Origin of the sequence: Acinetobacter sp. V110_1, from assembly GCF_031798975.1 — a bacterium.
Taxonomy (GTDB): Bacteria; Pseudomonadota; Gammaproteobacteria; order Pseudomonadales; family Moraxellaceae; genus Acinetobacter; species Acinetobacter nosocomialis_A.
On the sequence record NZ_JAVQNN010000013.1, the window covers coordinates 57,672 to 115,342 of the forward strand.

General features: G+C 40.3%; 53 protein-coding genes (2 of these 53 cut by a window edge). 23 read left to right on the top strand and 30 right to left on the bottom strand.

Annotated features, from left to right (window positions below; all coding sequences use genetic code 11):
• The 3 genes from rpmG to RMA95_RS02825 all read right to left on the bottom strand — a co-directional run.
• Positions 1 to 8: the 5' portion of a 50S ribosomal protein L33 gene (gene rpmG, locus RMA95_RS02815; RefSeq protein ID WP_001205031.1), read on the bottom strand. Its footprint begins 148 nt before the window's first position; 8 of the gene's 156 nt are visible here — the first part of the coding sequence; its start codon is at positions 6 to 8; its stop codon lies off the left edge, out of view.
• Positions 9 to 20: 12 nt separating this feature from the next.
• Positions 21 to 257, bottom strand: a complete 237-nt coding sequence (gene rpmB, locus RMA95_RS02820) for a 50S ribosomal protein L28 (protein WP_000048256.1) — start codon at positions 255 to 257, stop codon at positions 21 to 23.
• A 167-nt stretch (positions 258 to 424) separates the two neighbouring features.
• Positions 425 to 1,873, bottom strand: coding sequence for a coniferyl aldehyde dehydrogenase (locus tag RMA95_RS02825; RefSeq protein ID WP_311069535.1), 1,449 nt, complete (start codon positions 1,871 to 1,873; stop codon positions 425 to 427).
• A gap of 112 nt (positions 1,874 to 1,985) precedes the next feature.
• On the opposite strand from RMA95_RS02825, the gene RMA95_RS02830 reads away from it, so the two are divergent.
• The 5 genes from RMA95_RS02830 to RMA95_RS02850 all read left to right on the top strand — a co-directional run bounded on the left by RMA95_RS02830 (position 1,986) and on the right by RMA95_RS02850 (position 5,830).
• Positions 1,986 to 2,678 (top strand): TetR/AcrR family transcriptional regulator, encoded by a 693-nt coding sequence (locus RMA95_RS02830; protein WP_263612870.1) that lies wholly within the window; start codon positions 1,986 to 1,988, stop codon positions 2,676 to 2,678.
• Between the two features lie 74 nt (positions 2,679 to 2,752).
• A complete protein-coding gene (gene purU, locus RMA95_RS02835) occupies positions 2,753 to 3,616 on the top strand; it encodes a formyltetrahydrofolate deformylase (protein WP_005066088.1) in 864 nt (287 codons plus the stop codon).
• 389 nt (positions 3,617 to 4,005) lie between these two features.
• Positions 4,006 to 4,761, top strand: a complete 756-nt coding sequence (locus RMA95_RS02840) for a TonB family protein (RefSeq protein ID WP_311069537.1) — start codon at positions 4,006 to 4,008, stop codon at positions 4,759 to 4,761.
• Between the two features lie 44 nt (positions 4,762 to 4,805).
• Complete coding sequence (locus tag RMA95_RS02845) at positions 4,806 to 5,426, top strand: MotA/TolQ/ExbB proton channel family protein (protein ID WP_002053291.1); 621 nt, start codon at positions 4,806 to 4,808, stop codon at positions 5,424 to 5,426.
• On the top strand, positions 5,426 to 5,830 hold the full coding sequence (locus tag RMA95_RS02850; protein ID WP_002053449.1) for a biopolymer transporter ExbD: 405 nt from the start codon (positions 5,426 to 5,428) through the stop codon (positions 5,828 to 5,830). Before RMA95_RS02845 ends, RMA95_RS02850 begins: the two co-directional genes overlap by 1 nt.
• Before the next feature lie 57 nt (positions 5,831 to 5,887).
• Here RMA95_RS02850 and msrA read toward each other — a convergent pair whose 3' ends face one another.
• The 8 genes from msrA to lgt form a co-directional block, all read right to left on the bottom strand.
• The gene (gene msrA, locus RMA95_RS02855; RefSeq protein ID WP_032048138.1) at positions 5,888 to 6,412 is read right to left on the bottom strand and encodes a peptide-methionine (S)-S-oxide reductase MsrA; all 525 of its coding nucleotides are present in this window, start codon (positions 6,410 to 6,412) and stop codon (positions 5,888 to 5,890) included.
• Positions 6,413 to 6,547: 135 nt separating this feature from the next.
• A complete protein-coding gene (locus RMA95_RS02860; RefSeq protein ID WP_032048139.1) occupies positions 6,548 to 7,045 on the bottom strand; it encodes an SRPBCC domain-containing protein in 498 nt (165 codons plus the stop codon).
• A gap of 138 nt (positions 7,046 to 7,183) precedes the next feature.
• The gene (locus tag RMA95_RS02865) at positions 7,184 to 8,239 is read right to left on the bottom strand and encodes a DUF4105 domain-containing protein (RefSeq protein ID WP_311069539.1); all 1,056 of its coding nucleotides are present in this window, start codon (positions 8,237 to 8,239) and stop codon (positions 7,184 to 7,186) included.
• Between the two features lie 14 nt (positions 8,240 to 8,253).
• The gene (locus RMA95_RS02870; protein WP_032048141.1) at positions 8,254 to 8,763 is read right to left on the bottom strand and encodes a dihydrofolate reductase; all 510 of its coding nucleotides are present in this window, start codon (positions 8,761 to 8,763) and stop codon (positions 8,254 to 8,256) included.
• 44 nt (positions 8,764 to 8,807) lie between these two features.
• Complete coding sequence (gene thyA / locus RMA95_RS02875) at positions 8,808 to 9,650, bottom strand: thymidylate synthase (protein ID WP_002115009.1); 843 nt, start codon at positions 9,648 to 9,650, stop codon at positions 8,808 to 8,810.
• A gap of 165 nt (positions 9,651 to 9,815) precedes the next feature.
• Positions 9,816 to 10,181 carry a hypothetical protein gene (locus tag RMA95_RS02880; RefSeq protein WP_311069540.1) on the bottom strand — a complete coding sequence of 122 codons (366 nt, stop codon included), beginning with the start codon at positions 10,179 to 10,181 and terminating at the stop codon, positions 9,816 to 9,818.
• Positions 10,182 to 10,192: 11 nt separating this feature from the next.
• Positions 10,193 to 10,552 carry a hypothetical protein gene (locus RMA95_RS02885; protein ID WP_209048604.1) on the bottom strand — a complete coding sequence of 120 codons (360 nt, stop codon included), beginning with the start codon at positions 10,550 to 10,552 and terminating at the stop codon, positions 10,193 to 10,195.
• A gap of 73 nt (positions 10,553 to 10,625) precedes the next feature.
• Positions 10,626 to 11,444: a prolipoprotein diacylglyceryl transferase gene (lgt, locus tag RMA95_RS02890; RefSeq protein ID WP_311069541.1), complete on the bottom strand. Its 819-nt coding sequence runs from the start codon at positions 11,442 to 11,444 to the stop codon at positions 10,626 to 10,628.
• A gap of 93 nt (positions 11,445 to 11,537) precedes the next feature.
• Between lgt and RMA95_RS02895 the strand changes: the two genes are divergently transcribed.
• Complete coding sequence (locus tag RMA95_RS02895; protein WP_311069614.1) at positions 11,538 to 12,317, top strand: NRDE family protein; 780 nt, start codon at positions 11,538 to 11,540, stop codon at positions 12,315 to 12,317.
• A gap of 45 nt (positions 12,318 to 12,362) precedes the next feature.
• Here RMA95_RS02895 and RMA95_RS02900 read toward each other — a convergent pair whose 3' ends face one another.
• The 5 genes from RMA95_RS02900 to RMA95_RS02920 all read right to left on the bottom strand — a co-directional run bounded on the left by RMA95_RS02900 (position 12,363) and on the right by RMA95_RS02920 (position 18,353).
• Positions 12,363 to 14,555: a PhoX family phosphatase gene (locus tag RMA95_RS02900; RefSeq protein WP_311069542.1), complete on the bottom strand. Its 2,193-nt coding sequence runs from the start codon at positions 14,553 to 14,555 to the stop codon at positions 12,363 to 12,365.
• Positions 14,556 to 14,756: 201 nt separating this feature from the next.
• The gene (locus RMA95_RS02905; protein ID WP_311069543.1) at positions 14,757 to 16,742 is read right to left on the bottom strand and encodes an alkaline phosphatase PhoX; all 1,986 of its coding nucleotides are present in this window, start codon (positions 16,740 to 16,742) and stop codon (positions 14,757 to 14,759) included.
• A 176-nt stretch (positions 16,743 to 16,918) separates the two neighbouring features.
• The gene (tatC, locus tag RMA95_RS02910; RefSeq protein WP_002053474.1) at positions 16,919 to 17,689 is read right to left on the bottom strand and encodes a twin-arginine translocase subunit TatC; all 771 of its coding nucleotides are present in this window, start codon (positions 17,687 to 17,689) and stop codon (positions 16,919 to 16,921) included.
• Positions 17,686 to 18,123 (bottom strand): Sec-independent protein translocase protein TatB, encoded by a 438-nt coding sequence (gene tatB, locus RMA95_RS02915; protein ID WP_311069544.1) that lies wholly within the window; start codon positions 18,121 to 18,123, stop codon positions 17,686 to 17,688. Before tatB ends, tatC begins: the two co-directional genes overlap by 4 nt.
• Positions 18,124 to 18,134: 11 nt before the next feature.
• On the bottom strand, positions 18,135 to 18,353 hold the full coding sequence (locus RMA95_RS02920) for a Sec-independent protein translocase subunit TatA (protein ID WP_002053267.1): 219 nt from the start codon (positions 18,351 to 18,353) through the stop codon (positions 18,135 to 18,137).
• Positions 18,354 to 18,604: 251 nt separating this feature from the next.
• Between RMA95_RS02920 and RMA95_RS02925 the strand changes: the two genes are divergently transcribed.
• Positions 18,605 to 19,480 carry a permease gene (locus tag RMA95_RS02925; RefSeq protein WP_311069545.1) on the top strand — a complete coding sequence of 292 codons (876 nt, stop codon included), beginning with the start codon at positions 18,605 to 18,607 and terminating at the stop codon, positions 19,478 to 19,480.
• A gap of 224 nt (positions 19,481 to 19,704) precedes the next feature.
• On the opposite strand, the gene rdgB is transcribed toward RMA95_RS02925, so the two are convergent.
• The 7 genes from rdgB to RMA95_RS02960 form a co-directional block, all read right to left on the bottom strand.
• Positions 19,705 to 20,328 carry an RdgB/HAM1 family non-canonical purine NTP pyrophosphatase gene (gene rdgB / locus RMA95_RS02930; protein ID WP_311069546.1) on the bottom strand — a complete coding sequence of 208 codons (624 nt, stop codon included), beginning with the start codon at positions 20,326 to 20,328 and terminating at the stop codon, positions 19,705 to 19,707.
• A gap of 167 nt (positions 20,329 to 20,495) precedes the next feature.
• Complete coding sequence (locus tag RMA95_RS02935) at positions 20,496 to 21,083, bottom strand: tetratricopeptide repeat protein (RefSeq protein WP_000751694.1); 588 nt, start codon at positions 21,081 to 21,083, stop codon at positions 20,496 to 20,498.
• Positions 21,080 to 21,673 carry a methionine biosynthesis protein MetW gene (metW, locus tag RMA95_RS02940; RefSeq protein ID WP_001217230.1) on the bottom strand — a complete coding sequence of 198 codons (594 nt, stop codon included), beginning with the start codon at positions 21,671 to 21,673 and terminating at the stop codon, positions 21,080 to 21,082. The genes RMA95_RS02935 and metW overlap by 4 nt, the downstream gene beginning before the upstream one ends.
• The gene (locus RMA95_RS02945; RefSeq protein WP_311069547.1) at positions 21,673 to 22,833 is read right to left on the bottom strand and encodes a homoserine O-acetyltransferase; all 1,161 of its coding nucleotides are present in this window, start codon (positions 22,831 to 22,833) and stop codon (positions 21,673 to 21,675) included. Before RMA95_RS02945 ends, metW begins: the two co-directional genes overlap by 1 nt.
• Before the next feature lie 83 nt (positions 22,834 to 22,916).
• Positions 22,917 to 24,614 (bottom strand): 2-isopropylmalate synthase, encoded by a 1,698-nt coding sequence (gene leuA / locus RMA95_RS02950; protein WP_311069548.1) that lies wholly within the window; start codon positions 24,612 to 24,614, stop codon positions 22,917 to 22,919.
• Between the two features lie 459 nt (positions 24,615 to 25,073).
• Positions 25,074 to 25,757, bottom strand: a complete 684-nt coding sequence (locus RMA95_RS02955; protein WP_263612884.1) for a Fe2+-dependent dioxygenase — start codon at positions 25,755 to 25,757, stop codon at positions 25,074 to 25,076.
• Positions 25,758 to 25,864: 107 nt separating this feature from the next.
• On the bottom strand, positions 25,865 to 28,153 hold the full coding sequence (locus tag RMA95_RS02960) for a TonB-dependent siderophore receptor (protein ID WP_311069549.1): 2,289 nt from the start codon (positions 28,151 to 28,153) through the stop codon (positions 25,865 to 25,867).
• A gap of 415 nt (positions 28,154 to 28,568) precedes the next feature.
• Between RMA95_RS02960 and tig the strand changes: the two genes are divergently transcribed.
• From tig to RMA95_RS02980, 4 genes are all read left to right on the top strand, one after another.
• Positions 28,569 to 29,903, top strand: coding sequence for a trigger factor (gene tig, locus RMA95_RS02965; RefSeq protein ID WP_263612886.1), 1,335 nt, complete (start codon positions 28,569 to 28,571; stop codon positions 29,901 to 29,903).
• 193 nt (positions 29,904 to 30,096) lie between these two features.
• A complete protein-coding gene (gene clpP / locus RMA95_RS02970; protein WP_000289452.1) occupies positions 30,097 to 30,702 on the top strand; it encodes an ATP-dependent Clp endopeptidase proteolytic subunit ClpP in 606 nt (201 codons plus the stop codon).
• 101 nt (positions 30,703 to 30,803) lie between these two features.
• On the top strand, positions 30,804 to 32,117 hold the full coding sequence (clpX, locus tag RMA95_RS02975; RefSeq protein WP_002053318.1) for an ATP-dependent Clp protease ATP-binding subunit ClpX: 1,314 nt from the start codon (positions 30,804 to 30,806) through the stop codon (positions 32,115 to 32,117).
• 147 nt (positions 32,118 to 32,264) lie between these two features.
• Positions 32,265 to 32,981 carry a DUF2846 domain-containing protein gene (locus RMA95_RS02980; RefSeq protein WP_006580444.1) on the top strand — a complete coding sequence of 239 codons (717 nt, stop codon included), beginning with the start codon at positions 32,265 to 32,267 and terminating at the stop codon, positions 32,979 to 32,981.
• A gap of 24 nt (positions 32,982 to 33,005) precedes the next feature.
• Here RMA95_RS02980 and RMA95_RS02985 read toward each other — a convergent pair whose 3' ends face one another.
• The 4 genes from RMA95_RS02985 to RMA95_RS03000 form a co-directional block, all read right to left on the bottom strand.
• Entirely contained in the window at positions 33,006 to 33,560 is a 555-nt protein-coding gene (locus RMA95_RS02985) for a DUF2059 domain-containing protein (protein ID WP_004710671.1), read from the bottom strand.
• A 140-nt stretch (positions 33,561 to 33,700) separates the two neighbouring features.
• A complete protein-coding gene (locus RMA95_RS02990) occupies positions 33,701 to 35,227 on the bottom strand; it encodes a fumarate hydratase (RefSeq protein WP_311069550.1) in 1,527 nt (508 codons plus the stop codon).
• A 226-nt stretch (positions 35,228 to 35,453) separates the two neighbouring features.
• The gene (pta, locus tag RMA95_RS02995) at positions 35,454 to 37,598 is read right to left on the bottom strand and encodes a phosphate acetyltransferase (protein ID WP_311069552.1); all 2,145 of its coding nucleotides are present in this window, start codon (positions 37,596 to 37,598) and stop codon (positions 35,454 to 35,456) included.
• Between the two features lie 43 nt (positions 37,599 to 37,641).
• On the bottom strand, positions 37,642 to 38,844 hold the full coding sequence (locus RMA95_RS03000) for an acetate/propionate family kinase (RefSeq protein WP_019458067.1): 1,203 nt from the start codon (positions 38,842 to 38,844) through the stop codon (positions 37,642 to 37,644).
• Between the two features lie 760 nt (positions 38,845 to 39,604).
• On the opposite strand from RMA95_RS03000, the gene edd reads away from it, so the two are divergent.
• The 5 genes from edd (at position 39,605) to RMA95_RS03025 (ending at position 45,955) form a co-directional block, all read left to right on the top strand.
• Positions 39,605 to 41,458: a phosphogluconate dehydratase gene (gene edd / locus RMA95_RS03005; protein ID WP_311069553.1), complete on the top strand. Its 1,854-nt coding sequence runs from the start codon at positions 39,605 to 39,607 to the stop codon at positions 41,456 to 41,458.
• Between the two features lie 20 nt (positions 41,459 to 41,478).
• Positions 41,479 to 42,108, top strand: coding sequence for a bifunctional 4-hydroxy-2-oxoglutarate aldolase/2-dehydro-3-deoxy-phosphogluconate aldolase (gene eda, locus RMA95_RS03010; RefSeq protein WP_311069554.1), 630 nt, complete (start codon positions 41,479 to 41,481; stop codon positions 42,106 to 42,108).
• A 185-nt stretch (positions 42,109 to 42,293) separates the two neighbouring features.
• Positions 42,294 to 43,652 (top strand): gluconate:H+ symporter, encoded by a 1,359-nt coding sequence (locus tag RMA95_RS03015; RefSeq protein WP_019458071.1) that lies wholly within the window; start codon positions 42,294 to 42,296, stop codon positions 43,650 to 43,652.
• Between the two features lie 17 nt (positions 43,653 to 43,669).
• The gene (locus RMA95_RS03020; RefSeq protein ID WP_004698777.1) at positions 43,670 to 44,182 is read left to right on the top strand and encodes a gluconokinase; all 513 of its coding nucleotides are present in this window, start codon (positions 43,670 to 43,672) and stop codon (positions 44,180 to 44,182) included.
• Between the two features lie 144 nt (positions 44,183 to 44,326).
• Positions 44,327 to 45,955 carry an NADP-dependent glyceraldehyde-3-phosphate dehydrogenase gene (locus RMA95_RS03025; RefSeq protein ID WP_311069555.1) on the top strand — a complete coding sequence of 543 codons (1,629 nt, stop codon included), beginning with the start codon at positions 44,327 to 44,329 and terminating at the stop codon, positions 45,953 to 45,955.
• Positions 45,956 to 46,065: 110 nt separating this feature from the next.
• Here RMA95_RS03025 and RMA95_RS03030 read toward each other — a convergent pair whose 3' ends face one another.
• Entirely contained in the window at positions 46,066 to 47,331 is a 1,266-nt protein-coding gene (locus tag RMA95_RS03030) for a glutamate-5-semialdehyde dehydrogenase (protein WP_039250396.1), read from the bottom strand.
• A gap of 299 nt (positions 47,332 to 47,630) precedes the next feature.
• Here RMA95_RS03030 and RMA95_RS03035 point away from each other — a divergent pair, with 299 nt between their 5' ends.
• Entirely contained in the window at positions 47,631 to 48,944 is a 1,314-nt protein-coding gene (locus tag RMA95_RS03035; RefSeq protein WP_311069556.1) for an alpha/beta hydrolase, read from the top strand.
• Positions 48,945 to 49,000: 56 nt separating this feature from the next.
• Here RMA95_RS03035 and RMA95_RS03040 read toward each other — a convergent pair whose 3' ends face one another.
• A complete protein-coding gene (locus tag RMA95_RS03040; protein WP_311069557.1) occupies positions 49,001 to 49,843 on the bottom strand; it encodes a class I SAM-dependent methyltransferase in 843 nt (280 codons plus the stop codon).
• A gap of 325 nt (positions 49,844 to 50,168) precedes the next feature.
• Complete coding sequence (nagZ, locus tag RMA95_RS03045) at positions 50,169 to 51,188, bottom strand: beta-N-acetylhexosaminidase (RefSeq protein ID WP_311069558.1); 1,020 nt, start codon at positions 51,186 to 51,188, stop codon at positions 50,169 to 50,171.
• A gap of 192 nt (positions 51,189 to 51,380) precedes the next feature.
• On the opposite strand from nagZ, the gene RMA95_RS03050 reads away from it, so the two are divergent.
• The 6 genes from RMA95_RS03050 to rlmN all read left to right on the top strand — a co-directional run.
• Positions 51,381 to 53,564 carry a carboxy terminal-processing peptidase gene (locus RMA95_RS03050; protein WP_311069559.1) on the top strand — a complete coding sequence of 728 codons (2,184 nt, stop codon included), beginning with the start codon at positions 51,381 to 51,383 and terminating at the stop codon, positions 53,562 to 53,564.
• Positions 53,565 to 53,703: 139 nt separating this feature from the next.
• Positions 53,704 to 55,002: a glycosyltransferase family 1 protein gene (locus tag RMA95_RS03055; RefSeq protein ID WP_311069615.1), complete on the top strand. Its 1,299-nt coding sequence runs from the start codon at positions 53,704 to 53,706 to the stop codon at positions 55,000 to 55,002.
• A gap of 24 nt (positions 55,003 to 55,026) precedes the next feature.
• Entirely contained in the window at positions 55,027 to 55,578 is a 552-nt protein-coding gene (locus RMA95_RS03060) for a phosphatase PAP2 family protein (protein ID WP_039250407.1), read from the top strand.
• 99 nt (positions 55,579 to 55,677) lie between these two features.
• A complete protein-coding gene (gene iscX / locus RMA95_RS03065; protein ID WP_004698764.1) occupies positions 55,678 to 55,878 on the top strand; it encodes a Fe-S cluster assembly protein IscX in 201 nt (66 codons plus the stop codon).
• Positions 55,879 to 55,991: 113 nt separating this feature from the next.
• Complete coding sequence (gene ndk, locus RMA95_RS03070) at positions 55,992 to 56,423, top strand: nucleoside-diphosphate kinase (RefSeq protein ID WP_000963851.1); 432 nt, start codon at positions 55,992 to 55,994, stop codon at positions 56,421 to 56,423.
• A gap of 122 nt (positions 56,424 to 56,545) precedes the next feature.
• Positions 56,546 to 57,671, top strand: partial view of a 23S rRNA (adenine(2503)-C(2))-methyltransferase RlmN gene (rlmN, locus tag RMA95_RS03075; RefSeq protein ID WP_151682915.1) — the 5' portion only. 107 nt of this gene lie beyond the right edge of the window; 1,126 of the gene's 1,233 nt are visible here — the first part of the coding sequence; it begins with the start codon at positions 56,546 to 56,548; its stop codon lies off the right edge, out of view.

A 57,671-nucleotide genomic window follows, 5' to 3' on the forward strand; every position in this document is an offset into this window, starting at 1 on the left:
TCACGCATTGCTCAGACTCCTTAGATCTTTTGACCTTGAGCACGAAGGTCTGCAACAACCTTTTCGATACCCAATTTGTCAATAATACGCATACCTTTAGTGGTTAAACGAAGACGTACAAAACGTTTTTCGCTTTCTAACCAGAAACGGTGGTGGTGCAGGTTCGGCTCGAACCGGCGCTTGGTTTTGTTGTTGGCGTGTGAGACGTTGTTACCAACGACTGGACGCTTGCCGGTAACTTGGCAAACCTTAGACATGGTGTAACTCCATTGATTTAGCCAACAGCAAATCTGTGGCCAGTCATACTAAATGTAAACGGATGAATTCATTCAAGGGGCGTTTTATACCAAAAATACGATTAAAAGACAAGCGAAATTGGTAAAAACGAGGCATGATCTAGTGTAACAGATCATGCCTTGATCAGTTAACGCAACAAGGTTTTCGAAATGAAGCGATGAATTGGTTTATTGAACGGTGGAAGAATGTATTTCAGGCTATAAAGTTTTGGATTTGACATCACCGAACGTTCATGTGAAAGCCCAAAAAAGCCTTCTGGTCCATGATATTTGCCCATACCTGATGCCCCAATTCCGCCAAATGGCAAGTCATCTTGAGCAACATGGGTAATGACCATGTTAATTCCGAAATGTCCTGAATGAGTATGCTGCGAGATATAATCGGCGCGTGCCTGATCATAGTCAAAATAATACATTGCTAAAGGACGTGGACGACTATTAATGAACTCAATGACCTCTTCTATTTGGTCATATTCTAAAATTGGTAGCACAGGGCCAAAAATTTCATTTTGCATGATATCCATTGCAGTCGTTACACCAGTCACTAAAGTTGGTGGAATTTTGCGGACATCATCTAAAATTTCATTTTGCGGATTGATTTCAACAATACGAGCACCCTGATCACGGGCATTTTCAAGATAACCTTGAATCCGGTTGTACTGTTTATCATTAATAATAGAAGTGTAGTCTTGGTTGTTGCGGAAATGAGGATACATTCCAGCCACAATCAATTTAAAGTTCTCGATAAATTCGGCAGTTTTCCCGCGTGGCAAGAAAATATGGTCGGGTGCAACGCAAGTTTGGCCTGCATTCCATAGTTTACCTACAGCAATACGCTGTGCGACATCTTTCATATCTACAGAAGCATGTACCAGAGCAGGGGATTTACCACCCAACTCAAGAATAACTGGCACAAGGTTTTGAGCTGCGGCTGCCATGACTGTTTTACCAACGGAAGTTGAGCCTGTGAAAATCATTTTGTCGAAAGGCAGATGACTAAACGCATCAGAAATGACGCCACCGCCGTTTACTACAGCAACCAGTTCTTGTGGGAAAGCTTCAGAAAGTGCATTTTCAAGAATCTGTCCAAAATTTGGAGATGCACTCGAAATTTTGATCATGGCATGGTTGCCGGCAGCTAAAGCACAGATGAGTGGACCAACAGACAGTAGTAACGGGTAGTTCCATGGTGTAATAATGCCAATTACACCCATTGGTTGATATTGTACCCAACCTTTTGCTGGTTGATGTAATACACTGATATGGCGTTTTGATGGTTTCATCCATCCGGTTAGGTTCTTACTGTAATACTTGATTTGTTCAAGACAAGTAAGTAACTCACCAATTTTGGTTTCCATAATGGCACGATTGCCATAATCAAGGTTAATTGCTTCGGCAATCTGATCTTGATATTTTACCAAGACTTTTTTAAGACGAGCTAAACGATCAATACGCTCTTTAGCAGTGGGTACCGGATGACGTAAGTAGGCAATCTTTTGCTGCTCAAGCAAATCTTGTAAATGCTTAACATCATAAAGAACCTGAGTCTCTGGATTTGTTTTTGTTTGACTGTTCATCGGTACTTACCAAATATACTGATATACTTATTTTTTAGAGTAAATACTCTAAAGAGTCAAGTTGGTTTCTGTATGCAAGTCTTAACCATATGAATTAACGAAGGTTATTAAAATGTCTCTACCTAAAGCTCTGAAGACAAAAGACCGGATTTTACAAATCAGTTTGCAGCTCTTTAATGAGCGTGGCGAACGGTCTGTCACTACCAATCATATTGCTGCAGAGCTGGGGATCAGTCCTGGAAACTTGTATTATCACTTTCGAAACAAGCATGAAATTATTAAGGAATTAATGTATCAGTATCAGGTCGAGACTTTAGAAATGCTCTCTTTACCTGAAGACAGACCATTAACCACCAACGACAAAATTAGTTATTTTCAGGTGCTCAGCGGTCAGTTGTGGAACTATCGCTTTATTCATCGCGATGTTTATCACTTAGTGGAAAGTAACGAAGACTTTAAGAAAATCTATCCGCGCTTTGCGGGGCAGGTGATGCAGCAAGGACAAAGAATTTATCAGGCCTTTGTCGATGCGGGTCTTATGAAAATGACAGCTTCCGAAATTGAAGCTTTAATTATTAACCTCTGGATTGTCTTAACCAACTGGACCAACTTTTTATATATGTCCGGCCATATTAGTGACAATAACCACCTTGAGGAAAAATGGGTTTGGCAAGCATTACGCCAAATGGTTTTCTTAGAGGGTCCTTATCTAATGGGTGAAAGCCGTGCGACTTATGAACAATTGCTCGAATCACTTGGACCTTCTGATCTTTTTGCAAGCTTGTCATCCTTAAAAGATGAATAGTTGTGCTTGCTTATTTAGAGCGCTAGAATACTCGGCTTATTAAAAATTTGTCTCAATTAAGTGATATTAACAAAATGAATATGACCACTGCCAATACAGCCCGTTTACTGATTACTTGTGAAGACAAGCCTGGGATCGTACAGGCTGTATCGAGCTTTTTGTACCATCAAGGTGCAAACATTACCGCGCTTGATCAATATGCGACGGAAGCTCAAGGCGGACGTTATTTCATGCGTGTTGAATTTGAACTTGATCATTTACAGTCGCGTAAAGATGCATTAATTCAAACATTTGCTGCCAACGTTGCTGAACGTTATGGCATGCAATGGCGTCTTGCTTTCGTAAACGAAATTAAAAAGGTTGGTATTTTAGTTTCTAAAGTCGACCATGCTTTGCTTGAGTTATTATGGCGTCATGCGCGTGGTTCTTTACCTTGTGAAATTACGCATGTGATTTCTAACCATGAAGATTTACGTGAATCTGTTGAGAACTTTGGTATTCCGTTTACTGTAATTAAAGTAACCAAAGACAATAAAGCCGAAGCTTATGCTCAAATTGATGAAATGATGCAAGGTAACGACTTATTAGTTCTTGCACGTTACATGCAGATTTTAAGCGAAGATTTTGTTGCAAAATGGGAAATGAAAATCATCAATATTCACCATTCATTCTTACCTGCTTTCGTTGGGGCAAACCCATATAAGCAAGCCTATGAAAAAGGTGTGAAGTTGATTGGTGCAACAGCTCACTATGTGACTGCTGACCTAGACCAAGGCCCGATTATTGAGCAAGACGTTGAACGTGTAAGCCATGATTATAACGTTGAGCAGTTACGTGAGCTTGGTGAAGATGTAGAACGTAATGTATTGGCTCGTGCTGTTAAATGGCATTTGGAAGACCGCATTATTGTAGATGGTAATAAGACAGTTGTTTTCTAATTACCTTATATTTTTAAAAGCACACTTTTGAGTGTGCTTTTTTATGGCTAAAATAAATTTAAAATGTTATAACATAACCTTAATTTGATGTTCTATTGGTTATTCTCAATATTGTAACTACTTAATGTTTTTTTAAGTTGAGCACGATTTGATAAGTAGTCTATGGAACTAACAAATTTTAGTGTGTTGTCTAAGCATGAGAAAAGTAAGGTGATATCACTTTATGAAGTTAGATTGCACAATACTAGGAAATGTTTTTCGCAAAAAATTAGTTGCAAATGAAAACACTTCTCATTTATTATTGTGGCACTTTATTGTTCTATCCGATGTTTGAAATCGTTTCTATAAATTGAAGTCGAGATCATCATCCATTAGGTAATTAGATTCTTATGAGTCAATCTTCCGCAGCCTTAAACTCTCCCAATCCGATGAAAAAGAAAGTCATCACGGCCCTAATTGCGGTTGCAATTGGTCATATCGGGGTCTTATGGGCAGTTAGCCACATTAAGCCTGCTGAACTAAAGCCAATTGACAAGAAGCCTTTACAAGTCCGCTTTGTAAAAATTCAAGAACAACCAAAACCTTTACCACCGAAACCAAAAGAACCGCCTAAAAAGCCGGAACCCAAAAAAGAAGTGAAAGAGGTAAAGGTTGTTGAGAAACCTGTGATTCCACCTAAACCAGTGGAAAAAATTCAGCAGGTGAAAAAGGCTGAAACTCCTAAACAAACAGTAAAGACAGAACCTAAAGTTGAACCAAAAGTAGTTACTCCAACGACTACTGTGACTGAAAAAGTCGTTGAAAAGCCAAAACCAGTGGTACAAGAAGCACCTAAAGCTCAACCTGCGCCAGATCCATCACCGAAACATGTTTCAATTGGTGGTTCAGGTGTGCAGTGGAGTCGCTCACCACGTTTGACTGTTTCACCAAAAGATTTACAAGGCGAAGCGCGTTCAGTTGTTGTACTCATTGAAGCCGATGAAAAAGGCAAGATTACTAATGTGCGCGTAACCCGAAGCAGCGGCATTTCAAGTCTAGATGACAAAGTAGTCCGTGCTGTACGTGGTGCAAAATTTAAACCTTATATGGAAAACGGTGTTGCTTATCCAATTAAAGCAGAGCAACCGTTTGATTTAACCCCTTAAACGAATTTGAGTCCCAACGGCTAACCTTAATCAGGAGTTCGAATATGAACTTTTCAATCTATTGGCAACATGCAGATGCAGTGAGTAAAACCCTGTATTTCATCTTATTGGCAATGTCGATTGCTACCTGGACAGTTTTCATCTTACGTTTGATGGGGACTCGCCAACTAAAACAACAAGCTTATGCTCAACTCTCTAAAGCTATTAGTTCGCTAAAAGCGAAGTTACAGCCTTTGAGTTTTGAACAGCGTAAAGCAGTTGCAGAGCAAGCATTATTGCGCCAAATTTCTGCTGAAAAAGTCAATGCTGAGAAAGGTATTTCTGTTTTAGGAACAATTGCTTCAATTGCACCATTTGTTGGTTTGTTTGGTACGGTATGGGGTATTTTCCACGCGTTGGTTGCTGTAGGTAAGAGCGGACAAGCAGGATTGGCTCAAGTGGCTACACCAGTAGGTGAAGCACTTATTATGACTGGTCTTGGTCTTGCAGTTGCGATTCCTGCGGTATTGGCTTATAACATTTGTGTACGTGCTAACCGTGGTCTTGCTCATGATTTACAAGATCAAGCACACAGTTTGTTAATTGATACGATGTTGCAGCAAGACTCAACTGTAAAGTCTGATGTTAAAACTGCAGAGCAAAGTTATGTTGGAGGTCAAGCTTAATGGCTTTTCAATTGGGTGAAGACCACGATAGTGGCATAAATGAGATGAACCTCATTCCGCTAATCGACATTATGTTGGTGTTAATGATCATCTTTTTGGTCACAGCAACAGTTGCCAACCCATCGATTCCATTAACACTGCCTAAAACAACTGCTGAAATTATTGATCCACCACCAAAAGCAATTACGATTAGTATCAATGCAAATGGTGAAGTGGCTTGGGATACTCAAGTAATTAGTCTTGATGAGCTTCAAAAACGTTTCCAAGAAGCAGGTCAAGGTGCGGTTAAACCAACCGTTCAACTTCGTGCTGATAAAGAGTCGAAGTACGATACTGTGGCTCAGGTAATGTCTCGCGCCAGTGAAGCCGGACTGAGCGATATTGCCTTTGTCAGTGAAAACTAAAATTTAGTTTACTCAATAAAAAAGCAACCAATTTGGTTGCTTTTTTATTGCTCTGATTTATTGATCTTTCATCAGATGCTGGAATTTACTATATAGCTTAAGTAGCTTAGGTGGAATCGCAAAGTTGCAATAACCTTGTGAAGGGTTCTTTGCATAGTAATTCTGATGATATTCTTCGGCTGGATAGAATGTCGGGACAGGAGACAGCTCAGTCACAATATCAAGATCATCATCTTTTAATGTTTGAATCGTGTGTTCTGCTGCCTGTTTTTGCTCTTCATTATAATAATAAATAACAGAGCGGTACTGAGTACCAATATCATTACCTTGGCGGTTTAAAGTCGTTGGATCATGCGTTGCAAAGAAGACATCAAGTAACTGAGAATATGTAACTTGTTGTTCATCAAAGTCAATAAGGACCACTTCAGCATGCTGAGTGTCACCTTGACATACTTGCTCATAAGTTGGCTGAGTTGTATGCCCACCAGCATAACCACTTGTTACTTTTTCTACACCACGTATTTGTAAAAATACGGCTTCGACGCACCAAAAACAGCCGCCGCCAAATAATGCCTGTTGCATTGTTTTTCCCTCTATTTCCTGCCTATTACAATAGGGTCTATCTATCTAGATTACAAAGTAAAGCGTGTATAAAAAAGTAAAGAAAAAGAGAATAACTTATTTAGTTTTCGATAGCCACCAACAGATCCTCTATATTTAAAGGGTTTTTAAATAAGCTTCTAAATTGGAGAATGTTCCATTAAATCCTTGCGTCATTCCATCGCGTGCAGAATCAAAAGTTGAGTTACCAATATCGTCAGAGTTCCACGGTTGCCAAGTAATTGTGACTTTTGTTTTATTATCAATATCTTCAAAAGTTGTGGTTGCTAACATTTCTAATGGCCATGTCGGTGACATAGGGTGTCGTGTGTTGTTACCGTCTTTGTCTGAAAAAGATTGAATAAACGTTAATCGCTCATTGGGTACAATCTCACGAAACACTTGCTTACCCCACATTTGTGTTCCATCGGGTCCTTCTAACCCATAGTGATAAGTTCCACCAACTCCAAAATCCATTGAGGTATGAATGATTTTGAAATTTTTTGGACTCATCCAATTTTGTAAGTGATTCATATCAGTATGAACCTTGAATACAAGATCACGAGGTGCATTGAATACTTTAGAAATACTAAATGGCGTAATTTTTTCTGTCATGATTATTTTCCTTTAATTAGAAAACTGGTTAATTTAAGTTATGGAGTTACTTTGTGATTCTTGCAAATTATTTTCAAAGTTAACAAAGTGTTTTTCTGATATTTGGCGAAAATGAGCTTATAAAATATTAAGCAGACTCTAGTCAGCTTTGGGTAAACCTTGTCGCACAATTTGAGAGAAGTGTTCACTACTCTGATCTGAAAGTTGTTCAAAATGCTCAGTACGTGGATTGATATGCGCGATTTGATACCACTGCTTTAAACTAATATTTTGATTAAGCGCTTTAAGATCATATAAATAATTAGGTAGATAACCAGAGGCTATTAAACGATAATCTTTAGGAAGCTGATATGGGTTAATGGCTTGAACCATATCAAAAATCAAGGTTGTACAATTACTTGTGAGAGTGTTATACCATTTTGGCTGTGCACGTAGCTCATCTGACTTTTTAAGATATTCTAAAAATAACGCTTTTTGTTCTGAACGTGGCATATTGACTGGGAAATTATAAACTTGCTCTTTACGGATGTTGCTACGCGTGTAGACAATATCCTTTTCATCAGATGCAATTAAGCTCAGTTCATATTTTCTAAAAAAGCCACCCACTGCCGAAAACTCTTCAGTTTTTTCTTTGCGAATCTCGATTGAAAAAACTAAAGGCTGTTGATTCTTAAATTCGAAACTGACGAGTGTATGGGCAATTTGTGGCCCCATCCAGTAAGAGGTAATAATATTTATGCCATTTAACTGGTTCAGGTCAAAAGTACGGGTTTCCCAGCGAACGTCATAAGTACCATCGGGATGCCAGTTGAAGTTACGGACATTATGCAAAGTAATAACATCGCCGTGTTTTTCGTAACTTAGCATATTGGCAACTTCAGGGTTCCAGTCACGGTCTTGACGTGCAGTAATTGAGAAATACCAAACCAGAGAACAGGCAAAAGCTAAAAGATAAATTAAGATATCTGTACGACGGCTAATAATATGACCATTGAAATATAAGCCAGCCATACTTAATGCAAAGGCAATCCATATGCCGATAATAATACGGCTACCTAACCAGCCAAAAGGTTGTTGCACCCAAAGCGCTAAACATACCCAAATACTGGAAAGCACAATAAACAACGTGAATAAACCATGTAAAGCGCCGAAGAGGAGGGCGATAATAAATTCACGTGTTCCGATATTGTGCATAGGCGGCCATAAAATTATTTTTTATAAGTTGCAAATTCGAATGAAGTTCCTGTTTTTTCATCTACTTGCTGCTCGCTCGCAGTTTTATGAAATTCACTCGGTATAGTTGGATAATGTGCATCACCTTGGACATCTAAGTCAACATGAGTGAGCTCGAGACGGTCTGCAATTGACAAGGTTTGCTTAAATATTTCACCACCACCAATGATGAAAAGCGCCTGCTTTTCAGTGTTTTTGGCGTCTTCTAAAGCTGCGTTTAAAGCATCTTCAATTGAATACGCAATTTTTACGCCGTCAAAGTGCCAGTTAATGTCACGGGTAATCACCCAGTTCACACGGTTCGGTAGAGCACGGCCCATAGACTCAAGAGTCTTACGGCCCATGATGACCACACCACCTTGGGTGATTTCTTTAAAATGTTTTAAGTCGGCAGAGATATGCCATGGCAACGCATTGCCTTTACCAATACAGTGATTTTTGTCCATTGCGACAACGTGGACAACTTCTACATTTTGCCATGCCATAATCTTATTCTCTAAACCGTAATCTAATGAAATTTAAGCCGTCGTTATACTGCAACCGGAGCTTTAATTGCTGGATGTGACTCGTAACCTACAATCTCGATATCTTCAAATTTGAAATCGAAAAGGTCTTTAACTTCCGGATTAAGTTTTAATTGGCAAAGTGGTAATGGTTCACGCGTTAATTGTAGTCGTGCCTGCTCGAAATGGTTGGCATAAAGATGCGTATCGCCACCTGTCCAAACAAAATCACCTACGCCTAAACCGCACACTTGAGCAATCATATGGGTGAGTAAGGCATAGCTAGCAATATTAAATGGCACGCCCAAGAACACGTCAGCACTACGTTGATAAAGCTGGCATGACAATTTGTTGTCTTGTACGAAAAATTGGAAGAGTGTGTGGCAAGGTGGCAATGCAACTTGTCCTGCTTCATTCGGGTTCCAGCCAGAAACGATTAAACGGCGCGAATTTGGGTTAGTTTTGATTTCGTTAATTAACCATTTAATTTGGTCAAAGCCATCTTGATTATAAGTACCGTCAGCATTTTTAGTTGCGCCGAAATTACGCCATTGGTGGCCATAAACTGGGCCTAGTTCATGTTCTGGGCGGCCAAAACGAGCTGTTTGTTCTGCTGTAGCCCATTCGTCCCAAATTGAAACTTTATTGTCTTTTAAATATTGGACGTTGGTGTCGCCTTTTAAAAACCAAAGTAACTCAATCACAATAGAACGGAAGTGAACTTTTTTTGTGGTGAGTAAAGGAAAACCTTTAGAGAGATCAAAACGCATTTGATGACCAAATACAGAACGGGTTCCTGTGCCTGTACGGTCGCCTTTGTCACCGCCATTATCAAGGATATGTTGTAGTAGGTCTAAATATGCACGCATAACACTCTCGAGTTCGGATTAATTCCATAAAATAAAGGGGGGAGATAGCTCAACGATAAATAATTACGCAATAGAGCTGCTTCATCATGAACCATTGAAGATGATACCTGTTGTAGCTCAAGATGAAAATCTAAAAATAGTTCTATGGCATTTCAAGAGGCGTAATTATTCAAAACGCTTGGCACGATTTTGATAAATTGAAACAAGAAAAAATCCAACCAGTACAAAGCCTAAAGCTTGTATCGTTGCGATCGAATTGTGTTGAGGGGGCAATAACCACATCACAATAACAACAATAAGGAGAGGGTAAATTCTAAGCAGAAACTGGAATTTAGATTTATATGAGCTGTGCTCTAGAATTTTTGTTTGTAAATATTGCCCGAAATGAAGCCCGAACCCTAACACGAGGCTAAGAACAGTGTAAGTCGATGATAAAGACTGAACTTGATTGGCTGCATAAATTGCAGCACAAACGACAATAATGAAGATGAGTTTAATGTGACGCGGTGCGTTGTACCAATAAGCCAACATAAAACGGGAGCCTATTTGTTAAATAACGATTGTGGTGAAAAAATAAAAGCAGCAAGCGCCATAAATGCAATGCCTTGAACGCCCCAAATAAGTAAGTTAGGCATGGCTTTCACAAAAATAAGTGCAAACAAGAGGGCAATAGGGACCCATGTAAATAGACGGTAAAGTAAACCGGTTGGGTTGCTTTGAGCAAAATGCAATTTAAAGTAACGGCAGATTAAAAAAATAACCCCAGTTCCCGTAAACATTAAAATGGTATCTAATGGCAATGGTTGATATTGATATAACCCAATACAGATTAGGAGGGTAATAATTAAAATGATTAATTTTTTAAAAGTCGGGACTTGCTTGTTAAACCAGAATTCCAGCATGGTGTATCTTCTTTCTTGGGAGATAAAAACTGTAGCATAAAAAAGAGGAGCCGAAACTCCTCTGATTTAGATGTTAACTGTTCTTTTGTGGGCCCCAGTCATAAATTTTCTTTTGATAGGCATACCCCATCATCCAAAGGCCAATTAGCAACATTGGAACTGTAAGAATCTGACCTTTAGTCATCCAGCCAAATAAAATGAAACCTTGGTCGGCATCGGGTTGACGGAAGAATTCCATTACAAAACGTGCAACGCCGTAACCCATTAAAAATAGTGCTGAAACGGCCATACGTGGGCGAGGTTTTGAACTAAACCACCACAAGATAATGAATAGAATTAAACCTTCACAAAGTGCTTGATAAATTTGAGAAGGGTGGCGAACCAAATGTAATGGATCGGTTGGGAAAATCATTCCAAATGGATAATTCGGATCTGTAACCGCACGACCATATAACTCTCCACCAATAAAGTTACCGAAGCGTCCGAACATTAAGCCTGTTGGTACACAAGGGGCAATAAAGTCGAGTGTTTGGAACCATGTTTTTTGATATTTTTTACACCAGAATAGCATTGCAATCATGACGCCTAAGAAGCCGCCGTGGAAGCTCATACCGCCAGTCCAGACTTGGAATAACCAGATTGGGTTCTCAAGGAATTTATCAAATTCATAGAAAAGCACATAGCCGATACGTCCGCCGAGTACAACACCTAAAGCGCCGTAAAACACCAGATCGGAAACCATGTCCGATGTCCAGCCATCACGCTGTTTGGCACGGTAGGAAGCGAGTCCCCAAGCACATAAAAATGCCAATAAATACATGAGTCCATACCAATGGACTTGAAGAGGTCCTAGATGTATTGCGACCGGATCGATATTAGGATAGGTCAGCATTGCTGCTCCTTGATCTTACGTTTTGACAGATTGTAGCGGAATGATGTGAAAAATGTTGTACATTCAATGTGTAAACATAGGGAACAAGAATCAATGTGTATTGTGGCTTTAGCATGGCATGTTCTGGATGATATGCCCTTGTGTCTTATTTCAAACCGTGATGAGTTTTATCACCGACCAACCGCATTGTTGCATCAATGGGAACATACACCAATCATTGCTGGGCAAGACTTACAGTCCGGTGGCACTTGGATGGGCGTTACGCCACAGGGCCGATGGGCTGTGTTAACCAATTTCCGTGATGGACGTGATAAACAGCAATACGAGACTTCTCGTGGTCATTTAGTTCAGGCTTTTTTAGAGTCTGATTTGTTGCCGATTCGTTTTGCTCAACAATTGGAACAACAGCAACAGAACTTTGCTGGTTTTAACCTGTTTATGGGAAATGTTGATCAGGCAGTCTATATGAGTAACCGTGGTGAGGCTCCTCAAGTATTAGCCAATGGCGTGTATGTAGTTTCGAATGGTTTAATGTCCGATCACTGGGAGAAAACCAGACATTTAAGAACCCGTTTTACGCAAGAGTTCTTGCCTATGCATCAGCACAAAACAGAAGAGTTAAGCTTGCAACATGCAGCGTGGGATATTTTAGAAGATGAGCGTAAGGTCACCACAGCATTGTTGCCAAATACGGGCATTCAACCAGAAATGGAAGAATTATTATCATCGACTTTTATTCAAAGCCCAGTATATGGAACACGTTGTTCGAATTTTTTAAGAATGACCAATAATGAATGGATATGGTTGGAAAAGACCCAGCAAGGTGAACATAGCGGCCAAATTGTACAGCAGCAGATACCTCTAAATCGTTAACAAAATGCCGATCAAATGATCGGCATTTTTCTAGGGAGAAATAAATTAACCAGCAATAACGCCGCCATCTTTACGGGTAATAACTACAGTTGCCGAACGTGGGCGCGCAGTTTTGTTGCTTGGATCTTTTTGTGTGGCAGGCCAGTTACTTTCTGGTTTTGCGTAACTTGGAGAGTCTTCACCAGGGTGCTGAACATTAATGAAAATTGCCTTATAGTCCGGTGTCATGGCAATACCAGTAATTTCACATTGCTTTGGTCCGACTAAGAAACGGCGTAATGTTGCGTCTGTAACTTTAGCGCCTGTTATGGTTTGCTGACCATTTGATGTAGTTGCCGCACCGCCATCACCAATTTGACCCGGTAGAGCAGCAAGCATCATACAGTTGGTGACATCTGTATAAGCACCGTCATCTGTTTCAATCCAGAGAACACCACGTGGGTCAAACCACATACCATCTGGAGATGAAAAGTCATTATTGTCTGTTAAACCTGACAAGTTGATGTTTGAAGCCATCGAAGCTTCTGCACCAAATAAGTAAATGTCCCACTTGAAGGTTTCAGCAGTTGTTTTGTCATCGGCTTCTCTAAAACGAATGATATGGCCGTTCACATTTCCTTTTTGTTCTTTTGTGCCTGCATATAGGTCCGTATAGTTACGAGGGTTGGCTGCATCTGTAGGGTAATCTTTACCACGGTTTGAGTTGTTGGTGAGTGTGACATAAATTTCGCCATTAATCGGGTTGACGGTTGCCCATTCTGGGCGGTCCATTTTTGTTGCACCGACTGAATCTGCTGCTAAACGCGCAAAGGTGACTACGTCTGCCTGAGATTTAAATGGATAGGTAGTGTTACTTTCATTTAAACCATTTTTACCGTAGGCAAGTTCAATCCATTGACCTGAACCATCGTTATTAAACTTGGCAACATACAACTTACCTGAGTTCATGTATTTGTCACCAGCTGCATAGCCGCCGTTTATATCTTTTGTGTCCCACACTGTGGTTGAAACAAACTTATAGATATATTCGCCACGAGAGTCGTCACCCATATAAAATGCGATTGGTTGACCTGCTACGGCACGACATGCACTGTCTTCATGGGCAAAACGGCCTAATGAGGTACGTTTAACCGGATTTTGACGGTTATCAAATGGATCAATTTCGACCATCCAGCCAAATGTGTTTGGACCATTGCGGTAATCTTGGGTTGCTTGAGCTGCTTTTACATCGGCATTCCAGCGGTCATATAGGTCTTGTGCCTCTACTTGACCAATTGCGGTTTCCCAGCCGTAACGAGAACTCGACCCTGCCTTAAGACCATAGCGTTTAAGGGCAATAATTTCTTCTGGAGCACGTAGAGTGTCATCAGTTGTGCTACGGGCAAAATAACCGATAAAGTTTTCTTCTGTGGTTAAGTATGTTCCCCAAGGTGTATAGCCATTACCACAGTTATTGTGTGTACCACGAGTCTGACGGCCAGCAGGTGAAAAGCGCGTTGAAAGTAAGTTAGACCCTGCTGCTGCACCCGCAAAGTCCATGACTGTAGATCCTGTAATACGTCTATTAAAAATAGAGTTTTTTACAACTTCTACTTTTTGTGTAGCAGGGTCTTTTTTAATATGAACTACAGAAACGCCATGAGCATTGGTTTCGCGAATGACTTCATCTTCAGGACGGCGTCCATCAACTTTGGTTGGACCTTTAGGGTGCAAGAAGGTTTGGTTGATGTATTCGTGGTTCATCACCAATAAACCTTGTGCTGAAACAGTTTCATCAAAACGGTTTGTTGATGTGTTTAAACCAAAATAGTGCATACCATCGTGGCAGTCGCCAGAGCGAAACTGGAAGCTTGGACCAGATGGAATATTGTTATCATCCCAATCACCAAAAGAAGGATTAATAGAGTCACCTAAAGCGTAAATCACATTTGCCTCATAACCTTCTGGTACGGTTACAATATCATTTAAATTTTTAGCAACTGGCGTAAAGGTAAGTTTTTCTGGCTTTTTATTCGGATCGACTGGAGCAGTTCCACCATTGTTAGAACCAGAGTCATCGTTATTATCATTACAGCCCGTTAAAGTAGAGGCTAAAGTTAATGCCACAGCGCCGCTTGCTGCTTTAGTAATGAGGCTACGACGACTTACGTATTGGTCTAAAACATCACGAAAGTGAATATTGTCTGAAGTGTTGTTGTCTAGTTCCTGATCTTCATGATATGGGGTTAAATCGTTCATATTAAATTCCTAATTCAAAATAAGTTTTTTCTAAATGTCTTGATTAGCTTAAGTTTTGAATATGACGAGGTCTTGACGTTTTAATGATAACTTAATGAAAAATTTGATCGTTTAGTCAAAAAGAAAAGTACTTTTTATTTTTATGGGGGGTAAATAAAAGAAACCTGCATAAAGCAGGCTTCTTTTGAGTTGTGGTAAGAATTATTTCTTCACAACAGATGGTGCTAGAGGGTCAGCCGTAATATAACCAACTGCCGCTGCAAAACGATCTTTGTAGTTTGCACGAACAAGAGGATCAAGAGTCGCTTTTACTTTATCGTGTAATGGAGATTCCCAGTCACCCGGATGCTGGAAGTTACTCATGATGTAAGTCCAGCCATTCACCGCATCTACAGCATGTAAACCTGTCGATTCAGCACCAGCAGGTGTTGATAAGATACGGCTTAATTGTTTGGTGTCTACATTATATGCCCATAAGAAGTTATTTACGTGCATACCACTGTCTTCACCAATGAAGAGCGTACGTAAGTTTTCAGAGAACTTAATGTTATCTGGATTTGCAATTTTATCTGCATTTGCAAGGTTACCCAAAGCATCAGCAGTTGTGAGGTCTTCACCAACTAAAGCGGCTGGCGGTTCCATATGAGTCGATACCCATTCACTGTTAATGAGCTGACCTTTGTTGTCGACTTGGCTGCCTTTTAAAGTGTGCGCATAAACTGCACCAGCTTTTGGACCTTGCACTTGAATATCAGTGGTTTTATCAATCATAGAAGACTGTACATAAGACATCGCAGAGTATGCGATTTTGTCTTTAATATTGACAGTTGTGCCTTCCATTTTGGTAAAGCCCATACTTGCACCCACTAAAGCTGCATAACGATGCGTTTCTAAGAAAGCTGCTTCACGCTCTTTACCCGGTACAAGTTTGACCCAGTTATTTTTGCCGCTATAACGGATTTTGGTATAGCTTGCATCTTGAGGATCTGTAGTTTTTACATCCATCAAGTCTGAAATCTTGTATTGATCTGCCCAGCTTTTTACTTCTGCACTTGTTGCATGACCAAGGTTAATCCAAGAAATATCACCTGCACCAGCGCCTACGCCTGAAGTTTGCTTCCATTTAGCAACATAGAGCGTACCTGCAGATAAGTCTTTTTCTTTATCGGCAACAAACATGAATAAACCGCCATTCGTTGCATCATCACCCATCAATGCAGTGCGGTTATCTGGCATAACTTGAATAAGTTCGTGCGAGATACGACCTAAACAGTAATGTTTTTTGATTGAACCTGTACCATCTGTATTTACAGTAACTTCTGGTAAATGACCGTAGTGGTATGGGTTGCCTTTGGTACTGTCACCAAATAAGTTTTTGCTAAATACTGGTAAATAGCTTCCAGCAACATTGTTTGCATCTGGTTCGTATTCTTCACTAGAAAGGTGAGTTCCCCATGGAGATAAGCTTGCACCACAAGTAATCCATAAACCGTTTACTTTAGACGTATCGACATTGTGGTATTTAACCAGTGTTAAATGACCAGTTTTAGGGTCTTGGTCTAAAGTTAAAATCGCAATTGGAGATGGTAGTAAGCCATACATAGACGCTAAGCTTTGGTCACGAGTCGTATATTCAAACTGAACGACGTGAAATACAGGATTACCTGTAACACCTAAAGCTTGTTTGTCCGCATCGGTAAAGTCACGCCCTGTTGCTTGTTTAAAGCTAATTAAAGAGCTTCCATCTGGACAGTCAGAGAAGAATTGACGTTCTTGCCCTGGTTTTGATTTATCAATAATTGGTTGATTATTAATATCAACATACCCACCCGCTAGAATTTTTCCACCTTTACCATCTGCAACCAGATCACCTGTGGTAAAGAATGGCTTATACGCTAATGTATAGTCAGTTTTTGAGCCATCTTCCCAGCTAATTGAGAGGCTTGATCCAACAGTTGTGGTTGCCATCGCTGCTGGGTTTGCTAAAGATGGTGCAGCCATTGAAGTAAAAGTTGCATTTTTAAAGTTTACTGTTGGTGGTGGAGTAACAACATCTGAATCATTATTGCTGTCATTACAGCCTGCTAACGTTGCTGCCGTAGCCATCGCACCTAATGGAAGAAAAGGAATCCCCGTAAACCATTTTAAAATATCGCGACGTGTTGGGTGGTTAGAAGCAGTTGTCATAATAAATCCGTAACTTTTGTGTGTATATTTGTTGAGTCGATTCTATGGATTGGAAATGACACTTTTCTTACATTTTTAAGTCACTTTGAAGACAGTTTATAATTTGATTAATTAAAGCGATTTAAAAGTAAAAAGCCCAAATCTTAATGTTTGGGCTTTTAAAGAGAAGTTTTAAATTATTCAGCAGTCTGGCTTTTTCTCTTCTCAAGAATCTTACCGAACAGTAGGCCTATTTCAAAAAGCAACCACATTGGAATCGCTAGCATCACCATTGAAATCGCATCTGGCGGGGTAATAAACATAGCAACAAAAAAACATCCCACAATAATAAAACGTCTTTTTTCAGCAAGGCTTTGAGTATTTACTACGCCAATTAAAATAAGTAATAAGGTTGCGATAGGAATTTCAAAAGTGACACCAAACACTAAAAATAGCTTTAAACAGAAGCTTAAATAACTATTAATGTCGGTCATTGGCGCTACTGTTTCAGGTGAAACGCTAATAAAGAAATGTAATATTGCCGGCAGGGTAATGTAATAAGCAAAAGCGACACCTGCATAAAATAGAACAATACTACCGATCAGTAACGGTAGCGCTAAATGGCGTTCTTTTTGATAAAGCGCAGGGCGAACAAAAGACCATATTTCATAAAGAATAAATGGCATTGCAAGCATAAGTGCGACAAATAAATTAAGTTTAAATGGCGCCATAAAGGTTGCTGTTACATCTGTTGCAATCATTGAAGATGATGCAGGGAGTTGTAACCTTAAAGGCTCAGATAATAATTGGTAAGTATTATTTCGAAAGGGTAGTAAACAAAAGAATAAGAATAATGTTACCCCTACAATCCTGAATAAATGGCGTCTTAAAACCACCAAATGATTCATGATTGGCATTTGGTCTAGGTTTTCTTGACTATTTACAGTGGTTGAAGGCAGTTGGTTCATACGGCAATCTTCAATTCAACAGGAGATGTTTCTGAAATATCAGTTTGAGGAACTAATGGCGTAAGTTTGGCAACATACGGCACTTTGTAATGGTCTGATATAGGAATACATTTCCGAATAGGCTTTTGTGTTGTTTTAGGCGTTTCTGGAACTTCTAAATGTTCTGAAATCTGCTGTTTTTGTATTTCTTCAAGCTGCTGTTGTACTTTTCGTTCCAATGCTTCGATGCGGTTAAGTTCCTCTTGCATTTCTTTGCGGAACTCAGAAAGACGCAGCTCCTGATCAATCTCGTTTTGCAAATTGGTGATATAGCGTTTTAGTCGAACATACCAACGACCTGCAAAACGTGCAGCTTCGGGAAGCTTATCTGGACCTAAAACTAAAATTGCAATAATTGCAAAACAGAGTAGCTCTGTCATTCCTACATCAAGCATGGGACAAACCTTTAGCTTTTCACTGATGTACTTTCAGATGTTTTAACTTGTGCATCAATCGTACGAGGAGTATTTAAAGATGCAGCTTCGTCTTCTTCACGAACTGATTTTTTAAAGTCTCTTACTGCACCGCCAACATCTTTCCCAATATTTTTTAATTTAGATGTACCGAACAATAAAATAACCACAATTGCGAAAATAACGACATGCCAAATAGATAAACCAGCCATGATTTTATACCTCTTTTTAGTTCGCTTTATATCAACAGGTTGCCATGACAAGAATGTGACACTTATATTTCATTTTTAAGACAGTATTTATAAGTCGTCAGTTGCGGTTAGATTTTTAAAGATATTTGTCTGAGTAATTTTAAATTTTATTTAACTTAGATTTTAGACCAATTTACGTGAAATAGATCATACATTTCAAAATCAAAAGGTGTAGCATAACAAGCTGTTTTTAATGAGCAAGAGGAGAGAGCGTGGCATTACTACTGCCTGTATTGGCATTTATCACCGGACTTTTACTTGCTCAGACCTCTATCGCAGAAACCATAAAACCTATTCTTTCAGCTTGGCTTGCACGACTCCTGATTCCGATTGTGATCATTTACAACATGGTCTTTTATCAATCGGGAAGTTTGAGCTTAATGCTCTTTAGTTTTGGGTCGGCATTTATTATTTTCTTTGCCTATTTGGCTTTATTTAAAGACCGCTTACTGGCCCTTTGTGTAAGCTATACCAATATGGGATGGCTTGGTTTTCCTTTTGCGATGGCTCTATTTGGTCCCGAAGCGACTGCTCCGATTGTGGCTTTATATATTGGGATGTCAATTTTTGGCAATGCTTGGGCTGTTACGGCAGTCACTACTGCACCGCAAAATAAGCTCAATATATTAAAAAAGGTTTTAACTTCCCCACCTTGTATATCGATATTTTGTGCTGTTGTGCTCAGACTTTTAGGGGCCCAGCATATTGAAAGCCCTGCTATACATTGGGTTTATGAGGTTGCTAAATTTGCGATGACTTTCGCAGGTATGTGTGTGCTTGGAATGTGGCTACGCCGTACCAGAGTTTATGCAAAAGACTTAATTTACAGTACAAAAGCTCAAGCCTTTAAAGTCGCCTGTGGCTTTGTTCTATGTGGCTTAACTTATAGGTTTCTACCGATTCCAAATATAAACCAGCAAATAGGGGTGATGTTTTTAATGTTCTGTTTGCCACCAGCAGCCAATATTGTAGCGTTAGAGACACATTATCAAGGGACGGGAAGATCGGCGGCTTATATCGCATCGGGGACGATTGTGAGTTGTGTGTGTATTGCGATTTATGCAGTGTTTTTACATGTAGCATTATAATTAATTTTAAATTTTCTTCCCCACATTTGCTTGTGCGAAGGCGGCATGGATGCCGCCATGTCACTGCCTTGCGCTGATTTCCAAAGCAGTGCTTTGGAAATCGCTCAGGATGTACCGTCAGTGACATAAATGGTTTTGTTACTTTTGCCAAAACAAAAGTAAAGTATTGCCTATACAAAGCCGAATACTTTCTAACGTGGTATTCAAAGGCTATATGGAAAAAATTATACTAAACTTTCTCTGAATAACTGCATCGCTTGGCCACGATGACTAATCTTATTCTTATCTTCTTTAGACAACTCAGCGCTAGAAACTTGAAGCTCTGGTAACCAGAACAGTGGGTCATAACCGAAACCATTTTCACCACGCGGCGCTTCTAAAATTTCACCGTGCCAGATGCCTTGGAAAATTTGTGGCAATGGATCTTCCGCGTGGGTCACTAAAGCAAGTACGCACACAAACATACCTTCAATCACTTCACCATTTTTACGGTAAGGCAGAAGGTCATTTAATAACTTGGCATTATTCGCTGTATCGTCACCATGTTCTCCAACATAGCGTGCTGAATAAATACCAGGTGCACCACCTAAAACAGGAACACAAATACCTGAGTCATCAGCCATAGCAGGTTTCCCTGAAATTTTAGAGGCATGACGTGCTTTAATAATGGCATTTTCAATAAAGCTTAAGCCGTCTTCAATGGCGTCGGGAATATTAAGGCGACCTTGAGGAATAATTTCTACAGGTAACTTAAGCTGTTCAAAAAGTTTTTCAAACTCTGCGACTTTACCTTTGTTATTACTTGCAAGGACTAAAGAGCCCTGATCAAACCAATGTGGGGTAGACATAAGATAACCAAACTTTATAACCAATATTGAACGCCAGTTATGTTACGTGTTTTTTGGAAGGGGATATAGAGTAAAACAAATAGAATATAAAATTAGAAGCTTAAAAACTAAAACCACCTTATAGGTGCTATAAGGTGGTTTTAGTCGAGTAAGTTTGAGCTGGATTATTATTGAGCTTGAATCCATTTATCCGCACGGTCGCGTGCCATACGAATTTGCTCTTGAGTTAAGTTTGCGGCAAGAGCTGTCTTTTTACCTTCAGATAAGCTAATCACTTTATTGTCGAGCATGCCATCACGAGTCGAAAGCTCATACCACTGGTAAGCACCTACGTAGTTTTTCTTTTGCTCTTCCATCATTGCGAGGTTATAGCTTGCACGGTTATCACCATTGCTTGCAGCTTTTTCGAAATACTTACGAGCCATAGACTCATCTTTCTTAACACCAATGCCGTCGGCGTACATACGGCCTACATTTAACTGTGCTGGTGATAAACCTTGGTCAGCAGCAGCTTTAAACCAAGTAAATGCCTGTTTATCGTCTTTTGCTACATCTTTACCGTATTGGTAACGTGTTCCAAGATAAAATTGTGCGCCAGCTTGGCCAGCTTGAGCTGCTTTTTGAAGGTCATGAATCCCCATTGTGGAGAAGCGCGCAGCCTGGCTAGCAACCGATTGTGGCTGGGCGATATAATCTGCATGAGCCTGCATACTTAGCAGTCCTGCAATTAGTGTGCTAAATAATGTCTTTTTCATAGTGCACTCACTCGATAAATAGCGACTTCACCAAACAAATTCGGAACATGTTTGCTTAACAGGCTTCCCTGCTGGTTTCCATTGACGGCGAGTCGATTAATAATTTGTATTTGATTTTCCGCACACAGTGCTTCGAAATCTTTAAACGTACATAAATGAATGTTGGGGGTGTTATACCACATATATGGTAGAGCATCCGATACAGGCATCATCCCTTTTAATGCTAGAAAAGAGCGAGTCTTCCAGTGTGCAAAGTTTGGAAAGGTAATAATGGCCTGTTTTCCCACACGCACCATGTCTCTTAATAAAACATCGGGTGCATCTACGGCTTGCAAAGCTTGTGCCATGACCACATAGTCAAAAGACTGGTCGGCAAAACGGCTCAAACCGAGATTCAAATCTTGTTGAATAATATTTAACCCGCGACTGACGGCAATTGCAATCTTTTCTTGATCAATTTCTAAACCATAAGCACGAATTTGATGCTTTTGGCTCATATGAGCGAGTAATTCACCGTCACCACACCCTAAATCGAGTACGCTAGAGCCGGGTTTAATCCACTTTTCTGCCAGTTGTTGATCAATACGCATTAGCTTGCCTCCAGTGATGTCGATTTTAAATGTTCTTCACCGCCTAAGAAAGCGCGCAGTGTTTTGACATACAGTGGAATCGGGAATAAAAACGAGTCATGACCTTGTTCAGCATCAATATCGAGGTAACTTACCGGCTTATGGTTGGTAATGAGCGCATCTACAATTTCTTGTGAACGGCTTGGTGCAAAACGCCAGTCAGTTGTGAACGAAACAATTAAGAACTGGCATTTGGTTTTACTCATCGCATCTGTAAGTGAATGACCGTACTCACGTGATGGATCAAAATAATCCAAAGCTTTGGTCATAATCAGATAAGTATTGGCATCAAAGTTACGGCTAAACTGTTCACCTTGATAACGCAGGTAGCTTTCGACCTGAAACTCGACATCAAAACCGTACATAAACTTGCCAGATTTTAAATCACGACCAAATTTCTGCTTCATCGCTTCTTCAGAAAGATAGGTAATATGGCCTACCATACGAGCCAAAATTAGGCCTCGTTTTGGATAGCTGTCATTTTCTAAATAACGACCATGATGGAAGTCTGGGTCAGACAAGATGGACTGACGTGCCACCTCGTTAAATGCAATATTCTGTGCTGAAAGCTTTGGCGCGCTAGCAATAACGACACATTTTTGTAAACGGTCAGGGTAGTCTACTGACCATTGTAGTGCTTGCATGCCCCCTAATGATCCGCCAACTACTGCATACCAAACACTTACTCCTAAACGGTCAGAAAGCATGGCTTGAGTTTTAACCCAGTCGCGTACCGTTACTAGTGGAAAATCTGGTCCATAAGGGCGATTATCATTTTCAGGGTTTGGTGAAGTTGGACCAGTCGATCCACTACATCCACCAATATTGTTGAGTGCAACTACAAAAAAATTATTTGTGTCGATTGCCTTATCCGGGCCAATACAGCTATCCCACCATCCAGCTTTTTTATCATCTTCATGGTGATAGCCCGCTGCATGATGATGTCCGGAAAGGGCATGACAGATCAAAATCGCATTCGATTTATCTGCATTTAAAGTGCCGTAAGTTTCAACCATTAACTCAAAGCGTGGTAAAACACGGCCACATTCAAGATGTAAGGGTTCTTCAAATTGGAACTTTTGCGGAGTGACTAACCCCACTGAGTCAGCTGGAAAAGACACGGGAACATTTCGCCTTTTAAATCTTTCAGGAATAAAAAGAAAGGATACCAAGCTAGGTATCCTTTCCAAAGTCTTTTTTTTAATTAAACAGCGGCGGCAACAACCTGATCTGTACTTAAAACACCTTGATCAATCAAACGGTTGGTACATGCAATAATTGCTTCAATTGATGAGGTGACTGTGTTGTCGTGAACACCCGCACCAAACGAGCCTCTACCAGTACCTTTCACTTGAAGTTCAATTAAGGTTAATGCTTTAGCATTTGCACCTGAACTAATACTACGTTCTTCATAGTTCAATACGTCAATTGGTAATTGAAGTGCATTTAAGAATGCAGAGATAGGACCATTACCTTCGCCACGTAATTGCTGAGTCTCACCTTCAACGTCGATCTCAAGTTCAATGATTTGAGTACCATTTATGTCAGATAACTTATAGTTTTTGACTGTGTAATGGTGGTTCTTCACATCGACATATGCGTCTTTAAACAAGGTCCAGATTTCTTTGGCATTAATTTCTGTACCATTCTCATCAGCATATTGTTGAACAACCTGACTGAATTCGATTTGCAAACGGCGCGGCAATACAACGTTGTAGTTTGATTCCAATAAGTAAGCGATACCACCTTTACCAGACTGGCTATTTACACGAATTACAGCATCGTAGTCACGGCCCAAGTCTTTCGGGTCGATGGGCAAGTAAGGCATATCCCAGATTTCTTCGTTTTTCTGGTATTCAAAGCCTTTTTTGATTGCATCCTGATGTGAACCAGAGAATGCAGTAAATACCAAGTCACCTGCATATGGATGACGAGGGTGTACAGGTAAACCAGTACATTCTTCAACTGTTGCAATCACTTCATTAATGTTAGAGAAATCTAACTCTGGTGCTACACCTTGGGTGTACATGTTCAATGCAATCGCAGCAACGTCAACGTTACCTGTACGTTCACCATTACCAAACACACAGCCTTCGACACGGTCAGCACCGGCCATAATGGCAAGTTCTGATGCAGCAATACCACAGCCGCGGTCATTGTGGCAGTGAACAGAAATAATCACGCCATCACGACGTGCCAAGTTACGATGCATCCATTCAATTTGGTCTGCATAAACATTTGGCGTAGAAACTTCGACAGTAGCAGGTAAGTTTAAAATCACTTTATGATCTGGACGTGCATCCCAAATTTCTGTGACGGCATCACAGACATCTTTTGCGACTTCTAATTCGGTTGCAGAGAAACATTCTGGGCTGTACTGGAAAATCCAGTCAGTTTCAGGATACTGTGCAGCATATTCTTTCACTTTCTGAGCTGCATTCACCGCCAACTGTTTTGCGCCATTTACATCTACATTCAATACCTTTTGGCGGAAGGTTGGAGAGTTAGAGTTATAAATATGCACAATTGCGCGCTTAGCACCTGCTAAAGCCTCGAAAGTACGCTCAATTAAATGGTCACGTGCCTGAACCAAAACTTCAATGTAGACATCATCAGGAATATGATTTTCTTCGATTAACATGCGGGTAAAATCGAAGTCAATTTGAGATGCAGACGGGAAACCGATTTCAATATGTTTAAAACCGATTTTTACAAGCATTTTGAACATTTTGAATTTTTGTTCCATGTTCATCGGTTCAAAAATTGCTTGGTTACCATCACGTAAATCCGTGCTCATCCAGATTGGCGCTTTTGTAATTTCGTTATTTGGCCATTGGCGATCTGGTAAATCGACTCGCTGGTACATACGGCGGTATTTTTTGCTAGGGTCAGCCAACATCATGAGAAAACTCCTTATCTCGTAGCACGGTTGCTCTAGGTATCGTGTGAAAGGCAACGTTCTACAGTTATATATGGTATCTAATACAGAAAAATTAAAGGGAATTTGAAAAGGTCTGCTCTAAAATGCAGACAAAAATTTATACGCGCGCGAGGCGCAGCATCAGGAGTTCAAGATGATGTCTTGCTTGAGTAGGCTGGGCAAACAAGTGATTCGTTTTCATCTATAGACCATGTAATAGTAAGTTTGGTGGTTTGCTAATATGCTTATTGTTTAGATATACCACATCTAAACAATGATTACACGTTGTGCAAAAGTCTTATACTCATTTTAATTTCAGTGTTCAGAAAATAATTTTCTAATTTTGCATTGTTCTATATTTTATCGAAAATAATTTTCATTATTTTGCCTTATTGAGATAAAAATAATTAATTAGACTAAATAAGGCAAAAATAAATAGAGTTACAGTTCTGACCACATACGGATAAGGTTGTGATAGATGTTGGTGAGTTTCATGACTTCAGTATAACTATCACCATGTGATTTCCGTAGTTCACGTATGCTTTCATCTAAATTAAAGAGAAGATGTCGTTTACTATCGTCGCGTACTAAGCTTTGTACCCAGAAAAAAGAAGCAAATCGAGTACCTGATGTAATACTACTGACTTCATGCAAGCTAGTAGAAGGGTAGAGAACTACGTCACCAGCAGGTAATTTAACTTCGTGATAACCATAAGTATCTTCAATCACTAGGTCACCACCCTCATATTCATCTGGTTCGCTTAAAAATAAGGTACAAGATAAATCGGTACGAATTTGTTCCGCTGTACCACGGATAAGACGAATTGAGTTATCTACATGGAAACCAAAGCTTTCATGTTCATCATAACGATTAAAAAGCGGTGGAATAATTTTGTGGGGTAGGGCCGCGGCCTGAAACACTGGATTTTGCCAAATTGCTTTGATGACAATATCGCTTAAATGATGAGTAAGTGGGTCTTGCTCCGAGAGTTGCTGATTTCTTTTAACAGAAGCAGATAAGGTGCCAGCAGTCACTTTACCACCTACCCAATTTGCCTCTTTCATGAGTTTACGAAACTCGGCAACTTGCTCTTTGCTTAATACATTCGGGATATGATGAATCACAGCAAACACCTTTTTAAACAGATACTTCATTTATAAAGATAGCCTCAGAGTGAGGCTATCTTATATGTGTTTTAATTAATTCCATAAATGAATTATGGAATTAAGTTTTAGTATTTAAAGTTAATGGCTAAAACAGCATTACGACCATTACCTTCAAATGCATAGTGAGCTGGGTGAGCACTTGTAAAATAGCGTTTATCAGAAATGTTATTGATATTAAGCTGTAAGTTTACGTTCTTGTTGACATCGTATTTAGCCATAGCATTGTAAATGGTATAAGTTGGCAAATATTTGTCTTCAAGCATTGTTGTGCCAGTATTTGTATTGGTAAATACTTTATCGCGGTATTCGGCACCAGCACCTAGAGTTAACTTAGGCAGTACTCGATAAGTAGACCACAATGTCGCACTATTTTTAGCGACGAATGGGAGCGGTTTACCTTCTTGTGCAACTGCGTTATAAGCCGCTTTTGTTAGTTCGCTGTCTAAATAGCTATAACCCGCAGAAACTTCCCATTTGTCGGTTACTTTACCGTTGAACCCGACTTCGAAGCCATCAACTTTACTTTCACCAGCATTGGTTGTGGTATTGGCATCAATAGCGATACGAGTATTTTGTTTCTCGGTACGGAAAATAGCAGCAGTTAAGTTTGCACGATTATTGAATAGATCCCATTTAGTACCAACTTCGAAAGTACGTGCTTTTTCTGGAGATAAATCATTTGCTTGTTGAGAAGAAGTAGATAAAGCATCTGCACCATCACCTTGGTCTACCCCAACCGGATTTGCAGAAGTTGCGAAACTTGCATAGATACTGCCATTTTCAGTTGGTTTGTAGACTAAACCAGCTTGATAAGAGAAATAGTCACTATCATTTTCGAATTTCTGACCAGCTGCAATACTTACGTCATTTGTGTAGTTGCCGCTCGTACTTGTTTTATCGATATCTTTAACAGTTTTATAAATATTTTTATTATATTTACGTTCAGTTTCGAATTTATCCCAACGTACGCCTAAATTTAAAAGCCATTGTGGATTAAATTCGATGCTATCTAATGCATAAAGAGAAACAGTACGGCTGCGAGTTGTATACTGATTTTTGATGCTACCTAAAGTATCAGTAAATGCTCCATTCATTGGGTTGTTGACTGAAGTACACCAGCCATTTGAAAGAGCACTGCTTACAGGACAACTGGTGTTATGGACTGTAGATGTTGTGCCAGAGGCATCTGTAAACGTATAAACTCCTTGATTTGATTGTTGGTAGCTCCACTCGGCACCTGTATTAAAAGAGTGTTTAAGAGTACCAGTATTGAATTTACCTTTTAATGCAAGCTGATCGCTATAAGCATCTGTGTCTACAATCCGACTTAAAGCACGACGTGAAATAGTACCGTTTTTCGTTACATTACCTTTTGAGTCATCTGCATTGGTATAGATGTAATCTGATTTAGATTTTGTGTAAGACATCGTATTTGATAATGTTAAATCATCAGCGAGATCATGTTCTAATTTAAACGTACCGATATGGTTTTCACGTTTATCAAAATCACGAGCTTTCCAACCGTAATACATGCCTTGTTTTACATCAATTGGTTTCCCACCAACAGGAAGGAATGGAATACCTGCATCTGGTTCATCATTACTACGTAAATAGTAGTAGCTCAGTGTTCCACGAGTTGCTGTATCTAGGCCAAATGCAAGACTTGAAGCAATACCAGCACGAGCATATTCAGCACCATCATTTGAACCAGCTTTTTCATTTTCATGGCCCATAACTACAACTCGGCCAGCAACACCATTACCAAAGTCTTTGTTTGCATCAAGTTGGATATGGCGATAGTTATCGGTACCACCTTGAACACTACCTTGGTAAACATCACCTTCATGAGCAACTTTAGGAATCAGGTTAATGCTGCCCCCAACACCACCACCGCCGCCAAGAGCTGAAGAAGATCCTTTAATGACTTCAACTTGCTCAATAGCGAACATGTCACGATTTTGAGAAGTTGAATTACGAACACCATCAACATAGACAGAGGATTGAGCGCTATAGCCACGAATATATGGCATATCGGTAAATGGGGTACCGCCTTCACCTGCACCTAAAGTAATACCTGGTTCATAGCGTAAAGCTTCGAGTAGGGTGTTAGAGTTTGAATCTTTAATTAATTTTTGAGAAAGAATAGAAACGGATTTTGGAGTATCTAAAAGGGGAGCAACTAATTTTGAATTTGCCGACTCATCTACTTTTAAAGATTCTTCGTGAGTTGCTTGAGTATGAATGGTTGGTAGTTGTGAAACAGTTTCTTGTGCCATTGCAGTTGTTGCAATCATAGAAAGGGATGATGCGATTGCAGATGAAACAATTTTTTTACGTGTTCTAATCAATGACATGACTTTCAGGACTTAAATATAAAACGTTATGCGAATAATAATAATTCTTATTTATATGTACAGTTTGTGTTAATTGGATTTGCCGATAGGATTGTGAAGAAAATATGAAAGATTTAATCGGATTCTGTCGCTAAAAATTGCTAATTAATTAATTATTATTAATTTTTATGAAAAGCGATAATTATTGATAAATTAATTGTAATTTTAGATTTATGAAGCATAACTAAAAAATTACTTTGGCTTAAGGTTGAGTTAAAAAAAATTAAATAATCATAAAATTATTGTGAAATTTACTGAAAAAACGGCCTTCAATTTACTGATCTGATCGGTTAATTTTGTATATCTTGAAAGTTGTCATATAATACAGCACTTTTTTAAAAACTGTTCCTACTAACTAATTTTTATCGAGGAAGCCATGCAAGTAACGACTGAAGCGGTTTCGGGCGTTGCCCGTCGTTTAAATGTTTCTGTACCGACGAGCCGTATTAACGAGCAATTTGAAGCTCGTTTGAAGCGCACTGCCAAAACTGTGAAGATCAACGGCTTCCGTCCGGGCAAAGTACCTGCAAACGTTGTTCGTCGCGAATACGGTGCAAGTATTTATCAAGAAGTTGTGAATGACATCATTCGTGACAGCGTATTCGAAGCAATTCAACAAGAAAAAATCAATGCGGTAGGTATGCCGAACATTGAGAAAGTTGAACATAAAGAAGATGCTTTAGTTTTTGAAGCAACTGTAGAAGTTTATCCTGAAGTTGAAGTAAAAGCATTTGACGGCTTAGAAGTTGAACGTAAAACAGCTGAAATTAAAGACGCTGACGTTGACACTATGATCGAAAACTTGCAAAAACAACGTCAAACTTGGGCTGTAACCAAGGGTATGGCGAAAAAAGACATGCAAGTGACTTTTGACTTCGAAGGTTCTATCGACGGTGAGAAGTTTGAAGGCGGTTCTGCTGAAGACTTTAAACTTGTGTTAGGTTCAGGTCGTATGATTCCTGGCTTCGAAGACGGCATCGTTGGCATGAAAGCTGGTGAAGAGAAAGTAATTGATGTAACTTTCCCTGAAGATTACCAAGCTGAAAACTTAGCGGGTAAAGCAGCTCAATTCAAAATCACTGTGAAGCAAGTTGAAAAACCTAAACTTCCAGAGATAGATGCTGAATTCTTAAAAATCTTCGGTGTTACTGAAGAAGAAGGCGTTGAAAAATTAAAAGCTGACGTTCGTAAAAACATGGAACGTGAAGTTCGCAATGGTTTACGTAATCAAGTTAAACAAGCTGCATTTGATGCTCTTGTTGCTGCTAACGAAGTTGAAGTTCCAGCTGCAATGGTTGCTCAAGAAATTGACCGTCAACGTCAACAAATGGTTCAACAGTTCACTCAACAATTCGGTGGTGCTGGTGCTCAATCTTTTGACAAGAGCATGCTTCCTGACGAATTGTTCAAAGAACAAGCAGAGCGTTCTGTTAAACTTGGCGTATTAGTAAGCAAAGTTTTAGCTGATGCTAAACTTGAAGTTGATCAATCACGTGTTGATGCTTACATCGACGACATGGCTTCTTCTTATGAAGATCCAACTGAAGTGATCGAATACTTCAAAAATGATGCTCAACAACGTGCTCAAATCGAAGCTGTTGTATTAGAAGATCAAGTTGTTGATCACATCTTAGCTGCTGCTAAAGTGACTGACAAAGCAGTATCTTACGAAGACTTATTGAAAGAACAACAAGCTCGCCGTATGGGCTAATCTTTTGAGAAGTCAGGAAAAGGCGCTTTAGGCGCCTTTTTCATTTTTAGGTATGTGGTTAATTTGAGTACGTCGTTAAGTACTTAGGTATAAATAATATAATATTTCAGTGCGAACCTTTTGCAATTTGAGAAATTATCCCGCATATTGTTGCCATAGGTTAAGTCACAAAAAATTTAGGAATAAATAACGTATGTATGTTCCAACAATTGAAAATGCTTTAGTTCCTGTTGTGGTTGAACAATCTTCTCGCGGCGAACGTTCTTTTGATATTTATTCACGACTTTTACGTGAGCGCGTCATTTTTCTAACTGGTGAAGTTGAAGACAACATGGCAAATTTGATTGTTGCTCAAATGTTGTTCTTGGAAGCTGAAAACCCAGATAAAGATATCCATCTTTATATTAACTCGCCAGGTGGTTCAGTCACTGCTGGTATGGCGATTTATGACACGATGCAATTTATCAAACCTGATGTAGTGACATACTGTATGGGGCAGGCTGCATCTATGGGCGCATTCTTATTAAATGCTGGTGCTAAAGGTAAACGCTATTGCCTTGAAAATGCACGTGTAATGATTCACCAACCATTAGGTGGATTCCGTGGTCAGGCATCAGACATTGAAATTCACGCACGTGAAATTCTATTTATTAAAGAACGCTTGAATCGTTTGATGGCAGAACACAGTGGTCAAGACTATGACACGATTGCTCGTGATACCGATCGTGATAACTTTATGACTGCACAAGCAGCAAAAGAATATGGCTTAGTCGATCAGGTATTAAGTAAGCGTCCATAAGGGGGAGTTTTAAGTGGCTTGAGTTGTTAGAAAACGCCTCCATATAGTCATTTAACCCTATCGCTTGCCCTCATATTTAAGATTCTATTTGTGGAGAGAATATGTCCGAACATCCTCAAGGACAAAAACATTGTTCATTTTGCGGTAAAACGCAGTCTGAAGTCGGGAAACTGATTGCGGGCGAGGACGCATATATTTGTAATGAGTGTGTAGATGTCTGCTTAGACCTTGTACAAACCAGTCAACAGGTTGAAGCAGGTGACTGGGCGAGCAAGGCATTGCCAAAACCACATGAAATACGTGCTGCGCTTGATCAATATGTGATTGGTCAGGATCTTGCCAAAAAGACATTATCTGTTGCCGTTTATAACCATTATAAGCGTTTGAAAGTCGGGCAATCTGGTCATGTGTCTAAAGATGTGGAAATTGCTAAAAGTAACATTCTACTGATTGGACCTACCGGTTCAGGTAAAACATTACTTGCTCAAACATTGGCTCGTTTGTTAGATGTTCCGTTTGCTATGGCAGATGCGACCACTTTAACTGAAGCGGGTTATGTCGGCGAAGACGTTGAAAATATTGTACAAAAGCTTTTGCAAAAAGCAGATTACGACGTAGAAAAAGCTCAAAAGGGCATTATCTATATCGATGAAATCGACAAGATTACACGTAAATCTGAAAATCCGTCGATTACGCGTGACGTTTCTGGTGAAGGTGTACAACAAGCATTGCTTAAGATGATTGAAGGTACTGTAGCTTCAATTCCGCCACAAGGTGGACGTAAACATCCGCAGCAAGAGTTCATTCAAATTGATACCTCAAATATCTTATTTATTTGTGGTGGTGCATTTGCTGGGCTGGAAAAAATTGTACAACAGCGCCAAGAAAAAGGCGGAATTGGCTTTACAGCTGATGTGAAGAAAAAAGATGAAAGCAAGAAAATTGCTGAATTGTTCCGTCAAGTTGAGCCAACTGACTTAGTGAAATTTGGTTTAATTCCAGAGTTTATTGGCCGTTTACCAGTTATTGCGACGCTTGAAGAGCTTGATGAAGAAGCATTAATGCAAATTTTGACAGAACCAAAAAATGCATTAACTCGCCAGTATCAATACTTGTTCAACATGGAAAATGTTGATCTTGTATTTGAAGATTCTGCTTTACGTGCAGTTGCTAAGCGAGCGCTTGAGCGTAATACCGGAGCTCGTGGTCTACGTTCGATTTTGGAAAATGTTTTACTTGAAACAATGTATGACTTACCAAGCCGTACAGATGTAGGAACAGTTTTCATTAACGAAGCAGTGATTAATGGTGAAGCTGAACCTGTTTACAAGCCAGAACGTCAGCCTAAAGAAACAGCAACTCATGAAAGTGTTGCTAAGGCAGATTTAAAAGTAATTGATTCGAAGTCTGCTTAGATTTCATTCATCTAAAAAGCATGAATCGCGCTCGTGATTCATGCTTTTTTTGTTTTCAATTCATGTAGGTGGTGTTAATCTAAAAAAACAAAATACGCATAGTTTTGCGATATAGAAAAATCAAAAGAAAACGCTTTGAGGGATGTCATGCGTTATTTAATTATTGCATTAAGTTGTACCGCATTACTTGCGGGTTGCCAGAGTTCATCACACTTAGCAAAGAATCCAGCTGAGCTGACTGCAACTTTACCTAAAGTTGATGTTGATAAAGCACCTGGTGTATTTGATCAATACCATGTGGGTGGTTTTAGCATGGGGGGATGGGTCAACCAAAAACTAGGTCAGACATTTGTTCCGATTAAACCGCAAAATGAACATGCAGCAGTAGTCTATCTCTATCGGCCAGATACCAAATGGAACCGTCAGGAAATTGCAGCAATTAATTTATTTGTAAATGGCAAACGAATTCCAAGCTTATTGCATAACCATTATTACTGGATTGAACTGCCAGCAGGAAGTTATCGTATTTCTGCAAGTCGGCCTTTATTAGGTATTCATTTTCAAGAGCCAAAATATATTGATATTACGGTCGATGCAGGAACATCTTATTATTTAAAATACGATGAAGAAAACAAAATGGACCGCGGTGAACACACTGGCCCATTTATGTTAATGCAAGACAATATCGGACGTAGAGAGATTGCTTTTACGGAGCTTAAATCTTCTAGCTTCAACTTTGTAGCTGAAGATGCTTCAGGAAAAATTCGACATAAACCGCAAGAGCTAAAACCAGCCAAATATGATGAAAAATCAGATGTCCATCTGATTAAACCATTTAAGTTGTGGAACCCTTTAACGTGGTAATGGCCTACAAAGGATAAAGAAAAGTTAAGACTTTTCTTTATCCTTCATCAATGGGGCAATAATTTTAAGCATCTCTTCTTGCATGTGATCACGTGCTTTAGGGTCATTAAAGGTTTGTTGACCCAGCTCCATCATATATTCTGAAATTTGTCCCATAATCTGTACGTTTTTACGCGTAATCGATTGGCCTTCTGGGGTTTTCAAAAATTTCAGATTTGCCTGAACTTCTTCTTCAGTATATGTCTTTAAATAAATATCTTGTAAGGCTTGCGTAGTTTTTGGGCTACTAATGAGCTGGTTACTCGAATCTTTTAAAAGTAATCCTAACTTTTTCGCTGCCTCTTTTTCTTTCGGGCCTAAAGTTTTGATGCCCGTAATATTAGTGATGATCTGTTCAGCTTGTTGATCATAATAAGGTGTTAATTCATTAATTGATTCTTTAAGCAAATAATCAATTTGGCTCATTTGCATGAGTTCTTTTACTGAACTTAATTTGGCAGGAGAAGCAAATAAGCTTGTCGTAATACAGCTTAGGCAGAGGCTGATTGAGAGATTTTTAAGAATAGGGCGGATAGTCATGAAATGACCTATATGCAGTTTATGGCGGGTGGGTGTATTTATTAATAGCACAGATTGGTGAATCAATTGTTACAATTCTTTTCAATTTCCAAAAAAATTACAAGGCATAAAAAAAGCACCGAATCCGGTGCTTTTCTTGATTAGCCTGCTGCGGCATCGATTACTGGAATTTTTCCAATTTTCGCTTGCCAGATTTTTGGAGCTACTGCGTGAATTGATGTACCGTTTACATCAACTGCTACAGATACAGGCATATCTTCAACTACGAATTTGTAGATTGCTTCCATACCTAAGTCAGCAAACGCAACAACTTCAGCTTCACGAACTGCTTTAGATACGAGGTAAGCCGCACCACCAACTGCCATTAAGTAAGTTGCTTTGTTATCTTTGATTGCTTCAATTGCTGTAGGACCACGGTCAGCTTTACCAATCATACCGAATAGACCAGTATGCTCGAGTACTTTACGTGTGAATTTGTCCATACGTGTTGCAGTTGTAGGGCCAGCAGGACCAACGACTTCATCACCCACTGGATCAACAGGGCCAACGTAGTAAATAAATTTACCTTTAAGATCAACTGGTAATTCTTCACCATTGTCGATCATTTCAACCATACGTTTGTGTGCAGCATCACGACCTGTGTACATTGTTCCGCTAAGAAGTAATGTATCACCCGGTTTCCAAGAATCCATTTCTTCTTGAGTAATGGTATCAAGGTTTACACGTTTAGACTGTGAAGAGTCCCAAGTTACAGATGGGTAGTCTTCAAGTTTTGGTGCTTGAATATGAGCTACACCTGAACCATCAAGCTGGAAGTGAGCGTGACGAGTCGCAGCACAGTTCGGAATCATACCAACTGGTTTACCAGCAGCGTGACATGGGTAATCTTTAATTTTAATATCAAGAACAGTCGTTAAACCGCCAAGACCTTGTGCACCAATACCAAGAGCGTTTACTTTCTCAAAGATTTCGATACGAAGTTCTTCGATTTTGTTTTCTGGTCCACGGCGAAGTAATTCGTCCATGTTAATTTCTTCCATGAGTGCTTCTTTAGCAAGCATCATGGCTTTTTCAGCAGTACCACCAATACCAATACCTAGCATACCAGGAGGACACCAGCCTGCACCCATAGTCGGAACAGTTTTAAGTACCCAGTCAACAATCGAGTCAGATGGGTTAAGCATAGCAAGTTTAGATTTGTTTTCTGAACCGCCACCTTTAGCAGCAACAGTAATATCTACTTTGTTACCCGGTACGAGTTTGTAGTGAATAACAGCAGGGGTGTTGTCTTTTGTATTTTTACGACCAAATGCAGGGTCAGCAAGTACAGATGCACGAAGAACGTTGCTGTTTTCAAGGTAACCTTGACGAACACCTTCATTTACTGCATCGTCTAAGCTCATTGTTAAATCGAATTTAACATCTAAGCCCACTTCAAGGAAAACGTTAACAATACCAGTGTCTTGGCAAATTGGACGATGACCTTCCGCACACATGCGAGAGTTAATTAAAATCTGTGCAATTGCATCCTTTGCAGCTTTGTTTTCTTCGCGATCATAAGCACGGCTCATCGCTTGGATAAAGTCTTGCGGGTGATAGTACGAAATAAACTGTAGGGCGTCCTTGATTGATGTAATCAAGTCATCTTGTTTGATAATCATTGTCATACCAAAAAATCTCTTGAGCGGGCTGTTAGCTAGCGGGCTAAATTATATGACAAAAAGACAATCTTGTGGGGGATTGGTTGATCTTTTGACCGAAAGTCGAATAAGACCAATGCTAAGTGATTTAAAACTAAGAACAACCAACTGCTAAGGCCGTTATTTGAGAATAAAAAAAGCCATTTGAGCGGACATCAAATGGCGAGAGGTAGAAAAGATTAAATGATATTAATTATTTGGCAGCAGCTTGTTGTTCAGCCTGAATTGCTGTTAAGGCAATAGTAAAGACGATGTCATCTACTAAAGCACCACGAGACAAGTCATTGACTGGTTTGTTGAGGCCTTGCAACATTGGTCCAACGCTGACTACATTTGCTGCACGTTGTACTGCCTTATAGGTCGTGTTACCTGTATTTAAGTCTGGGAAAATAAATACATTGGCACGACCAGCAACGCGTGAGTCTGGTGCCTTTTGGCGTCCTACACTTTCAACAGAAGCTGCATCGTATTGAAGAGGACCATCAATCAGTAAATCAGGGCGGCGTTGCTGTGCAATTTGAGTCGCTTGTTGTACTTTTTCAACATCAGCACCTGTTCCAGAGGTTCCAGTTGAATAGCTGATCATGGCAATACGTGGGTCAATTCCAAACGCTTTTGCAGAGTCAGCAGACTGAATCGCGATTTCAGCAAGCTGGTCGGCTGTAGGGTCTGGGTTAATTGCACAGTCACCGTAAACATAAACTTCATCTGGTAAAAGCATAAAGAATATGGATGAAACCAGTGAGTAAGAAGGTGCGGTTTTAATAAGCTGGAAAGCAGGGCGCACGGTGTTCGCTGTAGTGTGAACTGCACCAGAAACCAAACCATCTACATGATCTAGCGCCAGCATCATGGTGCCGAGAACTACGGTGTCTTGTAATTGATCTTTGGCTTGTAACTCGTTGAGTTTACCCTTACGAAGCTCAACCATTGGTGAAACATATTGGTTGCGAATGCTGTCTGGATCAATAATTTCTAAGTCAGCTGGTAGTTCAATACCGCGTGCTTTTGCAACGTCTTGTACAGCATCTGGTTTTGCTAGCAAAATACAATGCGCAATACCACGCGCCTGACAAATAGCAGCTGCTTCAATAGTACGTGGCTCATCGCCTTCTGGAAGCACAATTCGTTTTTTAGCTGCAATTGATTTTTGCACCAACTCATGACGGAATGCAGAAGGAGAAAGGCGTGGAGTTGCACCGTTATTACTGTGCTGTTTAAGCCATTCGACATCGATATGACTTGAAACAAAACGAGTCACTTGCTCGGCACGTTCAGTGTCATCGATTGGAATTTCATTACCAAAATCAGATAAGCGCTGTGCCGTTTCCAGTGTGTTTAAACGGGTATGTAAAATTGGTAAGCCTTGTTTGATAGCGCTTTGGCAAAACTCTAAAAGCTCAGGGGCAGGTGCTTCACGTTCGGTCAGTACCAAGCCTGCCAATGGAATACCGTTACTGGTTGCCAAGCTACCTGCAAGTAAAACGTCGGTACGTTCAGACGCACTAATAATCAGTTCGCCAGCAATGAATTTATTCAGTTCATATTCAATGCTTGAGGCAATTAAACTTGAGTGCAAAATACGACGTATTTTCGCTTCGCCTTGATGTACCCATTGACCATCAATCACGTTCGCGATGTCTAAAGTTCTAGGTACACTTAAGGTATTACTAAATGGGACTAAACCAATAATGGGTAAATCGTTCGATCCAAAGTAGCGATTATATTTTTGCAGTTCTGACGTAAATTTTGCGATGTCTTCAGTTGGACGTAGCGATGGGTCGAATGCGACAGGAATCTGAGCTGTTTCTTCAGATAACCCGCGTGTACGCATAAAGAGTACACCTGCTGTTCGGTTTGAAGTTGCACCGCCAAACTGACGCAAGTGAGCTTCAACTTTCTCGGCTGTTTTACGTGGGTTTTGAATGTCAGCAGTGCTCACTAAAACCACTTCTGCATCGAGGGCTTGAGCAAGACTTGCATTCAGCTCACTGGCAAAATGGTCTTGCCCATTTGGCAATAAGCCTTCAACAATAATCACATTATTGTCGGCTGCGATACTGCGATGAAGACTTACTGCTTCTTCAAGTAGCTCATCAACTTCACCTGACGCAATGCGTTGGGTTAACTTTTCATGAGAAATGGATTGAACAGTTTTACCTTGAAATAAATGACCAAATAAAGATGTAGTTCGGTCTAAATTTTCTTGATCTACCTGAGAAAAGGGTTTTAAAAAGCCTGCTTTAATCCCATTACAATCAAGTGCATAAATCATACCTAAGCAGGCAGAGGTTAAACCAACCCCTTCACCTGTAGGAATTAATAAAATTGTATTCATATAAACCTATAAATAAATGAATAACGTTCTTTGACTTCTGTAATTAAGCAAGGCTAACTTCAGGAGATGTATTTTGTGAAACGTCTACAACCTGACGAGTTTCTTTAGCAATACGGCCTTCTTCATCGGTTGGAATAACCCAAATCTGTGGGCCTGTACCGCTATCAATACGGCCTTCTGTACCACGTTTTAAATTGTTGTTCTGGTCTTTATCGAGCTGTAAACCAAAGTGAGGTAAATAAGCTAAAGTCTTTTCACGAATATAAGCTGAGTTCTCACCAATACCGCCTGTGAAGATCAGGCCATCAATACTTGGTAAACCACAGCTTAGTGCAGCAAGTGATTTGGCAAGACGGTAGCTAAATACTTCTATTGCAAGACGCGCATCTTCATTGCCATTTTCAGAGGCTTCAATCACAGTACGCATATCGTTAGAGAGTTGTGATAAGCCAAGTAAGCCACTTTCGTTATTCAAAACTTTATCGATTTTCGCTAAGTCCCATCCAAGGTTTTTTGCAAGGAAACTGTGTAAGCTTGGATCGACATCCCCACTACGGGTTCCCATTACAACACCTTCAAGCGGAGTAAGGCCCATAGAGGTATCAACACTTTGTCCGTTCCATACTGCACAAGTCGAACTACCATTGCCCAAGTGTGCTGTTAACCAACCGCCTTTTTGGAAATTACCAGCCAGTTCACTACCGCGGTCAGACACATAAGCATGACTTGTGCCGTGGAAGCCATAGCGGCGAACGTTATGGTCTGTATATAAAAATTTAGGGATTGCATAACGGTATGCATGCGCAGGCATGGTTTGGTGGAATGCAGTGTCGAATACGGCAACTTGAGGTAATTCAGGAAATAGGCGCATCGTTGCTTCAATCCCGATTAAGTGGGCTGGGTTATGAAGCGGTGCAAGAGGGGTGGCTGCACGAATACGTTCTATAATTTCAGGAGTAAGTAATTCAGCTTTGGTGAGGCTTCCACCATGTACGACACGGTGACCGATTGCTTGAGGTTTATAGTTTGCAAGACGTGCAAGTAAAGTTTCTAAAGCTTTGGCGTGGTCAGCATAAGGAATTGAAAGCTCTAGTGGTTCTCCACCGACTGTAATTCCTTTAATACGAGCATCAGCCGCCCCTAAGTTTTCTGCTAAACCATAAATACGATCTTCACGACGGTCTGAAACCAGCGCGTATTTAATAGATGAAGAACCGCAATTAATAACTAATACTGATGTAGCCACGTTGAAATACCCAAGTCCTGATTTAAAAATAGTTTTCCTAACTTCCTGATCAAAAGGCATTAATTGCAACATGCATTTAGAGCAGGTTGTGATGTTTTAACATGTGTTGTTTTTCTGTCCAAGATAGACTTTAGCCCATTAGACTTAAGCACTATCGACCATCAAATTTTTTATAACTAATATTCGTTGAGTATAAGGCTTAACCACTGTATTTATTGTTTTTTTGTAGAAGAATTAAACAGTTTTTTGTATATATTTATGAAAAGTAAATTTTGAATCAATGTAATTTTCAACTATTTGGTATAAATTTTTTAAGAAAAAATAAGTGTTGTTATTTTAATCAAACCACAGGGGAGTATTACAAATAATATACGTAATTGAAATTAAGTTTTAATACTTTATACATAGGATAAAAAGGATAAATTATAAACATTTTTAATATCAAAATAAGTATAAAAAAGTCAGTGCTCACCCATTTATAAAGATATTTTATTGCTTTGATATTATGAGAAATTTCTCATAGTTATTAATATTTAATTTACCCGTAAATATAGTCAAAAATAAAATCATTTTCTTGTTTAAAACTTAAACATTATTTGTCTTTAATGCTAAGGCCTAGAGTATTGCTCGGAGTTATAAGGACTTGCATGTCGCTTTTTGCCTTAATAATATTATTCATCCTTCTACCAAATGATCGTTAAATATATCGTTTGGTCTATTTTGTTTTTCCGGCTTATCCGGTTGTACAGGAGCGTCCAGCATGGACTTGCCGAACCCAATATTGGCAAAAGTTACCGAGCGTGTAATCGCGCGTAGCCAAAAAACTCGTTCTGCATATTTACAACGCATTGAACATGCCCAAGGTAAATTTCCTGCTCGTGGAGCACTCTCATGTGCCAATCTCGCACATGGTTTTGCCAGCATGGAAGATAATGAAAAATTAATTATTAAAGTTGGCCGTGAACCAAATATTGGCATTGTGTCTTCATACAATGAAATGCTTTCAGCACATGCCCCTTATAAAACCTTCCCAGACATTATAAAAACCGCTGCCCGTGAAAATGGTGGTGTTGCTCAGTTTGCTGGTGGTGTGCCGGCAATGTGTGATGGCATTACTCAAGGTAATGCCGGTATGGAATTGTCATTGTTTTCACGTGAAACAATTGCGATGAGTACAGCAATTGCACTTTCTCATAATATGTTCGATGCCGCATTGTGTCTCGGCGTATGCGATAAAATTGTGCCGGGCTTACTTATTGGTGCCTTACAGTTTGGTTATCTACCGACTATTTTTGTGCCTGCGGGTCCAATGAGTAGCGGTTTATCAAATGATGATAAAGCCAAAATTCGTCAACAATTTGCGACTGGTCAAGTGGGCCGAGATGCCTTACTTGAAGCTGAGTCAGCTGCCTATCATGGTCAGGGCACATGTACCTTCTACGGTACTGCCAACAGTAACCAAATGTTGATGGAAGTGATGGGTTTACATTTGCCAAGTGCTGCATTTGTTCATCCTCACACACCACTACGTGACGCTCTTACTGCCGAAGCGGCTAAACGTGTGCTTGACTTAACTGCTGAGCGAGGCAACTACACACCAATTGGTCATGTGATTGATGAAAAAGCTATTATCAATGGCATTGTGGCTTTACTCGCGACGGGTGGTTCAACCAATCACACATTGCATCTGATTGCGATTGCACGTGCGGCTGGCATCTTGATTGACTGGGATGACTTTGATGAGTTGTCTGCTGTTGTTCCATTGCTCGCAAAAATCTATCCAAATGGTAAGGCCGATGTAAACCATTTCCAAGCTGCGGGTGGGGTGGCATTCCTTATTCGTAACTTACTTGAGGCAGGGTTACTCCATAACGATGTAACAACAGTCGCTGGTAAAGGTTTACAGCACTACACCAAAGAACCGAAATTGATTGACGGTAAGCTCACTTGGGTTGACGGTGTGGTTCAGAGCCTTGATGACAAAGTACTTCGTAGCATTGATGCGCCGTTTCAGCCAGATGGTGGCTTGCGCTTAATGCAAGGTCGCCTTGGTCGTGGTGTTATCAAGATTTCTGCTGTTGCGCCAGAGCACCGTAAAGTTAGAGCGCCGGCAATTGTGTTTGACTCTCAAGAAGCGGTACAAGCAGCGTTTGATCGTGGCGAATTACACCGAGACTTTATTGCGGTCGTTCGTTTCCAAGGTGCTCGTGCGAATGGTATGCCTGAGTTACATCGTTTGACACCTGTGTTGGGTGTTTTACAAGATCAAGGTTTCCACGTTGCTTTAGTCACTGACGGTCGTATGTCTGGTGCTTCAGGCAAAGTTCCTGCGGTGATTCACTTATCTCCAGAAGCCTTACTAAATGGGCCGATTGCTAAAGTCCAAACCGGAGATATGCTGGTTATTGATGCTGAGGCTAGTGTACTCGATATTGAGTTAGATGAACAAACTTGGCAATCACGCCCTGTTGCACAGCCAGAACATCAGGCAGAAAACGAAGTTGGTTTCGGCCGTGAATTATTTGGTGTATTCCGTGCAGCAGCAGCACCTGCTGAACATGGTGCATCTGTGTTTGGTTCACTTGTTGGTGAAGAGCCACAAACGCATATTTGAGACAAAGGAATTACAAAGTAATGAGCAAGATTGAAGATGTGGTCAAATTAGGCCCAGTAATTCCCGTGTTGGCTTTTGACTCCGCCGAACAAGGTGAACATGTATCACGTGCGTTGCATGCTGGTGGTGTAAAAGTACTGGAAATTACTTTACGTACCGCTGCTGGTTTGGCTGCTATTGAGCGTGCAAGCCAGTTGGCAGATGACATTGTGGTGGGTGTGGGAACAATTACCAAGCCTGAGCATTGCGCCCAAGCTAAAAAAGCAGGCGCTAAGTTTGGTGTATCTCCTGGTTTAACCAAAGACTTACATTTGGCTGCGCAAGATGCTGGCTTACCTTTATTACCAGGAGTTATGACACCAAGTGATCTGATTCAGGCGATTGAGTTGGGTTATGACATTGTGAAGTTTTTCCCAGCGCAGCAAGCAGGTGGAGTCGAGATGCTCAAAGCATTTTATGGTCCATTTCCAAACTTGCGTTTTTGTCCGACCGGTGGAATTACAGCAGAGTCAGCACCAGATTTCTTGAAGCAACCTAACGTAGTTTGTGTAGGTGGTTCATGGTTGACGCCTAAAGCTGCTGTTGCTGTACAAGACTGGGCTGAAATTACGCGTTTAGCTCAAATTGCGAGTCAGTTGAGAGCATTGTAAATGTAGTCAATATTTATAAAAAATGAAGTGCATTCTATGTGCTTTAAAGGCTGTATTGATGTGACCAGTTTGTGCTGGTCACATCTAAATATAAAAAATTAATGTCTTAACAGTAGGAATTACTGTGGTTGAAGACCTTTGTTTAGGCAGTGTGCCTAAATAATAATTCCAAGGAGAAATGTCCCATGGAGACGGTTCAGGGTGGCATGTTGCTGATCTACACTGTAATCGCGATTATTGCATTGGTTGTTATGATCGCGAAGTTCAGAATTTATCCCTTTTTAGTTCTTATCATTGTTTCACTGGGTTTAGCTTTAGCTGTTGGCATGCCAATGGGCGATATTGTTAAGTCATATGAAGCTGGTACTGGTAAAACCTTGGGCCACCTTGCGATTGTAATTGCACTCGGAACGATGCTTGGCAAAATGATGGCCGAGTCGGGTGGTGCTGAACGAATAGCAATTACTTTAATTAAATGGTTTGGTGAGAAAAATATTCACTGGGCCATGATGTTTATTGCTCTTATTGTTGGTCTTCCCGTATTTTTCGAAGTCGGTTTTGTTCTACTCATTCCAATTGCGTTCAACATTGCTAAACGGACAGGCAAGTCCTTACTGGTTGTTGGTTTGCCGATGGTTGCTGGTTTGTCAGTTGTGCATGGTTTAATTCCACCACATCCAGCAGCTTTGCTGGCAGTGCAGGCCTATCATGCAGATATTGGTAAAACGATTGCTTACAGTTTAATCGTGGGTGTTCCAACAGCTATTGTAGCTGGGCCTTTGTATGCACTCTGGATTAATAAATACGTCAAATTGCCTGAAAATAACCCGTTAGCAAAGCAATTCGTTGAAGCAGATACGAATAGGACACGTGAGCTACCGAGCTTTGGGATTACCTTATTTACGATTATGCTGCCTGTTGTACTCATGTTAATCGGAAGTTGGGCTGATCTGTTCTTTGCACCAAAAACTTTCGCAAATGATGTACTACGTTTCATTGGTACTTCTGATATCGCATTACTTATTGCCGTACTGGTCAGCTTTATTACCTTTGGTACGATGCAGGGCTTTAACCGTGAACAAATTGAAAAATTCTGTGGCGGGTGTTTAGCTTCTATTGCCGGGATTATGTTGATTGTAGGTGCTGGTGGCGGTTTTGGTGGCATTTTGCGTGACACTGGTATTTCTGATGAGATTGTTTCTACAGCCTTAAAGGCAAATTTATCGCCGTTATTGTTAGGCTGGTTTGTCGCAGCATTGATTCGTTTGGCTACAGGTTCTGCAACGGTTGCGATGGCTACTGCTTGTAGTATTGTTGCTCCAATTGCAGCTACGGCTGGTGTTGCTGTTAGACCGGAACTTTTAGTCCTTGCGACGGGTTCAGGTTCATTGGTGTTCTCACATGTAAATGACGCAGGATTTTGGTTAATCAAAGAATATTTTGGTATGACAGTAGGGCAGACACTCAAGACTTGGTCAGTATTAGAAACGATCATTTCGGTGTTGGGTTTATCTTTCACGCTACTGCTTAGCACTATTTTATAATTAAAGGTGAGTAATCCATGATTGTGATTGCAATGGGTGTCTGTGGAACAGGTAAAACCCTAATCGGTGAGTTGTTATCAGAGCGTTTGGCTTGTGAGTTCCTCGATGGCGATACGCTTCATTCGGCTGCAAATAAAAGCAAGATGAGCCAAGGTATTCCTTTAACTGATGAAGACCGTTTGCCGTGGTTACAAGCCATTCGTCAGGCGATTGAAACAAAACAAAGAGATGGTGAAACAGCTGTATTTACATGCTCATCTTTAAAGCGGATGTATCGCGATATTTTAAGAGGGCAGGACCAGAATATTAAATTTATATACTTAAAAGGTTCTTATGAGCTGTTGCAGCAACGTCTTGCTGAGCGAGCAGGCCATTTCTTTGACCCATCATTGCTACAAACTCAGCTAGATACATTAGAGGAACCTGATGTGAATGAAGCAATTGCTATTGATATTGCGCTCACACCAGAACAGATCATTGAACAAGTCATCCAGAAGCTAGGGGTGACTGATAGTGTGTGTCGAGGATAACCTCATTTAAAACCCACATATTGATGGCTCGATAGCCTGAGGCCCAAGCAAGGTGAATACCAGTAACAGTACTGGTATTCACACCAACTAGACCTGTTCATAACGGGCTAGGTTTAAATTTATAAATAATTGGAGATAAGAATAATGAGCCATTCAAATAATTTACAACATAAATTTCCCCCAGTAGATAGTATTCCTGACAGCGTACGTCTGCCATCTCAGATTCATCAGCGTATCTCGTTAGTGGATGGTGAGTTGAAGTTATGGGCTGGTTCAACCAAGAAGACATTCTCTCCAATCTGGATTCAGCAGCCTGACGGTAGCTTGCAGCAAGTTGAGCTTGGTAGTTATCCAGTCATGGGTGAGAAAGAAAGTGACGAAGCGTTAGAAGCGGCAGTACGTGCCTACAATAATGGTCGTGGTGAATGGCCAATGATGAAAGTTGGTGAGCGCATCGCTTGTATGCAGAATTTTATTCAGCGTATGGTGGAACAGCGAGATCTCATTGTTAAACTGATCATGTGGGAAATTGGTAAGAGCTTGGCGGACTCCGAGAAAGAGTTCGACCGTACTGTCACCTATATGCGTCAAACGATTGATGCCCTGAAAGATCTAGATAATGCCAACTCCCGCTTTGTAATTGCTGAAGGTACGATTGGTCAAATCCGTCGTACCCCATTGGGCGTAGTGTTATGTATGGGACCATACAACTACCCGTTGAACGAAACCTTTGCTACCTTGATTCCGGCCATGCTGATGGGCAATACCATCATCTTCAAACCGCCTCAATTTGGTACCTTATTGTTTGAACCGCTCTTGGAAGCATTCCGTGATTCATTCCCTAAAGGTGTGATCAATACCATTTATGCACCAGGTTCATTGGTGGTGCCGCATCTGTTGGCATCTGGAAAAATTAATCTATTGGCACTGATTGGTTCTAGTAAAGTGGCCGATCACTTGAAAAAACAACATCCTAAATCTCACCGTCTGCGTGCGATTCTGGGACTGGATGCAAAGAACGCAGCCATTATTCTGCCAGATGCTGATTTGGATTTGACGGTGAAAGAGTGCCTGTTGGGGGCATTGTCTTTTAATGGTCAGCGTTGTACTGCGCTTAAAATGCTGATGGTACATCGGTCAATAGCTGACGAATTTGTTAAGCGTTTAACGACTGAGCTGGCTAAACTAAAAGTGGGTATGCCTTGGGAAAAGGGTGTATTTATTACTCCGTTGCCAGGTATACACCGTACGACCTATATGACTGAAGTCATTGAAGATGCCGTGGCTAAAGGAGCTAAAGTCGTTAATCCAGAAGGTGGCGAATTCTGCAAAACCATGTTTTATCCAGCTGTAGTTTATCCAGTGACAGAGGGTATGAGACTGTATCGCGAAGAACAGTTTGGTCCAGTGGTGCCTGTCTCTGTTTATGATGACATTGAAACTGTGCTGGAATATGTTACGACTTCTGATCATGGTCAGCAGGTGAGTATTTTTGGTAGCGACCCTGAGCAAATTGGTCATTTAGTCGATACACTTGTACATCAAGTTTGTCGTGTAAATATCAATTGTCAGTGTCAACGTGGTCCAGATGTATTTCCATTCGGTGGCCGTAAAGATTCTGCCGAAGGTACACTATCTGTGCATGATGCGTTACGTGCATTCTCTATCCGAGCTATGATTGCTGCTAAACAGACCGATGATAGCAAAGGTATGCTGGCCTCTATGGTGTCTGAGCACTATTCTAAATTTGTGAATACCGACTTTATTTTCTAAAGAACATATGATTAAAAAAACCAGCCTTTGCGCTGGTTTTTTTATGGGAAATAACAAAATAAAAACGCCTGATATGGTTCAGGCGTTTTTTTTTTGCAAGAATGGCTTGATTATTGACGAATTTGACCGTCACCTAACACAATCCATTTTTGAGAAGTTAAGCCTTCTAAACCAACTGGACCACGTGCATGAATTTTATCTGTTGAGATACCAATTTCAGCACCTAAGCCATATTCAAAGCCATCAGCGAAACGAGTTGAAGCATTAATCACGACTGAGCTTGAATCTACGCGCGCCAAGAACTGACGAGCCAAAGTATAGTTTTCAGTCACAATGGCATCGGTGTGATGTGAACCATACTTATTGATATGGTCAATTGCTTCATCAATACCACTAACCACTTTAACAGCAAGAATTGGTCCTAAATATTCGGTATACCAATCTTCTTCTGTCGCAGGTTTTACAGAAGCGCCTAAAATACGACGTGTTTCTGGACAGCCACGGAGTTCGACTTGTTTTTCAGCATAAAGTTCAGCAATACGTGGTAAGAAAACGTCTGCAATTTTTTCATCAACAAGCAGTGTTTCCATCGCATTACAAACACCGTAACGATGTGTTTTGGCATTCAATGTAATTGGTAATGCTTTTTGTAAGTCGGCTTGAGCTTCTACAAACACATGACAGTTACCATCAAGATGCTTAATGACAGGAATACGAGCTTCATTGGTTACACGTTCAATTAGGCTCTTGCCACCACGTGGAACAATTACATCTACATATTCAGCCATGGTAATGAGGTGACCAACCGCTGCACGATCAGAAGTTTCAATCACTTGTACCGAATGCTCAGGTAAACCAGCAACTTTTAAACCATGTTTAATCGCTTCAGCAATGGCTTTATTTGACTCAAGTGCTTCTGAACCACCACGTAAAATAATGGCATTGCCCGATTTAATTGCTAAAGATGCAGCTTCAAGTGTTACGTTTGGACGTGATTCGTAAATCATACCAACGACACCCAAAGGCACACGCATTTTTCCAATTTGAATACCTGTGGGGCGATATGCAAGATCCGTAATTTCCCCAATTGGATCGACAAGCGCGATCACATCTTTTAAACCTTGCAACATCCCTTTAAAGCGTGCGGGCGTAAGCTCAAGACGATCAAGTAAGGCGCTATCAAGCTTGTTGTTACGGCCTTTTTCCATGTCGAGTTGATTCGCCGCCAAAATTGCTGCCTGATTATTTTCTAAAGCAGTATAAATAGCAGAGAGTGCATGATTTTTAAGCGAAGTTGAAGCACTTGTCAAAACGCGTGAAGCCTCACGTGCTTGTTGCCCAACTTTTTGCATGTATTGTTCAATTGAATCTTGCATAGCAGTTTTTAATCATTTACCAATGACTACGATAGTAGCAGTCAAATGCGGAACAATGAATGGCTTTTTTTCAAAAATGTGACCGCTATAAAAAAACATTTAAATATTTTGAAAACTATTAGCGGCTTAAACAAGATGAGCGGTCATTTCAGCGATTGCGTATATTTCAGACAATTGTTTAGAATGGACTTGTGCAATACAAACTAATACAAATTTTAAAGATTTGTGCATAAAAGATTACATGTTCAAGAAGGAACTCTTGCAGCATAAAAAAATTACAGCAAGGAGGAAGCAAGGATATGAATTCCATTATTCAAATGGATTCGGAGATAAACCAAGCTTATGCCGGTTTTGGGTTTTTCGATATCTACCATAGAGATAGTTTTAAACAACCAGCTCGTACCACATGGATTGACGGCTGGAAAATTGAATACATGGCGATTGCAGACCCAAAAACCATTCACAAAACACCAATCGTGATTGTTGGCGGTGCTTTTCAAAATTTTAACTCTTATAAATATTGTGTTGAGCAACTGTTTGAAAGTGGTCCGGTCATTCTAATTGACTTGCCATCAATGGGCGCAAATCAACAAATTACCAATCGGGATACTGGAATTTCTGCTGGAACATTAGAACTACCTGATTTATCAGAAATGTTAGGTCGCTGGTTAGATATTGTCGGAATTCAAAAAGTTTCTGTAATGGGAATGTCGTTGGGTTCAGTTGTTGCTTCTTGTTTTGCTTATCACCGTCCAGATTTGATGGACCGCATGATTTTAATGGGTGTTATGCAAAAGACCCGTAAAAGTTGGCGAATGATTTTGGAAGAATCACTCAAACTCATGCAAGAAAACCGCATGGAAGAGTTTGGGCAAGCGGTCATTTTATATTTAGTCAATCATGCCAAGTTAGATAAAACCCGTATGTCACCTACAGCTAAAAAATTATTTTTTAGGCAAATGGCTGAGTTTACAGGTACCGAGCGTGAGCGTTATGACATTAACTGTAATCGACTTTTACGTTTAACAGATGTGCCGATTCCAAAGTGTAAAACACTGGTTGCAGCAGGGCAGTATGACAGTTTTACTCTGCCTCATGAAAATGCCAATTTTGCTTTGCAATGTCCAGATATGGAATTTGCCCTTATTGCAAATGCGGACCATGTACCTCAGTTGCAGCGTCGTAAAGAAACCATGAGTTTGTTCACTTCATTTTTAAAAGGTGAATCTATCCAAAATTTGGATGGCATTATTCCTATGAAACGTGAACAAATGCAAAACATGGAGCGCCGTGGTGAAGAGCGGATTTCAGTTCTTCAACCTAAAACGAAACTGAGCCACCGTGAATGTAAAACGGAAGTGTCAGTGACGATTGTTGACGTGACTTTCTTTGGGATGTACTTGAAGTTAGATGATGTGACACAGCTCGACTTTGTAAATGAACACCCACGGGATCTGGCTCTGCATCTAGAAGATGAGGAAGGCCCTTTCTCGATTGAATGTTTAATCTTTGAAGCTACTGAACAAGGAATCCGTGCTTTATTTAAACATGGCAGTTTTGAGCTTGCTGATCGTTTAAGTCGTTTTATTGTCCGTCAAAAACAAATTGCTTAATTAGGTTTTTATAAATGGAAGCTCGTTTATTTCGAGCTTCCATTTTTTTATATTTATTATTTTATTTGGGCGTGAATGGTCCAAACTAAGTCACCTAAATGTTCTTCACTTCTCTCTTTAGAAACTTGTCCAAAGAATATTTGTGGTTGTTCAACACTCACTTGACTAAATCCTGCATCTTCAAAAAAGTCCTTCACCTCAAGTGGCGTTTTAAAATGAAAACTAAAAGAGCTTCGAGATATGAGTTTAAGTAATTTACTGCTGTTCCAGATAATACTGGCGAGTTTATTTTTAACGGGTTCAGGGTAAAGGTCGGTTAAGTAATGGAACTTTTTAAAAGATGTCCCATAGTGAGCAATTGATTGAATCAGTTGTTTTAATAAGTCTTTATCAAAATAGTTAATCAAACCTTCACTAATCACAACCAGTGGGCGGTTCGTGTCAAACACTTCAAATGCTTGAGCAAAGGCTTCGGTAAATAAATCGACTGATAAAATCTCAGGTGCTTTTTTTTCAATTTGTTTTAATGCATTTTGCTTTGTCTGAGCCATATCGGGTAAATCAAGTTCTCGATAGGTAATAGAAGGGTAATGCTGCCTAAACCACCAGCCACGTGGTGATAAACCACAGGCAATTTCAAGCACCTGTAAATCAGAGTTTTCTTGAATTAACTTCTCTAAATTATGATCAAGCATGGTATGGCGCTGTTTAAGCGTCGTGCGCATGCTGCCACCCACATATTTCTCTGCCCAAGACTCTAATGGGTGAACTAAATGTGCCAGTGATTTGCCTTTACTGGTAGCAAGTGCTTCGTGTGAGATCCCCATTTGATACCAGATATAACCCGTGTAGTGGGCTGTAAAAGAGATGTGGCGGTGTTTTGAAAGGTGTTGTGTCATTCGTCCTGAACTCGATTTATTGTTTTTGTGTGATCTTCATTATTAATAACAATGAAGAGGTTCTAATGCATTGATGGTGAATGAACCTGCATGATGGAGTCCTGTCAATTAGGTTGGCATTCTGGGATGAACTTTCAGTTGGAGTTACTTTTCTTTCGGGAAAAGTAACCAAAACCATTGTCATACGCAAAACCTGTTCATTTTCTGCATCTATCAAATATATTGAAGCAATCAATATCCTTCAGCAGATGAGCAGGTTGCGTATGACTTAACCGCGTATCAGATAGTGAATAGGTTTTTGTAGCCAATTAAAATTTTTACTAACTTAAATCGAATTCTTAAACTCTTCAATGGCTGTTTTGACAGCTTGCCAGTCATTTCCAAGCGATAAAGTTTCACCAACTTGGATTTGTGGAATTTGACCACGCATGCGTTCAAGGCGTTCTTGGTTTGGTAGCTCTAAGTTTGCAATACCTTCAAGTGCTGTACATGCTGCACTACGGTCATTGCATACCAGCCCCATATCGCAGCCAGCTGCCAGAGCGGCCTGAATACGTGCATCTGCGCCACCAGCTACACAAGCAGCTTGCATGCTTAAATCATCAGAGAAAAGTACACCATTAAACTTCAAACGGTTGCGTAGAACTTCTTGAATCCAGAAAGGTGAGAAACCTGCCGGATTTGGGTCAACCTGATCATAAATGACATGAGCAGGCATGAGCGCATCAAGCTCAGGCATAAGCTTAATGAAGCTTTGCATGTCATGGTTATAAATTTCATCATAGCTACGGCTGTCGATTGCTGCAGCGACATGAGAGTCGGCTTTTACCGAACCGTGACCTGGGAAGTGCTTGCCGGTATTTGCCATACCAGCTCTTTTCATACCGCGCATAAATGCGCCAGCAAGTGGGGCAATATCCTCAATGTTTTTAGAGAAGCCACGGTCACCAATCACATCGCTAATTGCATTAAGGTCTAAAACCGGTGCAAAACTGAAATCGATCCCCACAGCCAAGACTTCAGTTGCCATTAACCAGCCACACTGTTCAGCCAGTTCAAGAGCCCTTTGTGGTTGAGTGATATAGAGTTCGCCAAAGCGGCCCATCGCTGGCAATAGCGTAAAGCCAGATTTTAAACGTTGAACTCGACCACCTTCTTGATCGACAGCAATCAAAATATCTGGGCGAACTTGGCGCATATGGTCGGTTAAAGCACGGACTTGTTGTGGTGATTCAATATTTCGTGCAAATAAAATCATGCCACCGACTTGCGGAGCTTGTAATAGTTCAATATCTTCTTTAGTAAGTTCTGTGCCGGCAATGTCCAGCATCAACGCGCCAATCATATTGGTTCCATTTGAATTTTGATTGAAAAACAATAAGCGAATTTTGCAATGATTTGCTACATTTTGTCAGTACAGAATATGATAAAACTACACGGTATAAACAATTTAGTTGGTTAAGATGTTGAATCTGCTTAGTTCATATCGAAAACAGAGCGTGTAAGATACGAACACCCAAGGAAGTATTAAGAATTTATGAAACTTCAAACTATAGCTTGTGCAGTAGCAATCGCGACTGGCGGTTTATTCTTCTCTCATACGATGAACGAAGCAAGAGCAGCAACCAATACAGCTGCTGTTTCTCAATCGATCCAGCCAACGCAAGAGCAGGCCTTGGTGGCTCGTCAACTGGCAACTTTAGTTGATCGCCAACATTATTTAAATATGCGTCTGGATGCGAATACATCTAACCGTATTCTTGATATGTATTTAGACAGTCTTGATCCAGACCATTCATTATTTTTAGACGCTGAAGTTCAAAATTATAAAAAACTCTATGGTTCAAATTTTGGTGCTTCATTAAAAGCGGGGAACTTAACTGGACCGTTTGCAATTCACCAGCAATATCGTGAACGCTTAAAACAATTTTACGAGTTCATGTTGGCTGAGTTGAAACAACAACAGAACTTAAAGCAACCAAATAGCTATATAGAAGTAGATCGCGAAAAAGCGCCGTATTTTAAAACAACGGCTGAGCAGCAAAATCACTGGCGTAAAATGCTGGTTTCACAGTTAATTAATTTAACCATTAGCCGTGAAGAAGAGCAGGCAAAACAAAAGGCACTGAAAGAAAACCCGTCACTTGCTGATGGTCAAGACTTAAAAGGTCCAGAAGATTTAACGCCAGCTCAAACTTTGACTAAGCGTTATACACGTCAGCTTGAAAGAATTAGTCGTGTAAAAAGCGATGATGTTTTAGATAAAACATTAAATGCAATGTTAGCGACTTATGATCCACACAGTAACTATTATCCGCCAATTGATGCGATTGAATTGAATCGCCAAACGACTTTGCAGCTTGAAGGGATTGGAGTGTCGATTCGTCCAGAGCGTGGCAATGAAGATTACACCAAGATTGAAACCATTGTAGAAGGTGGTCCTGCAAGTAAGTCTGGCCAAGTGAAATCAGGAGATCGAATCGTTGGAGTCGCTCAAGAGGGCGGTAAAATGATCGATGTGGTGGGTTGGACAAGTTCGGAAATTGTTGGGCTTATTCGGGGTAAACGTGGCACTAAAGTCACGCTAAAACTTCTTGGTGCTGGTGCATCAATGAGTCAGGCACGTAATGTGACTTTAGTCCGTGACGTTATCCAAGAAGAAGATGCGGGTGTTCGTTCACGTACAGTTGAAGTGATACGCGATGGTAAAAAGCATGTATTAGGTGTGATTGAAATTCCATCGTTCTATTTTGACTATCGTTCACGTCGCGCTGGTCAGCAATATCGTTCAGTTTCTGAAGATACTGCCAATGCTTTTGAGGCATTAAAAGCGAAGAAAGTAGAAGGTATTATTATTGACTTGCGTAATGACCCGGGCGGTTCATTAGAAGAAGTTGCACGTATGCTTGGGCAAGTGATTAAGTCAGGTCCTGTTGTGCAAATTCGTGATGGCAACGGCAATGTCAGTGTATTTGAAGACAACGATGGCGGTCAGCAAATCTATACAGGTCCACTCGCTGTATTGGTGAACTTGGCATCTGCTTCAGCAAGTGAGATTTACTCTGCGGCAATTCAAGACTATGAACGTGGCATTATCATTGGTAGTACAACCACAGGTAAAGGTACAGCTCAGGTTCAACTTGATACTTTGGCATACGGCCAAGCGACCTTAACTCAGCGTAAATTCTACCGTGTTACAGGTGGTAGTACGCAAAACAAAGGTGTAGTGCCAGATATTAAGCTTGTCGATATCTATAACGAAGAGTTTGGTGAGCGTAAATCGAAGAACGCATTAAAGTGGGATACCATTCCTACCGCACCATTTAAGCGTGAAGGTTCTGTTCAACCATATGTTGCGAAGTTGTCTCAATTCTCTGAACAACGTGTTGCTGCCGATCCTCAGTTTAAATATTTAAATAAGCGTACGGCAATCGCGAAGGTTACGAGTGACCAGAAACAGGTTGTGCTTGATATTGATAAGCGCCGTGCAGAGCTTTTAAGTTTAGAAAAGCAAACTTTAGATGCTGAAAATGAACGTCGTGCAGCAACAGGTCAAAAGCCTTTTGCAAACTGGGAAAGCTACCAAGCGTCATTAGATGCGTTAGCTGAATCTCGCGCCAAAATGAAAGCTAACCAACGTCCTGCATTGCCAGAAGAAGAAACATTTGTGAATGAAGCGGCAAATGTACTTATGGATTATGCAAAATTGCAAAACCGTTAAGTTCTTTTGTCTGTTTTACGAAAAAGCACGCTGTTCTCAGCGTGCTTTTTTAATTTTTTATGTCAGTAAACTGTCATGCATTTATCATCAAAGTGTCAAGAAAGCTGCTTAATCTTTAAGCATGAAAATAAATACATTGATGGATGGCGCTATGCAAGGCTCATACGCGACAGCACTATTAAAACAACAGCAACTCCCTGAAAGCTTCCAATTCTATTTTAAACAAAAACAGCAGTTGTCTAATACTCAGGAATTGCACCAACTCCACGGGTTGGTTCGTCCTCGTTTGAAAATTGCGATTGTGACAGAGACATGGCCACCAGAAATTAATGGCGTAGCCCTCTCACTATTACAGTTATGTCAAGGTTTGCAAAAACAAGGGCATAAAATTCTACTGGTTCGACCTGAACAAAAAGCGAAGTGTCATGATTTTTTGCCAGAGCAAGAATGTCTGGTCATGTCACAAGCGATTCCGAAGTATCCAACGCTGCAATTTGGCTGGCCTCAATATTTAAAAGTTTCAAAAGCTTTTGAAAAATTTATGCCAGATGTTGTGCACATTGTGACGGAAGGGCCTCTGGGCTTAACTGCTATGCAAGCTGCAAAAGCAAAAGACATTCCGGTTTCTAGTGGCTTTCACTCACCATTTCAAGATTTTAGTCGATTCTTTGATCTGGCTTTTTTAGTTAAGCCAATTCAAAAATATCTTTGCTGGTTTCATAACAACACGCAAGTGACCTGTGTTCCGAGTAAAGATACCGAAGAAGCTTTACGTGGTTTTGGTATTACCTGTCCACTTATTGTGGTTGGACGAGGTGTCGATACCATGCGCTTTTCGCCAAAGCATCGCTCAGAAAGTTTACGCCAACAATGGGGTGTCGATGCCGATACTCGTGTCATGCTGTATGTAGGGCGTTTATCACCAGAAAAAGAAGTGCAATTGATTGTTGAAAGTTATGCAGCCATGCAAAACATGCAGCAACATAAAACTAAACTGGTTGTGGTGGGAGATGGCCCGGATCTTGCTCGATTAAAAGCATTACCTGAAGCGAGAAATGTCATTTTTACAGGTAGTTTGCGTGGACAAGATTTGGCGGCTGCCTATGCAAGCGCAGATGTATTTGTATTTGCGAGTCAAGTTGAAACGTTTGGTAACGTAGTTTTAGAGGCAATGGCGAGCGGTTTGCCGGTTATCGCGTATGATTATGCATGTGCACATCAATATTTAGTCCATAACGTAAGTGGTTGGTTAAGTCCACTTGGGCAGAAAAACCATTTTATACAACAAATTTATCAACTCCCTTCAGTACAACAACTTAGAGAAATGGGCATACAAGCCTGTCATAAAGTACAGCAAAGCGGTTGGCAACTTCCGGTACAACAATTAGAACAGGCATTTTATCAGGTAGTGAAGGAATCCTCGGTGGACTTCACCTAAGTATCCTAAAATAGGAGAACGACCATGAAATTAAAGAATGCAAAAATAAAAATACTCGATCTCGATTTGAGAGGCTGTTTATATCTCAATCATTTTTCTCACTCACAACGTGTGGCTTTATTCTTCAAAATTATTAGCCGTGCGGGCGATGGGCCATTTTGGTACCTCATGCTGGCAATTGTATGGGGAATGCATGGCATTACCTACAGTTTGCAAATTATCTATTTGTTAATTGGCGGCTCAATAGGAACGGCAATTTATAAATTTTTAAAACATAAAACGACGCGTCCACGCCCATACCAAGTCCATCAAGTAATTGTGCTTGGTGAAAGACCACTCGATCACTTTAGTTTTCCATCTGGTCATACGTTACATGCAGTGATGGTGACAATTGTGTTGGGGTATATCCAACCTGTGTTATTAGCCGCTATGTTACCTTTCATGGTGCTTGTTGCGTTGTCTCGTATGGTACTGGGGCTTCACTACCCAAGTGATGTGATTGTGGGTGCACTTATTGGTGCAGCAGTGGCAAGTATCATTATATTTGTAGCGCCATTATTAAACATCGCTTTATAACGAACAGTAATTTTTATCAGCTTAAGCTATCGATTAGGTTTGTGGATTTGCTAAAGTACACAGTTCGTGATTTAGCAGATTAAACAGATAGGAGCCGCTATGGGCTTACGTTGGACAGATACGATTGATATTGCCATTGAATTGTCAGAAGCACATCCAGAAGTTGATCCGCAATGGATCCGTTTTACCGATTTACATGCATGGGTATGTGCATTACCAGACTTCAGTGATGACCCAAATAAATCAACCGAAGGATTGCTAGAAGGTATCCAAATGGCCTGGATAGACGAAGTTCGCTAAAAACAGTAGAAAAAATCGCAACTTTTACACATTCAAAGCTGATTATTGCCTATGACATCGGTATAATGCTGCAAATTTTTTAAAGTTTAAATCTTAAAATAAAGGAGCCACTCATGGCTATTGAACGTACTTTGTCTATCGTAAAGCCTGATGCTGTGTCTAAAAACCACATCGGTGAAATTTTTGCTCGTTTCGAAAAAGCGGGTTTAAAAATTGTTGCGACTAAAATGAAACACCTTTCTCAAGCTGATGCTGAAGGTTTCTATGCAGAGCACAAAGAACGCGGTTTCTTTGGTGACTTAGTTGCATTCATGACTTCTGGTCCAGTTGTAGTATCTGTTCTTGAAGGCGAAAACGCAGTTCTTGCTCACCGTGAAATTTTAGGTGCTACAAACCCTAAAGAAGCGGCTCCTGGTACTATCCGTGCTGATTTCGCTGTAAGCATCGACGAAAATGCTGCTCACGGTTCTGACTCAGTTGCTTCTGCAGAGCGTGAAATTGCTTACTTCTTTGCTGACAACGAGATCTGCCCACGCACTCGTTAATCGAAAGCATTCAAACCAGATAAGTGGTATACTACTTATCTGGTTTTTTTATTCTCTCAAGAGCATATTGTCTGATTCTTGAACAATATCTTCTGTTTTTGACATGGTTTAGGTAAATACACATGAGTTCTGCAGTGGTCGTTTCATCTGAAAATCTTGATGGACAGCAGCAATCTTCGTCCACGCCAGCATCGCCTGCTGCCGAAAAAGTGAATTTACTCGGCATGTCACGCGCGCAATTAGAAAAATTCTTCGAAGATATTGGTGAGAAAAAGTTTCGTGCCGGACAGGTTATGAAATGGATTCATCAGTACTTTGTTACTGATTTTGCTGAAATGACCAATATTTCAGGAAAGTTGCGCGCAAAACTGGAACAGATTTGTGAGATTAAAGCTCCTGAGGTTGTTCACCGTCACTATTCAAAAGATGGCACACGTAAATGGGTGTTTCGTGTAGGTGAGGGCGCGGGTTCATTAGTTGAAACTGTATTAATTCCTGCCGAAGATAAAACAGGTTTGCGCAAAACTTTGTGTATTTCATCACAAGTAGGCTGCGCATTGGACTGCTCATTTTGTTCAACAGGTAAGCAAGGTTTCCAGCGTGATTTAACGCCAGATGAAATTATTGGGCAACTTTGGATGGCAAACTATTCTTATATGGAAGAAGTGCCTGTTGCTGAACGTGAGCGTTCAGTGACCAATGTCGTAATGATGGGTATGGGTGAGCCATTGCTCAACTATGACGCCGTATTAAGCTCAATGCACATTATGCTTGATGACTTTGCTTATGGCATGTCAAAACGTCGTGTGACTTTATCAACGTCAGGTGTTGTACCAAAAATTGACCAACTTGCGAAAGATATTGATGTTGCTTTGGCAATTTCTTTACATGCGCCAAACGATGAACTACGTAATGAATTAGTGCCTATTAATAAAAAATATCCATTGGCTCAATTGATTGCAGCATGTCAGCGTTATATTGCCAAAGATGGTAATGAAAGTGCGCGTAAACATGTGACTATCGAATATGTCATGTTGGAAGGTGTGAATGACCAACCTGAACATGCACAGCAAATGATTAAATTATTAAAAAATTTACCAAGTAAAATTAACTTGATTCCGTTTAATCCGTTCCCGCACGCGCCATATGGTCGCTCAAGTCGAAATCGTATTATCTCGTTCCAAAAAACTTTGTCTGATGCCGGATTTGTGTGTACGATTCGTCAAACACGTGGTGATGATATTGACG

Coding starts and splice junctions, on each gene's coding strand:
- rpmB (WP_000048256.1), bottom strand. CDS start 257: ATGTCTAAGGTTTGCCAAGTTACCGGCAAGCGTCCAGTCGTTGGTAAC.
- RMA95_RS02825 (WP_311069535.1), bottom strand. CDS start 1,873: ATGAACAGTCAAACAAAAACAAATCCAGAGACTCAGGTTCTTTATGAT.
- RMA95_RS02830 (WP_263612870.1), top strand. CDS start 1,986: ATGTCTCTACCTAAAGCTCTGAAGACAAAAGACCGGATTTTACAAATC.
- purU (WP_005066088.1), top strand. CDS start 2,753: ATGAATATGACCACTGCCAATACAGCCCGTTTACTGATTACTTGTGAA.
- RMA95_RS02840 (WP_311069537.1), top strand. CDS start 4,006: ATGAGTCAATCTTCCGCAGCCTTAAACTCTCCCAATCCGATGAAAAAG.
- RMA95_RS02845 (WP_002053291.1), top strand. CDS start 4,806: ATGAACTTTTCAATCTATTGGCAACATGCAGATGCAGTGAGTAAAACC.
- RMA95_RS02850 (WP_002053449.1), top strand. CDS start 5,426: ATGGCTTTTCAATTGGGTGAAGACCACGATAGTGGCATAAATGAGATG.
- msrA (WP_032048138.1), bottom strand. CDS start 6,412: ATGCAACAGGCATTATTTGGCGGCGGCTGTTTTTGGTGCGTCGAAGCC.
- RMA95_RS02860 (WP_032048139.1), bottom strand. CDS start 7,045: ATGACAGAAAAAATTACGCCATTTAGTATTTCTAAAGTATTCAATGCA.
- RMA95_RS02865 (WP_311069539.1), bottom strand. CDS start 8,239: ATGCACAATATCGGAACACGTGAATTTATTATCGCCCTCCTCTTCGGC.
- RMA95_RS02870 (WP_032048141.1), bottom strand. CDS start 8,763: ATGGCATGGCAAAATGTAGAAGTTGTCCACGTTGTCGCAATGGACAAA.
- thyA (WP_002115009.1), bottom strand. CDS start 9,650: ATGCGTGCATATTTAGACCTACTACAACATATCCTTGATAATGGCGGT.
- RMA95_RS02880 (WP_311069540.1), bottom strand. CDS start 10,181: ATGTTGGCTTATTGGTACAACGCACCGCGTCACATTAAACTCATCTTC.
- RMA95_RS02885 (WP_209048604.1), bottom strand. CDS start 10,552: ATGCTGGAATTCTGGTTTAACAAGCAAGTCCCGACTTTTAAAAAATTA.
- lgt (WP_311069541.1), bottom strand. CDS start 11,444: ATGCTGACCTATCCTAATATCGATCCGGTCGCAATACATCTAGGACCT.
- RMA95_RS02895 (WP_311069614.1), top strand. CDS start 11,538: ATGTGTATTGTGGCTTTAGCATGGCATGTTCTGGATGATATGCCCTTG.
- RMA95_RS02900 (WP_311069542.1), bottom strand. CDS start 14,555: ATGAACGATTTAACCCCATATCATGAAGATCAGGAACTAGACAACAAC.
- RMA95_RS02905 (WP_311069543.1), bottom strand. CDS start 16,742: ATGACAACTGCTTCTAACCACCCAACACGTCGCGATATTTTAAAATGG.
- tatC (WP_002053474.1), bottom strand. CDS start 17,689: ATGAACCAACTGCCTTCAACCACTGTAAATAGTCAAGAAAACCTAGAC.
- tatB (WP_311069544.1), bottom strand. CDS start 18,123: ATGCTTGATGTAGGAATGACAGAGCTACTCTGTTTTGCAATTATTGCA.
- RMA95_RS02920 (WP_002053267.1), bottom strand. CDS start 18,353: ATGGCTGGTTTATCTATTTGGCATGTCGTTATTTTCGCAATTGTGGTT.
- rdgB (WP_311069546.1), bottom strand. CDS start 20,328: ATGTCTACCCCACATTGGTTTGATCAGGGCTCTTTAGTCCTTGCAAGT.
- RMA95_RS02935 (WP_000751694.1), bottom strand. CDS start 21,083: ATGAAAAAGACATTATTTAGCACACTAATTGCAGGACTGCTAAGTATG.
- metW (WP_001217230.1), bottom strand. CDS start 21,673: ATGCGTATTGATCAACAACTGGCAGAAAAGTGGATTAAACCCGGCTCT.
- leuA (WP_311069548.1), bottom strand. CDS start 24,614: ATGATGTTGGCTGACCCTAGCAAAAAATACCGCCGTATGTACCAGCGA.
- RMA95_RS02960 (WP_311069549.1), bottom strand. CDS start 28,153: ATGTCATTGATTAGAACACGTAAAAAAATTGTTTCATCTGCAATCGCA.
- tig (WP_263612886.1), top strand. CDS start 28,569: ATGCAAGTAACGACTGAAGCGGTTTCGGGCGTTGCCCGTCGTTTAAAT.
- clpP (WP_000289452.1), top strand. CDS start 30,097: ATGTATGTTCCAACAATTGAAAATGCTTTAGTTCCTGTTGTGGTTGAA.
- clpX (WP_002053318.1), top strand. CDS start 30,804: ATGTCCGAACATCCTCAAGGACAAAAACATTGTTCATTTTGCGGTAAA.
- RMA95_RS02980 (WP_006580444.1), top strand. CDS start 32,265: ATGCGTTATTTAATTATTGCATTAAGTTGTACCGCATTACTTGCGGGT.
- RMA95_RS02985 (WP_004710671.1), bottom strand. CDS start 33,560: ATGACTATCCGCCCTATTCTTAAAAATCTCTCAATCAGCCTCTGCCTA.
- RMA95_RS02990 (WP_311069550.1), bottom strand. CDS start 35,227: ATGACAATGATTATCAAACAAGATGACTTGATTACATCAATCAAGGAC.
- pta (WP_311069552.1), bottom strand. CDS start 37,598: ATGAATACAATTTTATTAATTCCTACAGGTGAAGGGGTTGGTTTAACC.
- edd (WP_311069553.1), top strand. CDS start 39,605: ATGGACTTGCCGAACCCAATATTGGCAAAAGTTACCGAGCGTGTAATC.
- eda (WP_311069554.1), top strand. CDS start 41,479: ATGAGCAAGATTGAAGATGTGGTCAAATTAGGCCCAGTAATTCCCGTG.
- RMA95_RS03015 (WP_019458071.1), top strand. CDS start 42,294: ATGGAGACGGTTCAGGGTGGCATGTTGCTGATCTACACTGTAATCGCG.
- RMA95_RS03020 (WP_004698777.1), top strand. CDS start 43,670: ATGATTGTGATTGCAATGGGTGTCTGTGGAACAGGTAAAACCCTAATC.
- RMA95_RS03025 (WP_311069555.1), top strand. CDS start 44,327: ATGAGCCATTCAAATAATTTACAACATAAATTTCCCCCAGTAGATAGT.
- RMA95_RS03030 (WP_039250396.1), bottom strand. CDS start 47,331: ATGCAAGATTCAATTGAACAATACATGCAAAAAGTTGGGCAACAAGCA.
- RMA95_RS03035 (WP_311069556.1), top strand. CDS start 47,631: ATGAATTCCATTATTCAAATGGATTCGGAGATAAACCAAGCTTATGCC.
- RMA95_RS03040 (WP_311069557.1), bottom strand. CDS start 49,843: ATGACACAACACCTTTCAAAACACCGCCACATCTCTTTTACAGCCCAC.
- nagZ (WP_311069558.1), bottom strand. CDS start 51,188: ATGATTGGCGCGTTGATGCTGGACATTGCCGGCACAGAACTTACTAAA.
- RMA95_RS03050 (WP_311069559.1), top strand. CDS start 51,381: ATGAAACTTCAAACTATAGCTTGTGCAGTAGCAATCGCGACTGGCGGT.
- RMA95_RS03055 (WP_311069615.1), top strand. CDS start 53,704: ATGGATGGCGCTATGCAAGGCTCATACGCGACAGCACTATTAAAACAA.
- RMA95_RS03060 (WP_039250407.1), top strand. CDS start 55,027: ATGAAATTAAAGAATGCAAAAATAAAAATACTCGATCTCGATTTGAGA.
- iscX (WP_004698764.1), top strand. CDS start 55,678: ATGGGCTTACGTTGGACAGATACGATTGATATTGCCATTGAATTGTCA.
- ndk (WP_000963851.1), top strand. CDS start 55,992: ATGGCTATTGAACGTACTTTGTCTATCGTAAAGCCTGATGCTGTGTCT.